General features: G+C 52.8%; 29 protein-coding genes (1 of these 29 cut by a window edge). 17 read left to right on the top strand and 12 right to left on the bottom strand.

Features of this window, described 5'->3' with window-relative positions; genetic code table 11:
* Positions 1-170: 170 nt before the first annotated feature.
* The 3 genes from F556_RS39175 to F556_RS36235 all read right to left on the bottom strand — a co-directional run bounded on the left by F556_RS39175 (position 171) and on the right by F556_RS36235 (position 4291).
* Positions 171-2888 (bottom strand): flagellin N-terminal helical domain-containing protein, encoded by a 2718-nt coding sequence (locus F556_RS39175; RefSeq protein WP_020617301.1) that lies wholly within the window; start codon positions 2886-2888, stop codon positions 171-173.
* Positions 2889-3084: 196 nt separating this feature from the next.
* Positions 3085-3261 carry a carbon storage regulator gene (locus tag F556_RS0112505; protein ID WP_026297263.1) on the bottom strand — a complete coding sequence of 59 codons (177 nt, stop codon included), beginning with the start codon at positions 3259-3261 and terminating at the stop codon, positions 3085-3087.
* A gap of 430 nt (positions 3262-3691) precedes the next feature.
* Positions 3692-4291 carry a TetR/AcrR family transcriptional regulator gene (locus F556_RS36235; RefSeq protein WP_020617299.1) on the bottom strand — a complete coding sequence of 200 codons (600 nt, stop codon included), beginning with the start codon at positions 4289-4291 and terminating at the stop codon, positions 3692-3694.
* Between the two features lie 141 nt (positions 4292-4432).
* On the opposite strand from F556_RS36235, the gene F556_RS0112495 reads away from it, so the two are divergent.
* From F556_RS0112495 to F556_RS36230, 10 genes are all read left to right on the top strand, one after another.
* Complete coding sequence (locus F556_RS0112495; RefSeq protein ID WP_020617298.1) at positions 4433-5284, top strand: aldo/keto reductase; 852 nt, start codon at positions 4433-4435, stop codon at positions 5282-5284.
* 357 nt (positions 5285-5641) lie between these two features.
* Positions 5642-7150 carry a malate dehydrogenase (quinone) gene (mqo, locus tag F556_RS0112490; protein ID WP_020617297.1) on the top strand — a complete coding sequence of 503 codons (1509 nt, stop codon included), beginning with the start codon at positions 5642-5644 and terminating at the stop codon, positions 7148-7150.
* A 167-nt stretch (positions 7151-7317) separates the two neighbouring features.
* Positions 7318-7785, top strand: a complete 468-nt coding sequence (locus tag F556_RS0112485; RefSeq protein WP_020617296.1) for an SMI1/KNR4 family protein — start codon at positions 7318-7320, stop codon at positions 7783-7785.
* Positions 7786-8259: 474 nt separating this feature from the next.
* A complete protein-coding gene (locus F556_RS0112480) occupies positions 8260-11421 on the top strand; it encodes a glycosyl hydrolase 53 family protein (RefSeq protein ID WP_020617295.1) in 3162 nt (1053 codons plus the stop codon).
* Positions 11422-11678: 257 nt separating this feature from the next.
* The gene (locus F556_RS39065) at positions 11679-13904 is read left to right on the top strand and encodes a helix-turn-helix domain-containing protein (RefSeq protein WP_020617294.1); all 2226 of its coding nucleotides are present in this window, start codon (positions 11679-11681) and stop codon (positions 13902-13904) included.
* A gap of 198 nt (positions 13905-14102) precedes the next feature.
* The gene (locus tag F556_RS0112470; RefSeq protein ID WP_020617293.1) at positions 14103-15044 is read left to right on the top strand and encodes an ABC transporter permease; all 942 of its coding nucleotides are present in this window, start codon (positions 14103-14105) and stop codon (positions 15042-15044) included.
* Between the two features lie 15 nt (positions 15045-15059).
* Positions 15060-15950: a carbohydrate ABC transporter permease gene (locus F556_RS0112465; protein ID WP_020617292.1), complete on the top strand. Its 891-nt coding sequence runs from the start codon at positions 15060-15062 to the stop codon at positions 15948-15950.
* A gap of 102 nt (positions 15951-16052) precedes the next feature.
* Positions 16053-17651 carry an extracellular solute-binding protein gene (locus F556_RS0112460; RefSeq protein ID WP_020617291.1) on the top strand — a complete coding sequence of 533 codons (1599 nt, stop codon included), beginning with the start codon at positions 16053-16055 and terminating at the stop codon, positions 17649-17651.
* Positions 17652-18377: 726 nt separating this feature from the next.
* A complete protein-coding gene (gene secA, locus F556_RS0112445; protein ID WP_020617290.1) occupies positions 18378-20789 on the top strand; it encodes a preprotein translocase subunit SecA in 2412 nt (803 codons plus the stop codon).
* On the top strand, positions 20719-22071 hold the full coding sequence (locus tag F556_RS36230) for a glycosyltransferase family protein (protein ID WP_020617289.1): 1353 nt from the start codon (positions 20719-20721) through the stop codon (positions 22069-22071). The genes secA and F556_RS36230 overlap by 71 nt, the downstream gene beginning before the upstream one ends.
* A 93-nt stretch (positions 22072-22164) precedes the next feature.
* Here the strand turns inward: F556_RS36230 and F556_RS33855 are convergent, their stop codons facing one another.
* The 3 genes from F556_RS33855 to F556_RS39060 are packed head-to-tail and all read right to left on the bottom strand — an operon-like array spanning position 22165 to position 26918.
* A complete protein-coding gene (locus tag F556_RS33855) occupies positions 22165-22893 on the bottom strand; it encodes a glycosyltransferase (RefSeq protein ID WP_020617288.1) in 729 nt (242 codons plus the stop codon).
* Positions 22894-22897: 4 nt separating this feature from the next.
* Positions 22898-24736 carry a glycosyltransferase gene (locus tag F556_RS37095; protein ID WP_020617287.1) on the bottom strand — a complete coding sequence of 613 codons (1839 nt, stop codon included), beginning with the start codon at positions 24734-24736 and terminating at the stop codon, positions 22898-22900.
* A gap of 16 nt (positions 24737-24752) precedes the next feature.
* Positions 24753-26918 carry an S-layer homology domain-containing protein gene (locus F556_RS39060; protein WP_020617286.1) on the bottom strand — a complete coding sequence of 722 codons (2166 nt, stop codon included), beginning with the start codon at positions 26916-26918 and terminating at the stop codon, positions 24753-24755.
* 248 nt (positions 26919-27166) lie between these two features.
* On the opposite strand from F556_RS39060, the gene F556_RS0112420 reads away from it, so the two are divergent.
* Positions 27167-29329: a protein translocase subunit SecDF gene (locus tag F556_RS0112420; protein WP_020617285.1), complete on the top strand. Its 2163-nt coding sequence runs from the start codon at positions 27167-27169 to the stop codon at positions 29327-29329.
* Between the two features lie 14 nt (positions 29330-29343).
* Here the strand turns inward: F556_RS0112420 and F556_RS0112415 are convergent, their stop codons facing one another.
* Together F556_RS0112415 and F556_RS0112410 are read right to left on the bottom strand one after the other, a co-directional pair.
* A complete protein-coding gene (locus F556_RS0112415; protein ID WP_020617284.1) occupies positions 29344-29955 on the bottom strand; it encodes an SUKH-4 family immunity protein in 612 nt (203 codons plus the stop codon).
* A gap of 104 nt (positions 29956-30059) precedes the next feature.
* Complete coding sequence (locus F556_RS0112410) at positions 30060-31340, bottom strand: methyl-accepting chemotaxis protein (protein WP_020617283.1); 1281 nt, start codon at positions 31338-31340, stop codon at positions 30060-30062.
* 445 nt (positions 31341-31785) lie between these two features.
* Here F556_RS0112410 and F556_RS0112405 point away from each other — a divergent pair, with 445 nt between their 5' ends.
* The 5 genes from F556_RS0112405 to F556_RS0112385 all read left to right on the top strand — a co-directional run bounded on the left by F556_RS0112405 (position 31786) and on the right by F556_RS0112385 (position 39156).
* The gene (locus F556_RS0112405) at positions 31786-33495 is read left to right on the top strand and encodes a proline--tRNA ligase (protein WP_020617282.1); all 1710 of its coding nucleotides are present in this window, start codon (positions 31786-31788) and stop codon (positions 33493-33495) included.
* Between the two features lie 143 nt (positions 33496-33638).
* Positions 33639-37250: an AAA family ATPase gene (locus F556_RS0112400; protein WP_020617281.1), complete on the top strand. Its 3612-nt coding sequence runs from the start codon at positions 33639-33641 to the stop codon at positions 37248-37250.
* A complete protein-coding gene (locus tag F556_RS0112395; protein ID WP_020617280.1) occupies positions 37250-37672 on the top strand; it encodes a hypothetical protein in 423 nt (140 codons plus the stop codon). The genes F556_RS0112400 and F556_RS0112395 overlap by 1 nt, the downstream gene beginning before the upstream one ends.
* Positions 37673-37689: 17 nt before the next feature.
* Complete coding sequence (locus F556_RS0112390; protein WP_020617279.1) at positions 37690-38301, top strand: hypothetical protein; 612 nt, start codon at positions 37690-37692, stop codon at positions 38299-38301.
* 180 nt (positions 38302-38481) lie between these two features.
* Positions 38482-39156 carry a FadR/GntR family transcriptional regulator gene (locus F556_RS0112385; RefSeq protein WP_020617278.1) on the top strand — a complete coding sequence of 225 codons (675 nt, stop codon included), beginning with the start codon at positions 38482-38484 and terminating at the stop codon, positions 39154-39156.
* Between the two features lie 97 nt (positions 39157-39253).
* Here the strand turns inward: F556_RS0112385 and F556_RS0112380 are convergent, their stop codons facing one another.
* Positions 39254-39484, bottom strand: a complete 231-nt coding sequence (locus F556_RS0112380; RefSeq protein WP_020617277.1) for a hypothetical protein — start codon at positions 39482-39484, stop codon at positions 39254-39256.
* Positions 39485-39681: 197 nt separating this feature from the next.
* Between F556_RS0112380 and dgoD the strand changes: the two genes are divergently transcribed.
* The gene (gene dgoD / locus F556_RS0112375) at positions 39682-40830 is read left to right on the top strand and encodes a galactonate dehydratase (protein WP_020617276.1); all 1149 of its coding nucleotides are present in this window, start codon (positions 39682-39684) and stop codon (positions 40828-40830) included.
* Between the two features lie 514 nt (positions 40831-41344).
* On the opposite strand, the gene F556_RS0112370 is transcribed toward dgoD, so the two are convergent.
* The 3 genes from F556_RS0112370 to F556_RS0112360 all read right to left on the bottom strand — a co-directional run.
* On the bottom strand, positions 41345-42577 hold the full coding sequence (locus F556_RS0112370) for an NAD(P)/FAD-dependent oxidoreductase (RefSeq protein ID WP_020617275.1): 1233 nt from the start codon (positions 42575-42577) through the stop codon (positions 41345-41347).
* Positions 42578-42648: 71 nt separating this feature from the next.
* Entirely contained in the window at positions 42649-43644 is a 996-nt protein-coding gene (locus F556_RS0112365) for an ABC transporter substrate-binding protein (RefSeq protein ID WP_020617274.1), read from the bottom strand.
* A 70-nt stretch (positions 43645-43714) separates the two neighbouring features.
* Positions 43715-44129 carry the end of a helix-turn-helix domain-containing protein gene (locus tag F556_RS0112360; RefSeq protein WP_020617273.1) on the bottom strand. 1217 nt of this gene lie beyond the right edge of the window, so 415 of the gene's 1632 nt are visible here — the last part of the coding sequence; its start codon lies beyond the right edge, outside the window; the stop codon is at positions 43715-43717.

Below are 44129 nucleotides of genomic sequence, written 5' to 3'. Positions count from 1 at the left end.
ATCCGCCACCCGCTGGCTGTAACGCACCTATCTTCCTCTACAGGTCCGAAGATCCGCCAACCGTCGCCTGTAGCGCACCTTTCTTCCTCTACAGGTCCGAAGAACCGCTACCTTTGACTTTGCTAGCCTCTATGAGTGTCTTAAAATCATCCGTAGGATGCCTTTAGTGCTTAACGAAGTAACTGCAGCACGCCCTGCGGTTGCTGATTAGCCTGGGCAAGCATCGCTTGGGCCGCTTGGGTGAGGATATTGTTCTTGGTGAACTCCATCATCTCTTTGGCCATATCTACATCGCGAATGCGGGATTCGGCTGCCGTCAGGTTCTCTGCGGAAGCGCCCAGATTGTTAATGGTGTGCTCCAGACGATTCTGGAACGCCCCCAGCTTGGAACGCTCATTGGAGACCGATCGGATCGCATTGTCTAGCACTTCGATCGCAGCGGTCGCTTTCTCCGATGTCGTGACATCCAGACTATACTCCACGCCTGTGTTGTTCGTTCCGTTGGTTACGGCTTGAAAAGCGGAGAACGCTGCACCGGCTACAGAGCCCTGTGCTGCGCCTGCGCTTGTACCGGAGATGCCCAGGGCCAGGGAACGCATGTCGCCGATGTCCACCGTCAGTGTTTGTCCGTTATTGGCGCCAATTTGCATTTTCAGACCTTGATCCACAGCGTCAGCGCCTACTGTCGATTGAGCTCCCTCGGAAGCTGTCAATTTCAACGTTTTGGCAAGCTCGTCCGCACCGATGGATACCGTTCCTTCAGCACCCTGCGTTCCGGTAGAAATGACGAATTTGCCATCCGCCAAGCTGACCGTTGCATTGGCCAGAGCAGGGTCAGCCGCTCGAATCTGGGTTTGCAAGTCGGAAGCCAGACCGCCTGCAGTATAGTTGCCCACTGCCAGTTCAATATTCACTTCAATGCCGTCAATGAACAACGTGCCAGTGTGGTTGGCATTCTGTCCCTGCGCCACCTCTGCCGAGCCAAGACCAAGCGCAGCCGATGCACTACCTGTAATGGAGCCGATCGTACTGTCAGTGCCTGTCAAATTGTTGGTGATGACCAGCTTGTTGTCCGCCGTGAAGGAGGCCTCGGCATTGCCTAAGCCAAATGCGGTGTCCAGCTTGCTGTTCAGATCGGTCAGGAAGTCCGTACGATCGTTGACGTCCGTGAAGTCATAGTTGCCATCTGCGAGGGTCACACTCTTCGTCACGCCACCGACCGTGACGGACAGTTGATTGTTACCCGATCCTTCTGTGCCAGTTGTGAATGAAGTTCCAACTAACGCAGCCGCGCCGCCTGTGCCAACAATGGCGAACTCGTCTGCAGCATCCGCCGTTGAGAAGACAATATTGTTATCGGCGTCGAAGCCAACCGACACGCTTGCGAATGCGCCGCCCAGCGCTTGAATTTTGCTCTCGATATCATCGATGAAATCTTGCGCGCTCAAGCCGCCAAGTGCATCGGAGTAGTCTTGCGTAGCCAGGCTAATGGTCTGCTCCACGCCGTTCAAGGAGACCGTCAGCAGATTGTTCTGGCCGCCTTGCTCATAAGCCGCACTAGTCAAGCCGAGTTCAGCTGCCGCCGAGCCCGTAATATTGGTAATCGTGCTGGCTACGCCCTCTACGTTGTTGGTCAGTACCAGCCGGTTCGTGACGGCCTCGAAGGAAGCCACGACATTCCCATTGCCGAATGTACCGTCCAATTGCGTATTCAGGTCCGCCAAGAAGCTATTGCGACCGGCTGCATTCGCCATATCATACGTATCAGCAGCCAAGCTGATCGTCTGGGTATTGCCGCCAACCGTCAGCGTAAGTTCATTGTTCGGCGTATCCGCTCCAGCGACCAGGTCGGAACCGTCACCGGCTGTAGATAGATGGGTGAGGGCATTGCCGCCGACTAAGGCGAAGCTGTCACCTGCATCAGCGGTTTTGAAAACAAGCTCGCCATCACCGTTGAAATTGACCGTTACGTTGGCAAAGTCCCCGCCCAGCGCTTGAATCTTGGTTTGCAGATCGTCTCTGAAATCAGCTGCAGTGGTACCTGCACCACTGTTGTCATAATCGACTACAGCCAATGAAATCGAGGCAGAGACCCCGTTCAGGCTGATCGTAAGCTCGTTGTTATTCGCATCAACATCTGGACCTACGGCAGTCGTATAAGCGGTCGAAGAAGTAATTGTCGCCCCTTGAGTAGAGGCGTCGACAATGGTGAAGGTTCCGCCAAGCGTAGCGGCATCTACCGTGCCCGTCGCCGTTGCAGAAGTAGCTTGGATGTTCGGACCGCTGCCCGCGTTGGAAGCATCGCTATAAGCCACATTACCGGTTACCGTACCGCCGCCGATCGCAGAGATGTTAACATTGCCTAGCGCAGAGCCTGTAGCAGTTGCAACTGTATCTGCTGCTGTAATTGAAATCGTGCCGGAGACAGCTCCGCCAGTTACGTTAGCCGTTTTTGCCGTCTCCACGTTGAGCTCACCTTTGAGCAGGCTCTTGGTGTTAAACTCGGTTGTATTGCCGATCCGGTTGATTTCGGAGGTCAGCTGGTTGACTTCCTCCTGAATCGCCTGACGATCCTCCGTGGAGTTCGTGCCGTTCGCCGATTGCGCAGCCAGCTCGCGCATGCGCTGCAGAATGCTGTGCGTCTCGCTTAGTGCACCCTCAGCCGTTTGGATCAGGGAGATCGCGTCCTGCGAGTTGCGGGTAGCCTGCTCCAAGCCGCGGATTTGCCCCCGCATTTTTTCGGAAATCGCCAGACCCGCCGCATCGTCGCCGGCACGGTTAATCCGCAGACCGGAAGACAGCTTCTCCAGTGATTTGCTTGTGCCCACGTTGTTCGTTGCCAGCTGCCGGTGCGTGTTCAATGCCGCGATGTTGTGATTAATTCTCATTCTTTTCTACCTCCGTGTGGTGTGATTCAGGATACCTCTCCATTTGCATCCTGTTTGAAGCCCATGCGTGAGACCTGCCGCGCTCACCTTGCCAATCGCGCGCTGATTGCAAGCCGTGAGGGACTTCACGCGGTTCTTCCCTGAACACACCACTCTTCCTTAAGTGGTAGATAATAAGAATGGTTGTCGCTAGTCGTTATTCGTTATCTTGCGTGCTGCCGCTCCGTTCCGCCAACTCACCACGAACGATGGAGATGTGCCGAGGTGCATCAATGGCCAGACGCAGATGTCCCTCATCGCTCTTGATCACCTTCACCATAATGTTGTTGTCGATCATGATAAATTCTCCTGGCTTTCTCCCTAATACGAGCATGGGCTCATCTCCCTAATCTTGGTTGGTAAAATGGGTACAAAAAAATGAGCAAACATATCGCAGCCTTCTTCGTCCTGAAGAGTAACGGCGATTGGTTTGCTCATCCCTAAGACTGATATGGTTTGTGGTGATGGTACCTGAGCGCACAGCAAAAAGACGACTAGCGCGCATGGCAAGGTGAAACGGCTAACGTCGTCTTTTGGCGGCGTCGCAAGTTTCATTCCAGGGAAATACAAGCCAAGTAAATAGGAGAATCCTATACTTTCTTGTATTTTGAAGAAGAACGTAATCGTCCCTGAAACACCTGCGCTTCTACTCGTCCTTGAGGAAGCGGATATCTACTTTAGCTCTTTCATCGGCATAAGGAATACATTTATTTAGAGCTTTTTAAAAAATAATCTGCGCACGTGCTGGATTAGGACTGGTGCCATTATCTTGATCTCCACATTGCCTTTCTTTTGCCCAATTGGGTAGAGTGGGTCATAAAAAATGGGGTGACAATTTGGGCTAAATCGCCCGGCAGTTCGCGACGCTTATTCTTGACCCACTGGATCAATACGCTGGTTGAAGAGCCGGCAATGGAAGCTGTTAAATACTCAATGTGTTCTTCTGGTAAACCAATTGCGGAATCATTTTGTTCGATATAAATCTGTTTGAGAATTTCCGAGTAGGCATCGGTCAAAATGTCCGTTCTGTTGATCTTGATTATCGTTTCAAGCAAATCGGCGTGACCGGACCAGAACGTAAAGAACGGTGCCGTTGCAGCTGAGCTCGTCAGGTCGCCATGCTGCAATTGATAATCGACGAGATAATCATTGAGACTTAAGCAGGTTTGGTGGCACTTATATCTAAGCACGTCATCTTTATGTTCAAAACTTCGGTAAAAGGTGGATCTTCCCAAGTTGGCTTGATTGACGATATCCGTCACACTGATATCCTCGTAACACTTTTCCTCGATTAGCTTTTGCAAGGCCTCATAAATCCACTCGCTGGACTGGATGGAGCGTCTATCGCAGCTGATATGATACACAAACAGCCCTCCTGTTTCACATGTCTTCCATTTATTGACTGAGCATTTAAGGGGATTATATAATAACAAATCATACGGAGCAACAGTATCCGTCGATAACATGTTTTCACATCAGATGTACAAATTGAAGGAGGAGTTTTTATGCCAAGCGTAACCTTGAACAATGGGGTGGAAATGCCGTTAATAGGATTTGGCGTGTATCAAATTGAAGACCCGGAGCAATGTGAACAGGCTGTGCTCGACGCTCTTCTGGCAGGCTACCGCTTAATCGATACGGCTGCTCTTTATATGAATGAAGAGGCGGTAGGCAAGGCAATCAAACAGAGTGGTATTCCAAGAGAAGAACTGTTTATTACGACCAAGCTATGGGCTCAGGATGCGGGCTACGAGAAAACCAAGATCGCATTTCAGAAATCACTGGAACGGTTACAGCTGGAGTATTTAGATTTGTATTTAATTCACGTGCCTTACGGAGATGTATACGGATCTTGGCGGGCGATGGAGGAGCTCTATCACGAGGGTAAGATAAAAGCGATTGGCGTTAGCAACTTTTACCCCGATCGGCTGGTGGACCTGATTCTTCATAATGAAGTCGTACCTGCAGTAAATCAGGTTGAAACCCATCCTTTTAATCAACAAATAGAAGCGGAAAAAGTTATGAAAGAGATGAACGTGCAAATCCAGTCCTGGGGACCTTTCGCTGAAGGAAGAAACAAACTCTTTCAAAACGAAGTCTTGGCTTCTATTGCAAAGCAGTATAATAAATCTGTAGCTCAGGTGGTCTTGCGTTGGTTGACCCAAAGAGGAGTCGTTGCCATTCCCAAATCTGTGCATAAGGATAGAATTATCGAGAATTTCAATAGCTTTGATTTTGAGTTGAATGCGTCAGATATGGAGAAGATTGCCGGCTTGGATAAGGGCGAGAGTGCATTTTTTTCGCATAGTGACCCTGAAATTGTGAAGTGGATGGATACCCTCAGACTTGATCAGTAAACGTCTAGCATAGAACGATAGGTAATCGCTGCCCAGACAACTTGTATTAGAGATATAAAAAACCTCTTAACACTTTAAAGTGTTAAGAGGTTTTTTTGTTAGGAAGTTGCACCCAGTGCGGCAGCTAGAACAACAATATTGCATGCCCCGGCAAGCCGTTCCCGCTTGCCCCGGCATGTGGTTCCCACATGCCCCAGCAAATAGATATGTTAATCCAACTCCAATAGTGATAAAATAGAAAGGTATATAGTGATTCGGAGGGGTGTATGATTCATCTGCGCTCGGGCTTTGCTGTGGCGTTTTAAGCTGGAGCGCCGGCATCCTTTCTGCAAATCTTAAGATATAAGGATGGTAATGATGGGCAACAGACAAACGACAACAGATGTCATCTTGATCGGTGCCGGCATTATGAGTGCAACGCTGGGCTCCCTGCTGAAGGAGCTAGCACCCGATTGGAGTATAACGGTCTTGGAAAGACGGTCTACCGCTGGCGAGGAGAGCTCTAACGAATGGAACAACGCCGGAACCGGCCATGCTTCCTTGTGCGAGTTGAACTACACGAACGAGAAACCAGACGGTACAATGGATATTAGCAAAGCCGTCAAGGTCAATGAGGAATTCCGCGTTTCCCAGCAGTTCTGGTCCTATCTGGTTCAGAAGAAGATGATCAAGAGTGCGCGCGACTTTATCGTGCCGCTGCCGCATATGAGTTTCGTGCAAGGTGAGAAGGATGTAGCGTTTTTGAAGAAGCGGTTTGAAGCGATGTCTGCCAATCCGCTGTTTGAAGGCATGGAATATTCCGATGACCCGGCCAAGCTGAATGAGTGGATTCCTCTCATTATGAAGGACCGCAACACGAACAAGCCGATCGCGGCTACCAAGATTGATTCGGGAACGGACGTCAATTTTGGTTCTTTGACGCGCCTGCTGTTCCAACACTTGAAACGCAAAAAAGTGGATATGCGCTACAACCAAAATGTCGACGACATCAAGCGTGCCAGCGACGGGACGTGGCAGCTCAAAGTGCGTAACACACAGAATGGTGGCATTGAACGGTTGAATGCCAAGTTCGTCTTCATCGGCAGTGGCGGTGGCAGTTTGCATCTGCTCCAGAAGTCGGGCATCCCCGAGGGCAAGGCGATCGGCGGCTTCCCCGTCAGCGGGATCTTCCTGGTCTGCCGCAAGCCGGAAATCGTCGCCCAACACCACGCCAAAGTATACGGCAAAGCGCCAGTCGGCGCACCGCCAATGTCGGTTCCGCATCTGGATACCCGTTTCATCGATGGCAAGGAATCCCTGTTCTTCGGACCCTTCGCTGGCTTTTCACCGAAGTTCCTGAAGTTTGGCTCAATGTTTGACCTAATCACCTCGGTGAAGGGACATAACCTCATTACGATGACGTCTGCAGGGGTGAAGAACGTCCCGCTGACGACGTATCTGATCAAGCAGGTCATGCTCTCCAAGGAAAAGCGGATCAATGAGCTGCGAGATTTCGTACCAGGCGCCAAGAGCGAAGACTGGGAGCTGCTGGTAGCCGGTCAACGGGTACAGATCATTAAGAACACGCCGGCAGGCAAAGGAACGCTGCAGTTCGGCACGGAGGTCATCAGCGCGGCTGACGGCTCCATCGCTGCCCTACTCGGTGCTTCGCCGGGTGCTTCGACAGCCGTATCCGTTATGCTGGAGGTTATCGAGAAGTGCTTCCCGAGCCAGCTGCCTGAGTGGGAGCCCAAGATCAAAGAGATGATCCCCTCCTACGGGAAGAAATTATTGTCGGAGCCGGAGCTGATTCGGGAACTGGATGCAAGCAATGTACAGGTGCTAGGACTTTCGGGCAAGACGAAGAAAGTCAAGCAATCGGTGTAAGTATGGATACGGAATGGCCTTTATCTCTCGTCGGGGGATAAAGGCTGTTTTTTTGCTAAATTGCGAATCCATATACCGTAGCTCCCCGTATTAAAGCGGAGACAGCATAGATCTAGCAGTACTCCTAGCCAATCAGAAGTTACATACGAAAAAGGAGGCTAATCATAATGTACGAACAATTATCCACTAAGCTGGCGAACACCAAGGCGATCCGCTGGTTTCCGGGTCACGGAACGGACGAGGCATCTATTGCGGAGGCAGAGACAGAGTTGGGCTTCGCCTTGCCGCCTTCGTATCGCTGGTGGCTGCTTCATTACAACAGCGGCCACTTGAACGGCGGGGACATCTTCGGTTTGGCGCCGGCAGAGCACCGGGATATCGCTGACAATGATGTGCTCTATAATTATCGGCTTCATCTGGAGGATGAGGATTGGCGGAGACAGTTCCCGAGCCGCTTGGACCTATTCATACCGGATGCGGACGAGTTGTTCTTCTTTGACACGTCGGCTCGAGACGAGCAAGGGGAATTCCCTGTCATGTGCTTCGATTTGATCAACGCAGAGATTTTTGAATACGCACCGACATTTGCTGCGTTTTTAGAGCAATTGATCGATGAACGGGAAGGCGGGCGATAAGCCCGTCTTTTTGCTGTGCGGTGGCTGTTTGTAAAGCTATAATCATGCTGCTGTACCCCAGGGAGAGGCAGATACGGGTGCGGGTGCGGGGCTACGATTTTTGATCATTGGGAGCATTTTTTCCGCTAAACTGTCCGAATGGTGCATGAAATTAAGAATAGGGCTTCTATTTTCCGCTATTCGCTGCAAATGCCAAGGTAACCAATGGTTAGTTAGTCAATAACGGAACATATGCGCCACAAATCCGTTAGATCCACCTATATGCAGCGAATAACGGAACATATGCACCATATCCATTCACCCTAGCGATTCACCATATCTACCCCACCCCCAAAAGAACCTTGTCAAAGCATACAAAATGTTTCGGTTTGATACGTACCCTCCGCTCTGGGCCGCTGCTATAGTGAAAGAGAGGCAAGGCTGCCAGATTACTTGGTAGCGCTTGCAAATATGAAAGCGGAAAGGTGAAGGGATATGGGGGAAGCATCAAAGGGGATATCACTTCTGCTGGCGGTTTTGTTAACGGTCAGCTCGTTCACATTCTCCTGGAGCACGCCGAGGGCAGCAGCAGAGCCAGTGCCAAGCGCGGCAAACGGGGGATTCGAGCACGATTTCTGGCAGGACGGCTCCTGGACTGTGGAGACACAGAATTGGAATCAGGTGGACGTGCAATATTATGCATACGCTGAAGACAGTTACATCACGCCATACGAAGGCGCGCATGCCTTCAAGTATTGGATCAATGACCAAGCGGCAGCCGCGCAGAGCATTACGGTGAAGCAGACTATTCCGGCATTGGCCGCAGGTACCTATGCGCTCACGGTCGGCTCGATGGGCGGATCAGGCGGCGAGGCAGGACGGGTAGAGCTGTTTGCGGGCGGCGATAAGCAGGAACCTGTCGCCACGACGGGCTATAATGCGTGGGGACAGGTTCGGTATACCTTCGAGCTGACAGAGGATACAACGAATCTGGAGATTGGTGCTGTCATCCACGGTAGTCCGGGGGCGTGGGGCTATCTCGACGGGTTCACGCTACAGCCAGCGGGCCAACAGACGAGTCCCGTTGATGCTGACATCTTCGTGAAGAAGGTTGAGGGGTTGACACCGGACTTTATCCGTGGGGTCGACATCTCCAGCGTGATTGCGTTGGAGGAGAGCGGCGTGCGCTTCTACAACGACGAGGGCAATGAGCAGGACATGTTCACAACCTTCAGCGAAGCGGGGGTCAATTATGTACGGGTCCGCATATGGAATGATCCGTATGATTCCGGGGGCAATGGGTATGGAGGCGGCAACAACGACCTGGATACGGCCATTGCTATTGGAGAACGAGCGACAGCGAACGGGATGAAGCTGCTCGTGAATTTCCATTACTCTGATTTCTGGGCCGATCCGGCCAAGCAGAAAGCGCCGAAGGCGTGGGCAGGCCTGGGCTTCGAGGAGAAGAAGCAAGCGCTCTATGACTATACCAAGACGAGTCTGCAAGCGATGGTGGACGCTGGCATCGATATCGGCATGGTGCAGGTCGGCAACGAAACCAATGGTCAGATGGCTGGTGAGAATAACTGGACCCGAATGAGCGAGCTGTTCAATGCAGGCAGCCGCGCGGTCCGGGAGATCGACCCGGACATTCTGGTCGCCCTGCATTTCACCAATCCGGAGGCGTCAGGCCGTTATGCGAATTATGCGCAGACGCTCCAGGCCAACAACGTCGACTATGACGTCTTTGCCAGCTCGTATTATCCGTTCTGGCATGGAACCCTTAGCAATCTGACCGCGGTACTGAAGCAGGTGGCGGATACCTACGGCAAGAAGGTCATGGTCGCCGAGACTTCCTACACGTATACGCGGGAGGACGGTGACGGCCATGGCAATACGGCACCGGGCGGTTCAGGCCAGGCCATCAATTACCCGGTAACGGTGCAAGGGCAGGCGCATGCCCTGCGCGACGTCTTCGAAGCGGTCGCAAAGATTGGCGAGGCGGGGATCGGCGCTTTCTATTGGGAGCCAGCCTGGCTGCCGGTAGGACCAAGCGAGAACCTGGAGCAGAATAAGACGATTTGGGAGCGATATGGCTCGGGCTGGGCCTCCAGCTACGCTGCGGAGTACGATCCGCATGATGCGGGGGAGTGGTACGGCGGCAGCGCGGTTGACAACCAGGCGCTGTTCGACTTCCAGGGCCATCCTCTGTCCTCCATTAATGTCTTCAAATACATTGATACGGGTGCAGTCGCGCCAATAGCCATCGATGAGATCAAGGACATCGCGGTCGATGCGATTGCCGGGGAGACCATTTCGCTGCCTGCAACCGTGAGTGTTACCTACAATGATGGGAGTACAGACGCCACAGCAGTGACATGGGATGAGTCCGCATTGGAGCAGGCCATTCAGCGCGGACCGGGCACTTATACCATCCAAGGGCGCGTAGCGGCCGGGAACAGTGTCCGTGCGGTGCTCACAATTAAGAAAGAAAACCATGTGCACAACGGCAGTTTCGAGAGTAGCGACCGGAGCATGTGGAAGATCACCTATGGGGAAGGAAGCTCCCCGCATACGACTTACCAGAACAAGGCATCGGATGCCCGCACGGGCAACTACGCGCTTCACTTTTATTCTGCTGCGGGGGTAGATTTCCAGGTCGAGCAGACAATCACCGGACTGAAGCCGGGATACTACAACCTGTCGATGGCTATCCAGGGTGGGGATGCAGCCAATGCAGATATGCGTCTCTATGCCGTCACAGGCGGCAAGGAAATCGATACTGCTACCAGTGTGCGGGGCTGGGTGCAGTGGAGTACCCCGTCCATTGAAGACATCCTGGTCACCGATGGCACGCTTACGATCGGTGCACGAATGAAGGCGGGTGGCGGTGCCTGGGGAACAATTGACGATTTCTATGTCAGTCTTGACCGAGCGTACACCGCGAATCCGCCGGGAGAGAATCCAGGTGATCCTGGCGCTCCCGTCCATCCTGGAACACCCGTGATACCGGTCACTCCTCCGCCAACCGAGCAAATTCCGGATGAGACGGAGGAGGAGGATCCGCCAATTAGCAACCCAGAGACACAGCTGCCACCGGCTTTCGGGGCTTATATGCAAGGCTATCCGGATGGAACATTCCGTCCAGATCAGGCGGTGTCGCGTGCGGAGTTCGCAGCGATCCTGTCCCGAATCGGCGCAGCTGCCGCTGCTATACATGAGCGAGCGAATTATATTGACAGCTCAGCATTTGGCTGGGCAGCCGAGGCAATCGGTGCTGTAACTGACGCGGGATTAATGAGCGGCTACCCGGATGGTTCCTTTGCTCCTTCGCAGGGCATTACACGTGCCGAGGCCGCGCAGATTCTTGTCCATTGGAAGAGTCTGCAGGGCGAAGCGCCGAACGTATTTACGGATACTGCAGGTCATTGGGCCGAGAAGAGCATTGCTCTTGTGCGGCAAGCGGGGTATATGAGAGGTCTGCCGGATGGCAGCTTCCGTCCAAGCCAGGCTCTTACCCGTGCTGAAATGGTCACGCTCATCAACCGGGTGATGGGACTTGAGCCGGCGGACGGCTCCAGCGAGTCGTCTTGGTCTGATGTCGCATCCAGCCATTGGGCTTTCACACACATTCAGACGGCAACCAGCAGCAAGTAACTTGAATTCTGCCTTCAGCGCCATGCACACGTGGCGCTGGAGGTCTTTTTGCGATGTTCTGAAAAAAAGTTAACCTCCAAAAAAAGGTAAGGTCCCCTGTATACTGGTGTTAAGCGGAGGAGTTAACCCCTTAAATAAAGTTAATGTGCAAGCGTTATCTCGAAATGATATTATATGGGAACCTTTGCAGCAGCAGGTTGCTTACGGCTGTAAAGGGTACGATGACCGAAAAACTTGTGGACAGGAGGCTGAATGTCATGAGGATGAACTGGTATTATCGAATGATGCTCTCGTACACGCCGATCTTTTTCATCGTCATATCTTCCGTTATCTTTGTCCTGTTTTCAACCTTGAACCATCAATCAGAAAATCGGTACATCGAAACGAACAAAGCAATTGTAAGCCAGATGATGCAGAATACCGAAGCCAATCTGCAGCTCATCGAACGCAATGCTGTGAGTGCGCTGATCACAGACCGCGTGCTGCGGGATTTTTTTTCGGACCATCCCAAAGAAATATACGACTACTACACGATTCAAAAAAAACTACTGGAATTAAAGACGACCTTCCCTTTCGTTGCTTCAATCTATCTCTATAACGAAGACAATCACATGGTGCTGGCTGATTCTAATGGCTACGATCTAGAAGCTTTTGCTGACCGGGAGTTTTTAATGGGGGCCCTGGATACGTCAACACAATCAGAATGGACGGGACCGCGGGAGTATACGTTGTCCACCATTGACCGCAACCGCCAGATGGTGGTGTCCTTGGCCAAAACGTATCCGTTTTCAACGCAGCAAAAAGGCACGATCGTCATTAATATTTATGTCAGCTCCATGATTGAATATTTGAACCAATACAATCAGGAAAATCGAGGCAAGGTTCATATCTTGGATGCGAATCAGCAGCCGTTCCAACCCAGAGATGCCGACTTGTCCAATACTCCGCTGCGAGCGGTGTCGAGCTATACCGGGTGGACGTATTATGTCGATCGTGTCAATGCCTCCGGGTATTCAGCGCTGTCCCTGCTCTCCAATGTGTGGATTATCCTGGTGCTTGTCATTATTGTGCTGGCCCTGGTCTGGTTTACGATTATAACGCATGTGCACTACAAGCCGATTCAGACGCTGGTGGAGAAAGTCAATACATTTGCAGCCAAGAAAAGCGGTGCCTTGGGCCTCAAAGGACCCAACAATGAGTTCAAGCTCATCGAATCGGCCATTGATCAGTTGCTCAAAAAATCCGTTGATTACGATACGCTGCATGCTGCCGATACACAGCATCGTAAGCGTATTCTCTTGCAGGAGTTACTGGAGGGGCATCGGACCGTAAGCGACCTGCAATGGAAGGAGCAAGCTGACCAGTTGGGATTGCCGACGACCTATGCACGTCTTGGCGTAGTAACAATTGAGATTGACCGTTATGCCGCATTTACAGAGGCTTACAAGCCGACGGACCAGCGGCTGTTGAAATATATTGTCGAAAGTGCATTTCGTGAACATGCGCAGAATCGCGGGATTGCGCTGTGCAATGCCTGGACCAAGCCGCATCAGATGGCTTTTCTACTCTTCCTGGACGAATCGGCGGAAACGTATGCCCAGACCTTATTTGACCTTAGTGAGGAATACCGGGAGTGGATTAGTAACAATCTGCAGCTGACGGTCTCCGTCGGAATCGGCGCCATCTCCGATGAGATGGATGCCATTGCCCTCTCTTATCGTAATGCGGAGGCTAATGTTTCGTACAAAGCCGTCTTCGGTACCAATACCGTCATCGATAATCGGATGGCTGCAGCCAAGTCGGGGGAGGAGGAATACGTGACGTACAATGCTCTGCCGGAGCTCGCCCATCTGCTGCGCAAGGGCGATGGCCAATGGCGTGAGCGACTGGCGGACATGATCCAGCGGTTGCATCAGCGGAGAATTGCCAAGACGGACCTGACCGCACTTGTTACCGGAATCATTCAGCACCTGGAGAAGGATATAGCAACTCAGTCGACAGAGTTGAAGTCCGTCTGGCAGGAGGCATACAAAGAGCAGTTCCTGACGATTATGGAGGAAGTCGAGACGCTGGAGGAGCTACATCTGGAATTGGAGGCTGTTCTGGATAAGCTGGCAGGCGAATTCGAACGCTTGCGGGAGCGCTGCAGCAACCACTCCGTTGCGATGCAGATGAAGGAGAAGATTGATGCCAGTTATGCTGATCCGGGACTGTCTCTGCAGAGTGTGAGCGATGAATTTGGCATCCCTGCCAGTCACGCAAGTGTGCTCTTTAAGAAGGAGACGGGAGAGAAATTTATTGATTATATGTTGAAGGTTCGCCTGGAGCACGGTCGCCGTATGCTGCTGGAGTCCGATGAGCCGGTACAAGCGATTGCTGAGAAGGTAGGCTATTCGCATGTATTGTCCTTCCATCGGGCGTTCAAGAAGCTATTTGGATTCCCGCCTGGCGAGTACCGGGCGATTCACCGTACGCAACGTTGATTCCTACAAATCTGCTGGTGGACAGCAGATTTTTTTATGGGCGTTAAGTCTGAAAAAAAGGTAAAGGCCCTTGGAAAGCCCGCATAAAGGCAGGCGTTAACCATCAAATTCCTGTCAATATGCGAGGGCTTTCACCGATGGTACATTTACATACGTCAGACCGGCTGAGACAACATTGCAACGGAAAGAGGGGAGACGATGGCAACAACTACAAACCCGAAGACTCGGCGGGCACCACGATGGCAGGTGAAATCCCTTGTTCGCGACTGGCAACTGTACTCCTTGCTGGTGCTCCCTATGATCTACTTCTTGCTCTTTAAATATGGACCGATGTTTGGCGTAGTCATTGCATTCAAGGACTACAACATTTTTCAGGGCGTGCTAGCGAGTCCCTGGATCGGCTTCGACACCTTCAAAGAAGTGTTTCAGATGAACGGGTTCTACCGAGCGCTGCGCAATACGCTGCTGCTCAACCTGCTGGATCTGCTCATTAGTTTCCCGATGCCGATCATCCTGGCTATCCTGCTCAATGAACTACGGATCAAGTGGTTCAAAAAAGGGGCCCAGATGGTGCTGTACCTTCCGCACTTCATCTCGTGGATTATCATTGGCGGGATGGCCATTCAGCTGCTGGCCACCAATACAGGCATCGTCAATAATGTGCTGAAATCGTTCAGTCTCCAGGCGATTCCCTTCTTGACCGAGCCCTTCTACTGGGTCGCCACTTATCTTGGTATTGGCGTCTGGCAGAGCGCCGGCTGGGGCACGATAATCTATCTGGCTGCCTTAACGGGCATCAACAAGGATCTATATGAGGCGGCAGAGGTGGACGGAGCGAACCGGCTGCGCAAGATGTGGCATATTACGCTGCCGGGTATCAAGCCGACCATCATTATTCTTCTGATTATCAATATTGGCCATATGGCGAGCATTGGCTTTGACCGGCCTTTTGTCCTTAGTAATCCGCTGGTCACCAACGTATCCGAGGTTATCAGTACGTATGTATACAAGATTGGTATCCAGTCGGCCCGTTATACGATTGCGACGGCAATCGGCTTGTTCCAGGCTGTGGTGGGTTTGATCTTCCTGCTGTCTGCCGATTATATCTCTCGCAAAGTGAATGACCAAGGAATCTGGTAAGGAGGCGATTCACCTATGAAAAGCAACGCTCACGCGGCATCCCGGGCTAAAGGGAACAGCAGGGTGATGGATATCCTCATCGTCGTTCTGATTTCAATCGCCAGCTTGCTGTGTCTGCTACCGATGGTTCATATTCTGGCTTTGTCCATGAGCGGGAACAGCGCCATCATGGCAGGCAGAGTCACGCTGTTCCCGCTGGAGATCGATTTTACGGCTTACAAAACGGTGTTCGGCAATCCGCAGATGATTCAATCGCTGGGCTTCACGATTATGCTGGTCGCGCTGTTTACGGTCATCTCCATGACGATGACGATTATGGCGGCCTACCCGCTCACCAAGAAGCACTTGAGAGGGCGCGATGTCTTTCTGTTCGTCATCGTCCTGACGATGTTCTTTAGCGGCGGCATGATTCCCGAATATCTGTTGATTCGTAATCTGAATCTGTTGGATACGGTCTGGGCGCTGATTTTGCCCGGAGCGGTCAATGCCTTTTATCTACTCATTATCAAAACCTTCTTCTCTTCGATTCCCGTGGAGTTGGAGGAGTCTGCCCGGATGGATGGCGCAGGGCAATATCGTGTCTTGTTCAGTGTCGTTCTGCCGCTGTCGTTGCCGGTCCTGGCGACGCTCAGTCTGTTCTACGCCGTAGGACGATGGAACGGATTCATGGATGCGCTGCTCTACATTACCAAGCCGGAGCTGTACCCGCTCCAACTGCGGTTATACGAAATGGTTGTGAATAGCCAAGTCAACAGTATGTTGGAAGGCCTCAGTACGGCGCCTCCGGTGCCCGAGAGCTTGAAGGCGGCTTCGATAATGTTCGCTACGGTGCCGATTCTGTTGGTATATCCTTGGCTGCAGCGCTATTTTGTGTCTGGTATGATGATTGGCGCGGTCAAAGGCTAATGGCGCTGAAGTGGCGCCCGATTGAGGTAGTCGCTGCTGCCGGGGAGACCTGGTGGACGTTGCTATATAGTGTATATTAATGACTAGAAGGAGAGGGTCTCATTGAAATGGTTAACTGGTCCATGGTCCACGCGTACGATGGCTGTTCTGGTGGCCGCTGCCCTGATTGCCGGTTGCAGCAGCAACAACGGAGGCAGTGGGGGAGAAGGTACGGGAACTGAAGGCAATACAGGAACGACAGGCAATAATGCCGCACCGATTACGCTTCGGGTCGAATTGTTCGACCGCAACAACACGCCGGCCGGTGCGCCGCCGATTACAGATAACTTCATGACCCAATATGTACAAGAGAACTTCGGCGATCCGAACAACATCAAGGTCGAATTCGTCGCTGTCCCACGTACCCAGGAAGTCGAAAAGCTGAATGTGCTAATGGCTGCGAATCAAGCCCCTGACCTCGTGTACACGTACGACAAGCCTACGGTGGAGAAGTATGTGAAGGACGGGGGACTGACCGATCTTGGTCCACTGATCGAGCAATACGGTCAGAACTTGAAGGAAGTTCTGGGTGAAGAGGTTATGGCCTATGGTGTGTTCGATGAGAAGCAATATGCCATCCCGGCGCGTCGTGTCCTGCTCCCGCAGAGTACAACGATGATCCGCAAGGATTGGCTGGATGAGCTGGGCTTGCCAGTCCCAACGACAACCGAAGAGTTCCACAATGCATTGAAGGCATTCAAAGAACAGAAGCCTGGCAAGTCAGGCGACAATGTGATCCCGTACAGCAATATTGACCCGTTCCATCTGAAACCGCTTCAATACTCGCTTCTGGATTGGAACAATATTACCGACGAAGATTTCTTCGCTGTGCCCGAGTGGCTGCTGCCAGGCAACAAGGAAGGCTTCCGCTACATCAATCAACTATACAATGAAGGGTTGCTCGACCCGGATTTCCCGCTTACCATGAACAAGGATCCCCAGAAATTCCAAAAGGATCTGATCAATGGATGGGTAGGAGCGGGTACAACCAACACCAATGAGCCTGTCTACCAAGGCTACTTGGCTGAGGTGTACAAAGCGGACCCTGAGGCAGAGCTGGTTCCGATTGACCCGTTCAATACACCGGACGGCAAATATCCCAAAGCGCTCTACTCGCCGAACGGACTGTATATCTTCGTACCGAAAGCCAGTAAAAACGCAGAGGCCGTCATCAAATATCTGGATTGGATGGCGCAGCCAGAGAACGTCATCGCGCTGCAGAACGGGATTGAAGGCGAGACGTACGAGATGCAGGACGGCGTACCGGTAGTATTGGACAACGATCTGGCCAGACAGACGCTTTATAATTATCCGGACTACGCCATTATCCTGAATGGCAAGTTCGTTAGCGCCACCGATGAGAGTCTGAATATTGCTGCGAATGCGTCCGAACCGAACCATAAGGACTTCACCATCGAGAGTATTGAAAAAGGCGGCAGGGACGGGGTACTGCCCGTGCGCACCAGCACGCCGATCGAATCCGAGATGAAGTATGCAGGAACGCTGAAGGAGAAGCATGATGAGATCTTCGTCAAGGTTATCACGGCCAAGCCGGAAGATTTCGACCGGATTTACGACAGCGAAGTTCAAGATTACATGAATATCGGCGGACAAGAAGTGATGGATGAGAAGCTGCAAATCTATGCCGCTGAATACAAATAAAAAGCATTAGTAACGCTCGCCCCCTGCCTATGGCAGACGGGGCGAACGTTTTTTGCGTTGCAGGCTGGAGCAGGCATCCTAAGTAAAATTTCTTTCGTTGCAGCACCCGTATGCGCCTCGCCAGCGTCTCTAAGTAAAGTTTCTTTCGTTGCAGCTCCCGTATGCGCCCCGTCAGCGTCTCTAAGTAAAGTTTCTTTCGTTGCGGCTCGCGAATGCGCCCCACAAGCGTCTCCAAGTAAAGTTTCTTTCGTTGCAGCTCGCGAATGCGTCTCGCCAGCGTCTCCAAGTAAAGTTTCTTTCGTTGCAGCACCCGTATGCGCCCTGCCAGCCTCCAATAAGGAGAGCGTGGCAAGCATTAGCGGCATCGGCGTACTTTGGTACCGGGCATAGGGGGGCACGCTCCATAAGTGATTCCAGCAAACGAGCCATCCTCTAAGAGGACTGAGTAAGAATGGTCGAGATGAGGAAATAGGTAAGCATACCTGCAAAGAAAATCAGTGCGTATTTCAGCTTTTTCATGATTACCCTCCTTTCCATACAGTCGGTCTTCCATTGTGTTCGGAAGGGCTTGGTTGTCTGGTGTTCATCACCTGCCGCTTCCTTGATTTTCCTAATTATATCATACCGTTGGTGTCCTGTTTTTTAGGCTACTAATCAGAAAAAAATGGTATAATTGGAGAACGACGATCAGAAAGGATCGATACCATGCTCGGAAGAGTTAAACAGATGTTTGAGGACAATCAGGCGCGCGAGATTCGGCGGCTGGGACAGGTGGCAGATCGAATCGAGGCTTATGCTCAAGACCTATCGGTGCTTCAGGCTGGAGAACTGCGAGCGAAGAGTGAAGGATTTCGTGGGCAACTCCAAAATGGCGCCTCACTTACATCCTTGATCCCCGAGGCCTTTGCCGTTGTCCGCGAAGCAGCCCATCGAGTGTTGGGAGAACGGCATTTTCGTGTGCAGCTGATGGGCGGGGTTGCGTTAGCCGAGGGACATATTGCGGAGATGCAGACCGGCGAGGGCAAGACGTTGACTGGCACGCTGCCGGTGTATCTGCATGCGCTGACAGGCAAGGGCGTGCATGTCGCTACTGTGAATGATTATCTGGCCCAGCGCGATTGCGGAATGATGGGAGACATTTTCCGTTATCTTGGTCTCTCTGCGGGCTGTGTTGTCAAAGGGATGAGCCGCGAGGAGCGGCGTCTGGCCTATGCCTGCGATATTACGTATGGCACATCGAGCGAGTTCGGGTTTGATTATTTGCATGATCACTTGGCGGTGCTCGATGAGATGACGGTCCAGCGACCGCTCTACTATGCACTCATTGACGAGGTGGATTCCATTCTGATCGATGAGGTGCGGACCCCGCTTATCATATCTGGCCGTGCCCGGCAGAGCACGGAGCATTATTTCCGCGCCAATCTGTTCGCCGCTACCCTGCGGGCAGAGTCGGGATTTAACGTAGATCCGCATCTGAACGCGATTGTACTGACCGAGACCAGCGTACGCCATGCGGAGGAGTACTTTGGCATTGATAATCTGTTCTCGGAGGATCATGTTCTGATTAATCATCATATTAATCAAGCGCTGCGAGCCCATCATATGTTGCGCCGGGACGTAGATTATGTGGTCAAGAACGAGGAGATTGTCCTGGTGGATGAGCATACTGGGCGGCTGATGGACGGACGGCGTTACAGTGACGGGCTGCATCAGGCGATTGAAGCGAAGGAAGGTCTCCAACTGCATGCAGAGAGCATGACCCATGCGGCGATTACCTTGCAGCATTATTTCCGAATGTATCCACGGATCGCTGGCATGACCGGTACGGCACGTACGGATGCAGACGAATTCCGCAGAGTATACGGCTTGCAGGTCGTGACGCTCCCTACCCACCGGCCAAACATTCGTCGTGACCTGCCAGATGTCATCTTCAAGACGGAGGCGGCCAAGTACGGCGCGGTAACGGAGGAAGTGGCGAAGCGGCATACGGCGGGTCAACCCGTGTTGGTCGGAACAGTCTCTATTGCGAAATCGCAACGGCTCTCCACTCTGCTGACGGATAAGGGTATTCCCCACCGCGTTCTCAACGCTCATGCGCATCAGCAGGAAGCGGAGATTATTCGGGAGGCCGGGCAGCGGAGTGCGGTGACCATAGCGACGAATATGGCGGGACGGGGTACAGATATCCGGTTGGGTGAGGACGTGGCGGAGCTCGGTGGTCTGCATGTGATCGGTACGGAGCGCCACGACAGCAGGCGGATCGACAATCAGCTCCGGGGCCGGGCAGGTCGGCAGGGTGATCCCGGATCGAGTCAATTCTTCTTGTCGCTGGAGGATCAGCTGATGCAGCGATTTGACTCGGCTGCAATGAAGGCCAAGCTGGAGAAGCAAGGCTATGACGAGCAGGCCCCACTGGAAGGCCTTCTTATTACCCGCAGCATTGAGACGGCTCAGAATATCGTCGAAGGCATTCAGTTCGAGGCTTTGACGCGGGTCATGCAATTCGATGAGGTGCTGGACCGTCAGCGCAAGCGGATCTATCGCGACCGGGAGGATATCTTGCGTGGGGGGGATACCAGAGCAATCATGAAGGCAATGATTGACTCGGTCCTGAAGCAGGCGTTGGTCCTTTATTGCCCGGAAGCGGCTATTCCTGAGCATTGGGAGCTGGACAAGCTGGTATCTTACGCAGAACAAAAGGTTCTGGATCCAGCAATGGTGACACGGGAGGAGCTAGTGGGCAAGTCAGTGGAAGAGCTGACCGAGGTGTTAGCCGCGAAGGCCATGTCTCTCTACGAACGCAGGGAAACGATTCTTGGTGCTGAGGCATGTCGGAGCTTTGAGCGCTTCACCCTGATTCGGATGGCGGATCAGTACTGGCAGGAGCATCTTCGGGATATGGAGCAGCTCCGGGAGGGGATTCACCTGAGGGTGTATTCGGGACAAGATCCACTCCAGGAATATGAGAGCGAAGGCCATAATCTGTTCAAGCGCATGGTAGCCTCGATTGAAGAGGAGAGCGTGCGGGCTATTTTAAAAATCGCAATTGTAGAGAGGAACACGACCGATGCCCAAGCCCCGGATTCTGATTGGCAGTCCAATCAGGCAGACCCCGACCATTCTCAAGCTGTTTCTTGACTCGCTGCGGGGGCTGGAACAGCCGGAGCACGAGATCGATTATATGTTTTTTGATGATAATACGGATCCGGCCTCCTCAGAGCTCCTAGCTCAGTTCTCAAGAAAGACGGGACGAACACGCGTCATTCGAGAAGCTAACCCGGTGAATGAAGGTCAACAAGGGGAAGGCGCCCATCAGTGGCGGGAGGCTACCGTATGGAAAGTCGCGGCGATGAAGGATCGGATTCTCTCAATGGGCCGGACAGAGAGCTACACCCACGTGTTCTTGGCAGACTCGGACCTGCTGTTCCATCCGGCTACGTTATCCCAACTGCTGCAAGCCGATCGAGATATTGTCTGCACGGTCTACTGGACCAGCTGGCAGCCGGGCACGCTGGCTATGCCGCAGGTATGGGTGCATGGGGAATACGAGCATGATCCGCTCATGCGTCAATTAGAGTTGTCTGAAGAGGACAAGTTGTTGGCTGCGGAGCGATTTTTTGCTCAGCTAAGAAGTCCTGGTCTGTACAGTGTTGGCGGCTTGGGAGCCTGTACTCTCATTTCTCGCAGTGCGATTGAGCGAGGGGTCAATTTCCGTGAGATTCCTAACCTCACCTATTGGGGAGAGGATCGCCATTTTTGCGTACGTGCGGCGGCACTGGGCATCGGCCTTTTTGTCGAAACGACCTATCCGGCTTACCATATCTACCGGGAGGAGGACCTCGCAGGAGCAGCTGAGTATAGGGCAGTTCCGCAACAACCGAAGCAAAGGTTGACGGTGCCGGCAGATGCCCATAGCAGGGGTGAAGCGATGCTCGCCTATGGCTATGAAAGAGCAGCGATGGAGCAATGGCTCAGAAGCTGGGAAGCGCGGGAGGGGGAGCCTCTGCAGCAAGTGAAGGTCGTCTTGGCGCTGGATGCGTACTATGGAAGACAAGGGGATGTCGGGCGGGGCAGGACGTTGCTGCTAGATGCCCTTGAAGAGCTTCGCTATGCTGAGCTGTACTGCCGGCTGGGCTCCAAATGCATGGACAGCGGCAACTGGCAGGAGGCAGCTTCATGGTTCCGCGCTGCCGTTGGGACGCCAAGGCCCGAAGACTGGGAGCATTCATCGGATGTGAGCTCCTGGACGTGGAAGCCCTATATTCAGTTGTGTGTGTGCTCTGTCCAATTGGGTGAAACCGAGCGGGCGTTGGAATATAATGAACGCGGCTTGGCCTTGGAACCGACGCATCCGACGATGCTGTCCAACCGTCAGGCACTGCTCTCGATGTTGGGGAAACAGAGCTCAACCACAGCATGATCAGAGAATTGCAAAAAGGACCTCAGACACCAACAATTAGTTGGGATCTGAGGTCCTTTTGACTGTCTATTGGCGTGAAAGGCTGAAATCCAACTATGGAAGGATGCGGACCTCGTCCTCTACCCATTCCATGAGGCGGGGTTGATCGTCGAGGATCGAGTAGTAGTGTGCCAGCGAGCCGAACTGGCCTTCCGGATCGAGCTTCATATAGCGTTGAAACTTGCTTATCCGGTGCAGCGGGTCGGACCATCCCATATGCTTCACTCGAAGGTCGGACAGGCCGTTGGGCAATCCAAAAATATTGTCGGGGTACCTGCCGCAATGCTGCGCCGTTTCCTTCCACCGATAGTTGAATTCGGACTGGTATCGGAGCAGCAAGGGGCGGTAAATTACGTGCGCATGCCACAGCTGATCCTCCCGGTAGGCGGTCCGATTCCAGAAATCGTAGAGCCGGAAGCTGTAGAGGTCGGTGTGGTTTTGGTCCATGAGTGTATGAAGGTCAAGGGCAAAACGGTCCTCAAACCACTCATCCGCATCAAGGTTCAAAATCCAGTCGGGTGACGTAGCGATGGTCTCTTGCCACTGCAGCTTGCGCAGCAGGATTTCATTCTGGAACAAAGGCACCGGATTCCGGACCAGCTTGACGGGCAAGGGATGCAGGAGCTCCACGCACAAGTCAGGGGTATGGTCGGTGCTGGCATCGTCAATTATGACCGCAGCATCGATATAGGCCCGGTGCCGAGTCAGCGCCTCGATCAGGTAACGGTCCGCTTCATTGCGGACCACCATGGACAGCGTTACATGTGGGCGAGCTTGGGGCATGGGCTCAGCCTCCCGAAGACTGCAGGCGCTGCTTGAGATAAGCCCGGTTATCCGTGATCCGCCGATCGTCGGTAAGGTAAGTACCTGCCTGCTCGTTGGCTTCATAGGCCAGGGCATATTCACCCAGCCGGTCATAGCACACGCACAGTTGAAGGTAGGGCAGCCATGTCCAGCAGGCATGGATCAAGAGAGCTTGGCTGTCAGTGGGCATAGTCAGCTGTGTAGCCGCCGTATACCAATGGACTGCCTCAGAGTAACGTTGCTCCAACAAAAATGACTGCCCTAGCCGACAGCAGTTTTCCGCTCGGGGCAGGGCGTAAGCGAAGGATTGCAGGGCCTTAAGTCGTGCCTGGTCCAAGCGATTCAGCTGGATATAACACTCAGAAGCTTTGCCGCAGGCTCCGATTCGATCCTCGATCCATACGTCTGACATCGTCAGCAGGTGCTCATACTGCTCGGCTGCCTCTTCCCAACGGCCATGATCGTAGAGCTCATTGGCGTAATAATACACATCGCGTGCACCGAACCGGTCGCCTTGACGGAGCCGTGTCTCATAGAGATCCAGGTTACGTGTTGTGGCTTCATGGACACGATTATGCGTGACAGCTATATCGCTCGCAAGCATGCTGCCGTGAACCTCCAGGTATTCATGAACCCAGCCAATCCATTGAAATCCCTTGCTGCGACGGACAAGACGATTGCGCCTGATGCTGCTCGCCACGTTGCCTTGCGAATCATGATGCAGATGGTAAGCCATGGAGACCGCGTCGGTAGGGTAGGGGAGCGCATGAATAAGCTCATGTAGCCGCTCCCGGTCCTCCGGCAAGAAAATATCATCGGCATCCAGCCACAGAATGTATTCCTGGGTTGCCTGCTGGAAGGCATAATTGCGTGCCATCGAGAAATCATGGACCCATTCGAAGTCAAAGATTCGGGCGTTGAATTGCGCGGCAATCGCCTTGGTGCGATCCGTAGAGCCAGTATCCACGATAATAATCTCATCCATAAGGTCCGCCACGCTAGAGAGGCAGTTCGCTAGCGTGGCTTCCTCGTTTTTGACGATCAAGCACAGGCTGACAGTAACTGGACGGGTCTCCTGCATCAGCAGCGTCATCACATCCCCGCCCCACTTGTCCGTAGCCGCCTGCCGATTCGTCGCCAGTCGTTCTCCGAACCAAGACGGGTTCTCAGGAAACAAAGAGGGAGGCGCCGTGTACGTAACGACAGCGTTGTGCGCGATACATAGCTCGTAGCCGCCTCTTAAGGCCCGTAAACAAAAATCATCATCTTCGTAAGATTCCAGAACAAATCGTTCATCAAACCCGCCGAGGGCGTGAAAGCTCTCTTTGCGTACCATCATCAGGAAGCTGAGGAGGCGCCAGGTACGGCTGACCGTACCGTTCCGGGAGAGAAACGCTTGCCGCTGGTCCGCGGGTAAGTGAAGAATGGCCTTCACGGGAACCTCCGTCTGTTGCGGCCCGCTGATGCCATGACTGAGCGGGCCGGCTACTGCCGCCAAGGGATGCTCGTCGAGGCCATGGGACAGCGCTTCAAGCCAGCCGTCGGAAACAGTCACGTGATCGCGCAGGAAGACGATTCGCTCGCCATGGGCGGCAGCGGCCCCCAGGTTGTAGCCCGTAGCCACCCCGACCAGGGAGGGGGTGGCGATGACTTGTATGCTGGGATCGGTGTAACGGGCAATGACCTGAGTGATCTCCTCTTGATTGCCATCATTGATAATAAGCCATTCGGTAGGTTTAGACGTATGCTGTTTCAGGGCAGTCAGACAAGCGTCCAGCAATTCGGCATGCTGGGCTAGAATTACGATGCTGAAGGTAGACATGGTCAGCTCCCTGTCCTTAGTTGAGTTTAAAGATAGTGATGGATGCACCGTCTCCGGTGCTATGTTCTACCGAGCCGTTATAGCCATATAACTGCAATTCAATGGTATCGCCGGCATTCAGCTGAACAATAAATCCATTTGAGAAAGAGCCGCGACCTGCAGTTCCGATGATTTGACTCTGTAGGAGTCCGGTTCCGTTAATTGCAACTTGAGTATTGAGAGCTGGGTGAGGGGTCACAAGGTTGATATCATATTGCACGAAATAATGCCCGGATTGAGATACCGTGAAGGTTGTTGAATTAGTAAGTGTAATATGCGGACTATTATAGCTAATGCCATCGAAAGAGATACTTATCCCGAAGTTGAATACGGGTGATATGCCGCCACTTTTGCTGGCAAAAGCATACTGGCTTACTGCTCCAGGGCCCGTAGCGCCTGTAGCTCCTGTGTTGCCTCTAGGTCCGGTCACACCAGTGACACCGGTAGCGCCAGTGGCTCCAGTAGCTCCCGTTACGCCGGTTACACCAGTGACACCGGTAGCTCCTGTGGCACCTGTAACTCCAGGCGAACCAGTCGCCCCAGTAGCACCAGTAGCGCCGGTCACACCCGATGGCCCTGTGGCACCAGTTGCGCCCGTAGCCCCAGTCACACCCTGCTCACCCGTAGCGCCCGTCGCACCCGTGGCTCCGGTGACCCCCGGCGTCCCAGTGGCGCCAGTCACGCCGGTGGCTCCGGTCACGCCTTGCTCGCCAGTAGCACCCGTTGCCCCAGTGGCTCCGGTCACGCCTTGCTCGCCAGTAGCACCCGTCGCCCCGGTGGCTCCGGTCACGCCTTGCTCACCGGTAGCGCCCGTCGCACCTGTAGCTCCGGTGACACCCGGCGTCCCAGTAGCACCCGTCGCACCTGTAGCTCCGGTGACACCTTGCTCGCCAGTAGCCCCGGTCGCTCCAGTGGCCCCAGTTACGCCTTGCTCACCAGTAGCGCCTGTTGCCCCGGTGGCTCCGGTCACGCCATCATCGCCCGTTGCACCAGTGGGCCCGACAGCGCCAGGTTGTCCAGGTGCACCGGTAGCGCCGGTTGGTCCAACAGCACCTGGTAACCCAGGCGCTCCAGTGGCCCCAGTTATACCGGGTTGCCCTGAGAAACCCGGTGCTCCCGTGGCTCCGGTGACACCCTGTTGACCAGTTGCCCCGGTAGCCCCCGTCGCACCAGTGGCCCCAGTAGCACCCGTAGCGCCCGTAGCTCCTGTTTCACCTGGCTTAGCCAGCTCCAGTAATTTGGCCTGGATGGCATCCAGCTCAATAGCTTGATTGGTCCTCTCAATGTATTGGGCTTGTCCGTTTTCTGCAACAATAGAGACCGCTTGTCCAACACGAAGCAGATCCACACCGATGGCCTGCGAGGCTTGGTCATAAATAAAGGTCTGATCAGAGAGGCTGAATGTAAAGGTTCGACCGCCGGACGCGACAGCCAGTTGATTGGCGCTTACCGCCTGTATGACACCGTAATGGACGCGGTCTGTTACTTTGTTGTCCTGAATCAGAAGATAGGGCAGGGTTTCATTCAGCATTTTGACCATTTGCGCGCGGGTCACGCTGTCTTGGGGTTTAAACTGGCCGTCGGGGAATCCGTTAATAATATTTAAGGCAGAAGCAAGATTGACGGCATCAGCATAATCAGCGGATACTTTTGCCTTGTCTGAGAATGAAGCGGGTACCACGGAAAGTGTCTGCAGGCCATTGGTATGTAGAATGGTGCGTACAATGAGCTCAGCGGCCCATTCACGGGTAGCGGCTTGGCGCCCCCAACTGATTCCGTCAGGAGACACAAGCTCGGCTTGTCGAATCAGCCCAAGATCGAGTGCAAGTCGGATATAAGGCTGAGCCCAAGCATCGGCGGGAAGACCACTAGCTCCTGCAGATAGCCCCTGATCAGCATTCAGCAGTCGAAGTATCATCACCAGCGATTCTTGGTGCGTTACGTTCGCTTGGGGTTCAAACCTGTCATTGCCTCTCCCTTGAACAACCTCAAGAAGACTCATTTGGGTGATTTGTTTCTCAGCCCAAGGCACGCTGTGCAAGTCCGTAAACAGATCTTTGGCGGTAGCGGCCGCGTTCGCGGCGTTTGACAAAATGAGGGTGAAACTAAGTCCTGTCATGATCGCGCGTCTTTTATCCTTCATCCTTACACTCTCCTGATCTCTTCGAATAGTAAACCTTCATAGCAGAAAATTGGCATGTTGAAATTAGTATAAAATATGTCACTGAACATTTACTGAACACAGTCCCAATATATGGATGTTTGAAAGAGGGAGGATATTAAGCACTGGTGTTTCAAGAACAATATGGTATATTGAAGCTATTCTACTTTGGGAAGAGACGGAGATTACGCATGCTAAGGAAGCGAATCGTAGCATTTTTCCTCACAGTCATGTTGACTTGCCTGGTCATTGTTCTGACGATGCCGCAAGTGCTGTCCCAGGTTAAGCTCGGGCTGGATCTGAAGGGCGGATTCGAAATTCTATATGAGGCGCATCCGGTGGCGGAGGGGAGTGCTATCACGCAAGATGCCCTGCGCCAGACCGCAAGAAGCCTGGAGGAACGCGTCGATGCGCTGGGGACCTCGGAGCCTGAAATCTGGACAGAGGGCGATAATCGCATCCGGGTACGGCTGGCTGGTGTGGACAACGAAGCCAAGGTACGAGAGCTCCTGAAGAAGCCGGCGGAGTTAACGGTTCTGGGACCAGATGGGACCGTGGAGCTGCAGGGGACGGACTTCAAAGAAAGCGGCGCCGTCGTCGTCCGGGTCGAAGGCTTCCGTCCAGCAATTCAAGTTGAAGTCAAGGACAAGGCCGTGCTCGAGGAGCTGTCGGCCCGCTTGCTGCATCAGACGATTTCCTTTACGCTGGACGACCGTGTGCTGACCAGTCCGGTGGTGCTGGCAGTTATGGACAATGGTATCATGCAGATTACCGGGGATTTTCCTTATGAGGAAGCTTCAGAGATCGCGGATATTATTAACATGGGGGCGCTGCCGCTCAAGCTGACCGAGAAATACAATCAATCCGTCGGCGCCTCGCTGGGTAGCCAGTCGTTGGAGCAGACTCTGTGGGCAGGCGGTGTGGGATCAGTCTTAATCCTGCTGTTCATGCTTATCGTCTACCGGCTCCCCGGTCTGGTAGCTAGTTTTACGCTCATCACTTACAGCTGGCTGCTCATGCTCTGCTTCAACTGGGTGCAGGCGACGATGACGCTCCCGGGGATCGCTGCTTTTGTGCTGGGGATTGGGATGGCAGTGGATGCCAATATCATTACCTATGAGCGGCTCAAAGAGGAGCTGCGGTCCGGCAAAAGTCTGCTGTCTTCGGTCAGAGAAGGCGCGAAGCATTCCTCGCGTTCCATTCTGGATGCCAACGTCACCACACTGGTGGCTGGCCTTGTTATGTTTATGCTGGGTTCAGGAGCCATCAAGGGCTTTGCTGTTACCCTAATCTTGAGCATCGTCTTAAGCGTCCTGACCAATGTGTATCTGTCCCAATGGCTGCTGCGGTTGTTGGTCAGTTCCGGCCTGGTTCAGCAGACGCGATGGTTTGGAGCAAATCTGGGCTCAAAAAGCGTTGCAAATGCGTCGGAAAGGGCAGCGCTTACCTTTGATTTTGTTCGCAGAACGCGTGTTATCTTCTGGGCATCCCTGGTCATCGCAGCGCTTGGCATTGGGAGTCTTGCTGTGCAGGGTCTCAATTACGGGGTAGATTTTAAGGCAGGCACGTCACTCGATCTGTTGGTGCCGGGGGGCGTGGCACAGTCGGAGGCGGAGCACATTGTAGGGAGCGCAGGCTATGAACCGTCCGTGTTGACAGTTGGGGGCGAGGGCGGTGATCGGGTGTCCCTTCGTTTTGATCGTGTATTGGACCCGGAGTCGGGAGACGCTGATCTTCTGCGGGAGGCTTTTGCCTCCAGCTTGGGACAAGGCGTCAGTGTAGAGGCCAATACGGTGGACCCGGAGATGGCACGCGAGTTTGCCCGCAAGGCCGTCATGGCTGTGATGATCTCCAGTCTGGGTATTCTATTCTATGTGTGGGTGCGCTTTGATCGGCGTTTTGCGGCTGCGGCAATTGTGACGCTGGTTCACGATGTATTCGTCGTGGTGGCCTTGTTCTCTCTGTTGCAGCTGGAGGTGAATCTACCGTTCATTGCCGCGCTGCTCACCATTATTGGCTACTCCATTAATGATACAGTGGTCATTTTTGACCGGATTCGTGAGAATTTGCAGAGCGCCACGATTAGAACCCGCGACGACCTGCGCGTGCTCGTCAATGCGAGTCTGAACCAAACCCTTCTCCGTTCACTCAATACGATCCTGTGTGTTTTGTTTGCTTGTGTTGCCATTCTGTTGTGGGGAAGCGAATCGATTCGTCTATTTTCTCTCGCAATGACCGTTGGCCTGCTTGCAGGAATGTACTCGTCCATCTATATCGCCAGTCAGCTCTGGCTCTTCCTGACAGCTCGTAAGTTGCGAAGCGAAGGGTACTCCGGTATCGGCAAACAGGAGCATTATCAGATGCGGCCGCTAGAGAGGGCCTATGAAGATTAGGTAATCCGTATACGCTATTGCAGCTCGTCTGCCATCTCTTCCAGCACCGTGCCCCACCAGCAAGCAGCGCGCAAGGCCTGCGCGTCAATAGTCTTCAGCTCCCGCTTGAGCTGTCGGAATAAGGACGCCCGCTGGCGCCGGGCTTGCTCATCCTCGGGGTTGCTTACAGGCCGAAGCTCGCCATTGCGGAGCTTCTCCAGCCGCTCCTTCATCTGCTCTGCCGTCCATACAGAGGGCGGGGGAGCAGGAGGAAGGGCATCCGTTTGCTTACGAAAACCAAGGATGCGATCCATGAAGGTAAGCAGGCCGGTGATGGAAGCGTTCATGTAGACAGGCTTCTGCTGTTCCCCTTCTGAGATGGCCCATACGACACCGGATTTTTGATCCATTGTAATGTAGAGACCTTCCTCCCAGATTTCCCTGCCGATTACGACATGCGAAGGCAGCTCCTGCCTCAGATAAGGTGCCTCGAAAACCATCCCCAGCGGCGGCTCTTTCCCCGCGAATTGAGGTAGCCCCCACTTGCTAAGCTCTGCTGCCAATTCAGAGGACAGCCCCAGCTCGCCGAGGCTTTCCGCTGTAAAGTCTAGGCGGCCTTCGGTATATAGATGATCAAATGTCCTCACTTCACATTCCTCCCCAGACGATTAACCAGGTCGTTACTCCATGTATCCTCTAAGTATAAATCATCTCTGACGGCCTTCCCAAGGGCTTGGGACTTATTTGACTGTCAATTATACCGAAATTGCTGCACCCGCTGCTGCAGCGTCTCGGCGGTATGCTCCAGCTCGTGGGAGGCGGCTGCGACCTCCTGAACGATGGCGTTCTGCTCCTGGACGGAGGAGGCGATGTCTCCCAGACGGGCGGCGTTGTCCTCGGCGGTGTCGGCAACCTGACGCGCATGGTCCAGAATGAGGCGCATCTTGACGCTCTGCGTATCCATCAGGCTGGCGACCTCTTCAATGGTCTGAACGGTCCGGTCGACGGAGCCAAAGATGGTGACCATCGACTCCCGGCTCGCCTGGGTTCGCTCCGACTCCGTTTGCATCTGATTCGCCTGTGCTGCCATGCGTTCCGACGCGATAGCCAGATCACCATGGATATCTTCAACTAACCGGGAGATGTGCTGTACTTCTTCGGAGCTATGCTGCGCCAGCTTGCGGATCTCCAGTGCGACAACCTCGAAGCCCCGTCCCTGATTCCCTGCATGTGCGGCTTCAATGGAGGCATTGAGGGCAAGCAGATGGGTACGGGCCGAGATGTCCTTGACCACCGAGAGAATATCATTGATGCGGACGGCGTGCGTCTCCAATCGTTTGACGATAGCTGCCGTTGCCTCGCCGTCCTGAGCCAGCTGTTGCATCGCATGAGCCAAACGCTCCATGGCAGAACTGCTGCTAACGGCTGCTTCTTGCATGTGTGCGACGTCGGCACGCGCCAGCTCGGTTTCTTTGAAGGCGGCTTCTGTCAGCTGACTCATATCCTGGACTGTGCCGTGCATGGATCGGGAGAGCTCCGCCTGGGTGTCCGTATTATGCGTCATCGTGTCAACCCGGGTGGTAATCTCCCCTAGCTGGGTTGCGGACTGCTCCGCTGCCCCTCGCAAGTGACCGGCCTCACTGCCCGTCGCCGTAGAATGGCGGTCAATATCCGTTACGATACCGCGCAAATTGCCAATCATATGATTGAACGCGAGCGATAGCGCATAGAGCTCATCCTTGCCCCGGGGCAGCGTCACCTCTTCCGTCAGTACGCCGTCAGCGGCTTTACTGGCCGCACGCTGCAGCGCGTTGATCGGGCGGACGAGCATCCGGGCGGTTAGCCAGCCGAGCAAACCCGTCCAGAACACTCCCATACCGAGTGTCATCGTTGTGAACAACCAGGTAGACATGTCTGGGGCAACAATATCTTTTACGACAAAAATAAAAAATGCACTGGTGGCGTAGGTCGTCGCGGCGACGAGTGTGATCCCCAGGACAAGCTTGCGGACCAGATTCCAGCGGCTAATCATTGATGTTCTCCTCCTTGGGCTGTGAGCCTTGTTACAGTCCAAGATATCAAAATGTGAACGACCGGGCTGTGATCAAAATCACGTTATTCACGGCTCTGAGGACAAGTTTTGACGAGATCTTGACGTCTCCTCAGACATCCACTAAGATAGTCATAATCTGTAAGTGAAAGTTAAATGAATAATGAAATGCTTGGACCAAGGATATGCTGCGTGTTGCAAGTCGTTGCAGAGAGGGCGCCCCCGGTGAGAAGCGCCTACGACAGACATTCAGCCCCGCCTTGAGAGCAGCAGCGGCGAACTCTAGTAGCCGTTGCCGGTAGCCAGCCGTTATTGGTTTGAGGATCGCCCATTCGGGTGGTCAAATCTAGGGTGGTACCACGAGCGCATTCGTCCCTGACGAATGGGCTTTTTTTTGCGTTAACGTCTATACCAAGGAGGAGAGGTTATGCGTCAATCTCAAGCTTTAATCCCTACCCTGCGAGAGGCTCCGGCAGAGGCGGAGGCAGTCAGTCACCAGCTCTTGTTGAGAGGAGGCTACATTCGCCAATTGGCTTCGGGCGTGTATAGTTATCTGCCGCTCGGTTTAAAAGTGCTGCAGCATATCGAACGCATTGTCCGCGAGGAGCTGGAAGCGGCTGAGGCGCAAGAGCTCCTGATGCCTGCCCTGCAGCCAGCCGAGCTGTGGCAAGCATCTGGACGTTATGCCGTCTATGGTCCGGAACTCATCCGGCTGCAGGACCGGCACGACCGGTCTTTTGCCCTTGGGCCCACGCATGAGGAGGTCATAACTACTCTGATCCAGCAAGAGATTCACTCCTATCGTCAGCTGCCGCTTACGCTGTATCAGATTCAGACCAAATTCCGCGATGAACGGCGGCCCCGGTTCGGACTGCTGCGCGGGAGGGAGTTTGTGATGAAGGACGCCTATTCCTTCGCAGCTACCTGGGAAGAAGCGGACCAGGCGTATCTTGAGATGTTCGCAGCTTATGAACGAATCCTCCGGCGCTGCGGTCTGGCGTTCCGGGCCGTTCAGGCAGACTCCGGCGCTATGGGCGGTGAAGGGGGGACGCATGAGTTCATGGCGCTGGCTGACATTGGGGAAGACACCATCGCGGTCTGCACCAGCTGCGACTATGCGGCCAATTTGGAGAAAGCGGAGGCCCGGGCACCAGTCGTATCCGTATCGAACGAGGCACCGCTGTCAGAACCCGAGATGCTCTATACGCCGGGTGTACGAACCATTGCCGAATTGAAGACAGCGCTTGGCGTGGAGGCACAGGCGATCTTCAAAACGCTCCTCTACATCGCCGATGACCAGCCGGTGGCGGTGGTGGTGCGGGGCGATCACGAGGTTAATGAAACCAAGGTAAAAAGCGCACTTGGTGCGCAATCGCTAGAGTTGGCAACGCCAGAGCAAGCGGCAGAGCTGGGGACGCAGCTGGGATTTGCCGGACCGGTCGGCCTGGAGGTGCCCATTCTGGCGGATACCGCAGTCTGGGAGGCCCGGGAGGGCATTGCCGGAGCAAATGTGCCAGATAGCCATGTCGCCCATGTCGTGCCGGGGCGTGATTTCGCGGCGGAGCAGGTCGGCGATTTCCGCAACGTCCAGGCCGGCGAGGCTTGCCCGCACTGCGAAGCGGGTCAATTACAACTCCATCGCGGTATCGAAGTCGGGCACGTGTTCAAGCTGGGGACCAAGTACAGCGAGGCGCTCAACGCAAGGTATCTTGATCGGCAAGGCAGGGAGCAGCCGGTCATCATGGGCTGCTACGGCATCGGCATCTCGCGGCTGTTGGCCACGATCACCGAGCAGTATCACGACGAGCAGGGCATCCGGTGGCCGGGCGAAATTGCACCGTTCCAGGTGCATGTGATCCCTGTCTCGGTCAAGGATGGTGAGCAGCTGCGGCTTGCCAGAGAGCTATATGCCGAGCTTAGAAGCAAGGGGTTCGAGGTGCTCCTGGATGACAGGGATGAACGGCCAGGGGTCAAGTTCAAGGATGCCGACCTGATCGGCTCCCCGGTGCGCATCATCGTCGGTAAGGCAGCGGGCGAAGGTGCCGTGGAGTACAGCGACCGGCGTTCCCCCGGCAAGCAGCTGGTGCAGGCGGCGGAGGCGACGGAGCGGGTGATGGGGTACTATGGAGCTAATTAGTCATTCTTAATACATCACTAATCTTTGGAATTAGAACTTAAGAACTATAGTTCGACAAAATTATAAGGGCAATAATGGTAAATGCGTGATACAATGTAGAAAAATGATAGAGCTGTCTTCAGCCGAAGAGAGGATAGCAAGAAATGAGATCTAAACTTAGAAAAGCTGGCGCAATTGTGAAGTTTCTATTTCCAGAAATCCAGCTATATGGCCTGCTTAAAGAAAAGGGCTTTGTTAATAACGATACCAATACCCGATCTGATTTACAGGGGCACTCACCGTCACCTCAATACACCTCTTCCAACCCTATGCAAAGGGGTAACGTCGGAGTTTATGGTACGAGTCCACATGTGCCGTCCCCACCGCACGCTCGCCCCGTTGAGTCCGTCGAGGACATATCATCCAAACGCATGGACGAAATTTTTAATAACGCGCGTAACAGACTAAACGGAAGAGTTATTGGACAACAGCCGTTCATTGCTGATTTAACGGCAGCTTTTAAGCAGGGGTATATGAATAGCAGCAATAGCAACGTTAGAAATGTGATCCTGTTGACCGGTTCAGCGGGAACAGGAAAAAAAACGGCTCTCGATATTTTAATTCAAGAGCTATACCAGCATAATTTGTCAGCCTCTGAAGACACAGTTGAGATTGACTTAAGTCATTACGAAGAAGATGACATATCAGGCAATTTTATAAGCGATATGGCTGATGCCTTTGAATATTCAGACGAAACGGTAGTTTTTCGTAATATTACAGAAGCTGACCCGTCAGTTATTCAGTTGGTAGCCCAGTTGGCTAGAGAAGGGAATTTCCGTACCAAAGAGGGAGTTCGCGTCAGTGCAGCAGATTGTTTTATAGTGTTCTATGTTGATCACCCAATCGATGAAGGGGAAGCATCACAGAAAGTTCCCAGTTCATTGGGCGGAGTTATTCCATCCAACATTTTGAAAACAATCCGTACAGCCGCCGTTTCCTTACCATTAGATAAGTTGAGAATGCAAGTAATTGCTGAATTCTTGATGAAGCAAACAGTGTTGCAGATCTCACACCAAGCTCAATTGAAAATTGTAGTGGAGGACTCGGTGTATGAGGCTCTTGGACATATGGCTACCTCCTACAAAACGTTCGGAGAAGCAGTGCAAGATTGGATAGAAAAAGAATTTATTGTTGTTATCACTGGTTTACGAGCTAGAAATGAAATTCGGCGTAATGATAAAGTGCAAATTAGATATGAAGAGGATGCCTTTTACGCAGTAACTAAGAGCATCCGCGTTCCCATTAAGGCTTTTTCCTTTGCCCGTACCGAATCCCTTGCTGATGTCATGAATGAGCTAAATGAACTTACGGGACTTGCTTCAGTGAAAACGTTCGTAGAAGAGCTTATGAATACGGTAGACGTAAATCAGAGACGTTCCCAAGAAGGCAATAGAAAAGTCTCGATGGCTATGCATATGGTGTTCACAGGGAATCCCGGCACGGGTAAAACGACGGTTGCCCGCCTGATTTCTCGGATTTTAAAAGCTATGGGTTTGTTGTCACAAGGTCAACTTGTGGAGGTGTCAAGGCAGGATTTGGTGGGCCAGTACGTAGGATCAACGGCACCCAAAACCATGGCTAAAGTAAATGAGGCTTTAGGTGGTGTTTTGTTTATTGACGAAGCATACACTTTGGCAAGAAGTGAGCACGACTCTTTTGGTCTGGAAGCTATTGACACAATCGTCAAAGCCATGGAAGATAATCGCAATGATCTAGTTGTAATCATCGCAGGTTATACACAAGAAATGGAGACCTTTTTGCGTTCGAATCCGGGATTGCGTTCCAGATTTCCGTTTATTGTAGAGTTCCCAGACTACTCTCCAGAAGATATGTTGGACATCCTGCTGCGAATTTCTGATTCTAATGGTTTTCAAATTGAAAGGAATTCGTTTGAAGGTCTTAGGGAATTGTTTGGCCAGCGACAGATTCCAGGCAGGAATGATAGCGGGAATGGACGCTTGGTTCGTAATTTGTTTGAAGAAGCTGTCCGTAAACAATCAACACGTATTGGAAAAGAGGGTGCTGCAGATCTCCAACTTTTAATCGGAGAGGACTTCGGCATTGGTGAAAAGGAAGCCTTCAACATCGAAAATGAATTAGCCGGTGTTGTTGGATTGGAAAAAGTCAAAGCTTTTGTCAGAGCACTGGAGAAACAATTAATTGTTGATCAGCGGCGGAAAGATGCAGGTGTGAGCGTAGATACGGCCCAAATGATTAATATGATTTTTTCTGGTAATCCCGGCACCGGTAAAACTACCATGGCAAGATTGCTGGCGGGTATGCTGAAGTCGATGGGCTTTCTCAAAAAGGGTCATTTGGTTGAAGTCGATCGATCCGATCTTGTTGCCCAATATGTGGGGCAGACTGCATCCAAGACAAAAGTGGTCGTGGAATCAGCGCTGGGAGGAGTCCTGTTTATTGATGAAGCCTACGCTCTTGCCCAAGATGGGGTGCAGGGTGGTGGATTTGGCAAAGAGGCGATTGATACTCTTGTACGATTAATTGAACTGCATAAAGACAATTTGGTTGTCATTCTAGCTGGCTACACAGAGGATATGGAGAAGTTTGTACGTGTTAATCCAGGGATGGCTTCCAGGTTTCCACTGCAGATTGAGTTTCCGGATTATACGGCTGAAGACATGGTTAGTATAGCTGCCCTTATGATCAAAGCAAGGGGATTTCGAATGGAGCCTAATTCTGTTCAATTACTCCAAGGCTATTTTGAACAAAAGCAGATCCCCGGCAAAAAAGACGGCGGCAATGGACGACTAGTACGAAATACATTGGAGACTGCGATTCGCCGACAGGCGGAGCGTCTTGCAGATCGGCCTAATACGTCAACTGAGTTCTTGAATGAGTTAATAGCCGAAGATTTTGGCCTATCAAGTGATGCAGAGCTTGTTTCCGCAGGTTCAAAAAATGCACTGAGTGCGTTGGACGCTGTAGTTGGTTTAGGCTCGGTCAAGTCGTTTGTGAAGAGCCTGTCGGCCCAGATTGAAGTTGCCAAACGAAGAGAGCAGCTTGGGCTTCCGGTTGCAAAGGCACAAACCCTTCACATGATTTTCAAAGGCAACCCTGGTACGGGTAAAACGACGATTGCAAGAATCTTGGCTAGCCGATTGAAAGAGCTGGGTGCCATTAAATCGGATACGTTGATTGAAACCGATCGTTCAGGTTTAGTCGCCGGTTATGTAGGCCAGACGGCATTGAAAACTAAGGAAGTCATCGAACGGGCGCTTGGGGGTGTTTTGTTTGTCGATGAAGCCTATGCGCTTGCGGAAGGAGATCAGTTCGGTAAGGAAGCCATTGATACCCTTGTCAAAGCGATGGATGATTACAGGGACCGGTTAGTGGTTATCTTGGCAGGCTATGACGAGGATATGGACCGTTTCCTGGATCAAAATGCAGGGCTGCGTTCAAGGTTCCCTAATATTATTACGTTCCCCGATTATTCTGTGGATGAGCTGTTGCAAATCGCCAAACAAATGGTTGAGGCCCAAGGGTACTTTATGATTCCCGAGGCAAATGACCAGCTTCGCTTAATACTGAACGGTTATCATGGGCAGATGAGTGCAGGTAACGGGCGGCTGGTACGTAATCTTGTTGAAAAAGCTATTCGTATCCACGCTTTACGTCTAAGTGAGAAACCGGATGCCACCGCAGATGAGTTATCAACTATTGTGGCGGAAGATTTTAAGGATGAAGGTGATTTGTAGTGAAATGGATTGTTGCGCTTTTTTTTCATTCCATCATGCTTGGTATGCTCATCGTCGGTTTGCTTTTCCCCTACATGCTTTATACGGAGTGGGATGAGATTATAAAAAAAGAAATCCCAAGTGATATGCCTGCAGCTCTATTGCTTGGACTAGCGGCTCTCTTTATTTATATTGCTACCAAAAGTGATTTTTTTGGAAAGCCATATAAAAAAATTACAATCTTGCTTCCATTGCTTCATTTGTGTATCTATACAAGCCTTGCCATGATTGTAGCAATAAAGATTTTAAATACATGGGCGGATGCCGGATCCATGTCTAAAGGTTTGGCACTTACACTAGCGACACTAAGCTTTATAGGCATTCGATTGTTGATATCGGTATTATATTGGAAATATCCTATTAGTTCGAAAAGATACGACTAAGAATGCGGGGGAAACACATGCAGTACAAAGGGAAAAACCGGAAGCGGGCGGAGCGTTTAGACCAACAGCCGAATCAGGAACGTGTTGAAGACATTAAGGAGTATAAAATAAGAGAATCTCACCCCCTATCGAGAGGTAACTCAAAATTAAAGCATCAATTCATCATTGGCGTTGTTGCTTTGGTTTTGATTGGTTTTGGATTTTTCGGCAGTCCGTCATCCCCTACACTTTCGGATGTCCAAGCAGATGGCATTGGTAAAGGTATGAAGGCTGGTGTCCGGTTAGTACTAGACGATGTGGACTTTACGTTGGCCGCGCGGGATTACGAGATTGAGATGAAGCCCGATACAGAAACCACACGGGCCCTAATCTGGGACTCTGCGGCGGAGGATGGAGACGTGGTGACGGTGAAGGTTAACGGGAATGTGTTGGCAGACAAAATTCATCTTCTGAATAAGCCAGTTCCACTGGATATCCCTGTACCCTCCGTTGTAGAGATTGTTGGCGTCAAGGACGGTTATGGCGGTATCACTTATGCTGTAAAATTCTCAAACAATTCACTTGATCAAACCTACTTTAACGTGGCTCCTGAGGGTTCTTCCAACACGTACACGCTGAACCTTCCTTAGAGAGCAAAGCAGGGGCGGCTTTATCCTGGCTAGGATAGGGCCGCTCCTTCTATAGTGTTTTACTATAGACGCAGCGTAATCTGAGCCTTATCGGCTTATTAAGAAAATTATAGTGGTTGTGTGATGGCAATATCGGCTGCAAAATCTATGCTATAATGGGCTCAAATCGGAGTGTGAGCTATGAGCAAAAGACTGGTATACGAAGTCGTCTATGACGAGATTAAGCGGCGAATTGAGCAGGGGCAGTGGAAGGTGGGGGAGCGGATTCCGACTATCGAGGAGATCGCGGCTGAGCTGAAGGTGGGCGTATCCTCCGTCCGGGAAGCGGTCCGGATTCTGGGCAAGCAGAAGATCCTGCTGGTGGAGCAAGGCCGGGGGACCTTCGTCAGTGATCAGCTGCCAGAGCAGGCGGACCGGTATCTGGCGGTGCTGGAGCACAGCTCTTGGCTACAATTGACGGAGACGCGGCTCATCATTGAGCCTGAGCTTGCGGCATTAGCAGCCGAGCGGGCAACCGATGAGCAGAGAGAGCGGATCGTACAGGCAGCCGAACTGATGCAGAAGAAGGTGCTGTCCCGGCAATCGTTCCTCCGCGAAGATATGAAGTTTCATGAGGAGATCGCAGAAGCCTCACAGAACGAAATCCTGGCTAATACGCTGCGCATGTTGGGCGATGTTCTGCTCGACAGTCGCCGCCAGACTATGCGGATCCCCGGCATGGACGACAAGGCTGCCGCCTACCACCTGCTTATTGCAATGGCAATCAAGCATCGCGATGTGGAGCAGGCTAGGGAACTAATGCGATTGCATATTTCGGATATGCAACGAGAGCTCCAGAGCGGTTTAATTCAGTAACCGTATTCCGTGTTCTATGTAAATAGCAGGCCCGCCAGCTTCCAGTTAAGGAAGCCAGCGGGCCTATTCTCATGTATGAAGAAGGAAATGCGATGGCTTACTCTGTCGCAGTACCTTCATCGGTGTTATCTGGCGTGTCCACATCGACGTCAACATCTGTGTCCGGAGTTTCAGGAACCACTACATTGGTGTTGCTTTCAGGTACGATAATTGTATCGCCATCATTCCCGTTGTTTCCGTTGCCGCAAGCTGCTGCGCCAAACACGAGCGATACGCTCATCACGGCGGTTAACAGCAAGGTAGTCCATTTCCGTTTGGTTGTGTTCATGTCAATCATCCCCTCGTTTATAGTGTGATGCTGCTAGTTACTGATTACCCAATCGGACTAAAGAGAAACATCTCGTGCCCATTTAGTTTGAACAAACTCCGTGAGTTTGGAATCAGGATTTACACTATATATTCATATGATGTATTATGTAATTATGTATATTCATCATATGAATTATGCGAAGGAGCGATACACAAATGAAGATTCGTTCACTGGAATTGTTCAAGGTGCCGCCGCGGTGGCTGTTCCTGAAGGTGACGACGGAGGATGGTCTGGTCGGCTGGGGCGAACCGGTTGTTGAAGGCCGGGCGGATACGGTCAAAGCGGCGGTAGAAGAGTTGAGCGAATACCTGATTGGGCGGGACGCCAATGCCATTGAGGATCTGTGGCAGGTGCTGTACCGGGGTGGCTTTTATCGGGGCGGGCCCATTCTAACAAGTGCCATCTCGGGGATCGAGCAGGCGCTCTGGGATATCAAAGGCAAGCGTCTGGGCGTGCCGGTCTACGAGCTGCTGGGCGGACGAGTGCGAGACAAGATGCGCGTATACAGCTGGATTGGCGGGGATCGTCCGGCAGATACGGCAATGGCCGCCCGGGAGAAGATGGATCAGGGCTATACCGCCATCAAGATGAACGGCACCGAGGAGCTGCACTGGATCGATTCGTATGACAAGGTCGAGGCAGCAGTGGAGCGTATTGCCGCAATCCGCGAGGCCGTCGGGTATAAGCTTGGCATTGGCATCGATTTTCACGGACGGGTGCACAAAGGTATGGCCAAATTGCTAGTAAAAGAGCTGGAGCCATTCAAGCCCATGTTCATCGAAGAGCCGGTGCTACCGGAGAACAATGAGGCGTTGCAGGAGATTGCCCGACATACAGCGATTCCAATTGCTACGGGTGAGAGGATGTACACACGCTGGGGCTTCAAGGAGCTGCTGCAGCGCGGCTATGCAGATATCATCCAACCCGATCTCAGTCATGCCGGTGGTATCTGGGAAACACGAAAAATTGCAGCCATGGCCGAGGCATACGATGTCGCGGTAGCGCCGCATTGCCCGCTGGGACCGATCGCGCTCGCGGCGTCGCTCCAGTTGGATTTTTGTACACCGAATGCGTTTATTCAGGAGCAAAGTCTGGGCATCCATTACAATGAGGGGTCAGACCTGCTCGACTATCTCAGGGATCCAAGCATCTTCCATTACAAGGACGGATTCGTCGATCTGCTGACTAAGCCCGGCTTGGGCATCGAGGTGGACGAGGAGAAAGTGAGAGAGATGGCGGCCATCGGACACGGCTGGAAAAACCCGGTCTGGCGCCACGAGGATGGCAGCATTGCGGAGTGGTGAGTGGACGGTGGAAGGTAGATAGTAGTTTTCAGGTGAAAGATGCACATTCTAGAATAGCAGATCAATCCGCCAGGGCGGTTGGTGTTTAACGGCAACCCAGGCAGCTATATCTGCTTTTTCGCAAAGGCTCATATTTCTTACGGCACCCGCGCAGCTATTAGCACAAAGCCTGTCTAACGGCCATATATGCGCCTATTTCGCTCTTTTTGCGTCCCTCAACCGGCTAACGGCCACAGATGCAGTTATTTTGCTATGACATAGGCCCGAATGTGCGAATATCATCGTAATAACTGCCATGGTGTCCGTTAGAATCTTAAACGCCCCATTCAGGCCCGAATAGCGGCTGTGGTGTCCGTTACAGTGGCGAGGGGAGCGGATCTGCGCTAGACTCAGCAACAGCGTGCTGGAAGAAGAATGAAGGGGAATCGAAGCGCAAAAAGACAGACCAGCAGAACAACAGCCCTACCAAACCGGGCAGGGCTTGTCGTCTGCCATCACGCTGACCAAGCCTCTCTTAAGTCGATACGCTATTCAGCACCGGCCGGTCCTGACGGTACAATTCCATATCCGGGCTGTACCCCTGCACAATATCATCGACAATGACATTCACCAGCGTCTGGCTATAGACGGTGCCATTGTCACCGAAGGCGAAGATAAAATAGCAGTGCGGGTAATCATCGTACTGGCCGATCAGTGGCAGGCCGTCGCGAATACCGCCATAGAATGCTGTATTGGCGTACGCCAGTTCGAAGCTAATATCAGGGAAGCGTTGGCGCAACGCATCCATTAGCTGCTGCTGTCGGTGGTGAAGCTTGTTGTCCCGCTGCTCCGCAATGTCGGTCGTCTCGTCCAGCCCTCCGATAATTACGCGATCATCAGCAGTGGTGCGCAGGTACAAATAAGGCCGGGCTGTCTCCCAGATCAGCGTGCGGTTGTACCAGGAGGAGAGGTCGGCTATCGGCTCGGTCGTCACCGTGTACGTACTGACGAATGAAGCCTGTGGCTCCTTGCGAATATCGATTCCCTCATAACCGGCCGCGAAGATAACGTAACGGGCGTCAATGTGATGGCCGCCCCGGGTGGTGACGATCATCCGCTGACGTTCCCGGTCATAGCGGTGACCGTTCATGGCGGTGTGCTCATAGATGCCTACACCCTTGGCCGCAGCGTCCTGGAGCAGTGCATGCGTGAATTTAAAGGGATTGAGCTCAGCATCCCCGTAGGAGTATATAGCGGCTTCGTGACTGAATGGGTAGTGAGCTTTGACGGTTTTGCGATCCCAGAAATCCAGGCTGCAGCCGTGGTCCTTTAGATACTGATATTCCTTGTGCAGCTTAGCGACATCCTCATCACAGCTGGCAAAATACAACGTATCCCGACGACGGAACTCAAAATCCATCGCTACGTTTCCGGCGGTTGTCTCCAACTGGTCAATCGCTTGGCGCAGCAGCTGAAGGTGACGGGCAGTTGCCTCCTCGCCGAAGGTATGGATTAAATCGGTGAACATTTTCTCGCCCGAGTATTGGATAAGGGCGGTATTGGTGGCGGTGCTGCCGCTGCCAATGGTATTTTTCTCAATAACGACAACACGCAGACCGCTGTTTGCGAGCGCATAGGCGCTCTGTGCCCCCGAGCTGCCGCCGCCAACGATGAGGATGTCACAGACAAGATCCTCGCTCAGTGCAGGGTAGGTCGGAGGATCGGGCAGCGTAGCGGGCCAGTAATAAGTTCCGGATTGTAAATTCATCACATCGCCTCCTGTAGACACAGATGGGTATGCTGGTATTATTGCCAATCCGGGCTGTGACATGCATGGGGTTAGTCCACTTGAAGCAGGTGAAGCACGTCCTCGATCTGGCGGGTGTTGGCCTGATAGCCTGCTGCCAGCCAGTAGCTGACCTCGACTTCATGAGCGTTGCCATTGCGGACAGCAGGGAGGTTCTGCCAGAAGGGACTGTCGAACAGCTCCTTGGCCATCCCCTGTGCGGCTTCGCCTTGAACCATGTAGAAGATATAATCAGCGTCCAGGTCGGGCAGCTTCTCCAATGAGATAGGGAGAAACGTCTCCCAAGCTGTCTCCTTGACCATAGGATGCGGGGTGAGCTGCAGCTCATCGAACAGCGTTTTGCCTGAGAAGTTCACACCATCCATCAGGACGTAATCCTGTGCCCGCACGCGGACGACGGCAAAGGTTTTGTCCTCTGCAACCGCTGCTAACTTCGTCTTGGCACCTGCCAGCAGTTCTTCGTAGGCTGCAATTTTCTCTTCCGCCAACTCATTTTTGTCCAATAGCTCGCCAAGCTTGCGGAGCGTTCCCTGCCAGTCCCCTGCTGAATCTTCGTAAACATAGGTCGGAGCAATTTTGCTTAACTGCTCGTATCTGCCATCGGCTGCCATACCGGTGCTGTACAGGAAAATGAGGTCCGGATTTGCCTCCAAGACAGCTTCGAGGCTCGGTCCGCCACTGGAATAATCCACGGGCGGGACATCTTGCAGCTCAGTCTCCAGATATTCTTGCACGTAATCGCCGAGCGACCACTTTAGAACAGGAGTCACGCCGAGCGTCAATAGGGCATCCTCCACATAAGGCGCAAAGATGCGAGTGGGCGTTTCATCCAGGACGGTCTCTCCCATCACATGCGTAAATGTCTTCGGGTAATCTGCTGTCTTCTCTGGCTCAGAGGCAGGAGTTTCATTCTCTGCGGCCGGAGGATGGTTCTCTGCAGGTGTTGTCCCGCTGTTCTCCGTCCCGCAGGCGGAGAGCAGCAGGAGTGCTGACAGACAGAGTGGAATAAAATAACGTGTGAGTTGCATGATGCACCATCCTTAATTGATATCAATTTTCATTATCAATTAGCATCATAACACGCTTAAGCGTGCTGCTCTATGTCTGGACGTGCGATGATTCTGTTGCTATTTGTGCGGTATCTGGAGGTTCGGTGGAGCATCCTAACAGTTCCGAAGCCTGTGCCACCATGAGCCGGTGCGCTTCCGGACTGTATTCCAGCCAGGGATACTCCTGAACCTGGTACACCTGTGCTTGTCTGACGGCCGGCAAGCTATGCCAGCTCTCACTGTCCTGCAGCCGTTCCCAAGCAGACTGTGAGGCAGGAGAATGGTCAATGACGAGCAGGAGGTAATCGGGAGCGTTGAGCGCCAGCTCGGCCTCACTGAGCGGCTTCTCCACGGCAAAGTCATCCAAGTCATAGGGGCAGACTAGGTTAAGATCTTCATACAATACAGTTCCCACATTGCGCCTGCCATACACCACCAGTTGACCGAAGGTTAGGCGAATCAGC

This window comes from Paenibacillus daejeonensis DSM 15491 (assembly GCF_000378385.1).
GTDB lineage: Bacteria > Bacillota > Bacilli > Paenibacillales > Paenibacillaceae > Paenibacillus_D > Paenibacillus_D daejeonensis.
This window is presented reverse-complemented; position numbering and strand designations above follow the sequence as displayed.

Coding starts and splice junctions, on each gene's coding strand:
- F556_RS39065 (WP_020617294.1), top strand. CDS start 11,679: ATGAGGATGAACTGGTATTATCGAATGATGCTCTCGTACACGCCGATC.
- F556_RS33855 (WP_020617288.1), bottom strand. CDS start 22,893: ATGCCCCAAGCTCGCCCACATGTAACGCTGTCCATGGTGGTCCGCAAT.
- F556_RS0112465 (WP_020617292.1), top strand. CDS start 15,060: ATGAAAAGCAACGCTCACGCGGCATCCCGGGCTAAAGGGAACAGCAGG.
- F556_RS39175 (WP_020617301.1), bottom strand. CDS start 2,888: ATGAGAATTAATCACAACATCGCGGCATTGAACACGCACCGGCAGCTG.
- F556_RS0112385 (WP_020617278.1), top strand. CDS start 38,482: ATGAGCAAAAGACTGGTATACGAAGTCGTCTATGACGAGATTAAGCGG.
- F556_RS0112470 (WP_020617293.1), top strand. CDS start 14,103: ATGGCAACAACTACAAACCCGAAGACTCGGCGGGCACCACGATGGCAG.
- F556_RS0112370 (WP_020617275.1), bottom strand. CDS start 42,577: ATGAATTTACAATCCGGAACTTATTACTGGCCCGCTACGCTGCCCGAT.
- F556_RS0112390 (WP_020617279.1), top strand. CDS start 37,690: ATGCAGTACAAAGGGAAAAACCGGAAGCGGGCGGAGCGTTTAGACCAA.
- F556_RS0112495 (WP_020617298.1), top strand. CDS start 4,433: ATGCCAAGCGTAACCTTGAACAATGGGGTGGAAATGCCGTTAATAGGA.
- F556_RS0112480 (WP_020617295.1), top strand. CDS start 8,260: ATGGGGGAAGCATCAAAGGGGATATCACTTCTGCTGGCGGTTTTGTTA.
- F556_RS0112420 (WP_020617285.1), top strand. CDS start 27,167: ATGTTGACTTGCCTGGTCATTGTTCTGACGATGCCGCAAGTGCTGTCC.
- F556_RS0112365 (WP_020617274.1), bottom strand. CDS start 43,644: ATGCAACTCACACGTTATTTTATTCCACTCTGTCTGTCAGCACTCCTG.
- F556_RS0112400 (WP_020617281.1), top strand. CDS start 33,639: ATGAGATCTAAACTTAGAAAAGCTGGCGCAATTGTGAAGTTTCTATTT.
- dgoD (WP_020617276.1), top strand. CDS start 39,682: ATGAAGATTCGTTCACTGGAATTGTTCAAGGTGCCGCCGCGGTGGCTG.
- F556_RS36230 (WP_020617289.1), top strand. CDS start 20,719: ATGCCCAAGCCCCGGATTCTGATTGGCAGTCCAATCAGGCAGACCCCG.
- F556_RS0112410 (WP_020617283.1), bottom strand. CDS start 31,340: ATGATTAGCCGCTGGAATCTGGTCCGCAAGCTTGTCCTGGGGATCACA.
- F556_RS0112505 (WP_026297263.1), bottom strand. CDS start 3,261: ATGCTCGTATTAGGGAGAAAGCCAGGAGAATTTATCATGATCGACAAC.
- F556_RS0112405 (WP_020617282.1), top strand. CDS start 31,786: ATGCGTCAATCTCAAGCTTTAATCCCTACCCTGCGAGAGGCTCCGGCA.
- secA (WP_020617290.1), top strand. CDS start 18,378: ATGTTTGAGGACAATCAGGCGCGCGAGATTCGGCGGCTGGGACAGGTG.
- F556_RS39060 (WP_020617286.1), bottom strand. CDS start 26,918: ATGAAGGATAAAAGACGCGCGATCATGACAGGACTTAGTTTCACCCTC.
- F556_RS0112380 (WP_020617277.1), bottom strand. CDS start 39,484: ATGAACACAACCAAACGGAAATGGACTACCTTGCTGTTAACCGCCGTG.
- F556_RS37095 (WP_020617287.1), bottom strand. CDS start 24,736: ATGTCTACCTTCAGCATCGTAATTCTAGCCCAGCATGCCGAATTGCTG.
- mqo (WP_020617297.1), top strand. CDS start 5,642: ATGGGCAACAGACAAACGACAACAGATGTCATCTTGATCGGTGCCGGC.
- F556_RS0112485 (WP_020617296.1), top strand. CDS start 7,318: ATGTACGAACAATTATCCACTAAGCTGGCGAACACCAAGGCGATCCGC.